Raw genomic sequence first — 57199 nt, 5'->3', positions numbered from 1 at the left:
ACGTGCTGACCGACCCGACGCCCGAGGGTCACCCCGATCCGCTGAACAACGCCATCGCCACCGCGGAACGCGCGGTGGGTGGTTCCTTCGCCAATGTCGTTGCGCTGCAAGGCGATTTGCCCGCGCTGCAGCCTCAGGAGCTAAACGAGGCGATCACCGCGGCACGCCAGCACCGGCGCAGCTTCGTCGCCGACCGGCTGGCGACGGGCACCGCGGCGCTGTTCGCGTTCGGGAACCCGCTCGAACCGCGGTTCGGATCCGATTCCTCGGCGCGGCACCGCAGTTCGGGCGCGATCGAGCTGACCGGCGCCTGGCCCGGCCTGCGGTGCGATGTCGATACTCCCACCGACCTCGCCGCCGCGCGCCGCCTCGGGGTGGGGCCGGCGACCGCCCGGGCCATCGCGATTCACTGATGTCGATCACCGCGGGCAAGCTGTCCGGTGGGTGAACGTCATCCCAACGGCGAATGGATGTCCCCCGAGCGCTAGCAGCACCCGCGCGTGATGAGCAATGATCGCAGGGTGACCGAAATCGAAGCTGAGGCGCGACCCGACGAGAATTTGTGGCATTCAGGCGACTCGGCCGTGGCAGCACCACCGGCTGCGACCCAGGCCGCGCTGACCGATCTGCCGGAGGACCGTTACCTCAACCGGGAACTGAGCTGGCTGGACTTCAACGCCCGCGTGTTGGCGCTGGCCGACGACAGCTCGTTGCCGCTGCTGGAACGCGCGAAGTTCCTGGCGATCTTCGCTTCCAACCTCGACGAGTTCTATATGGTGCGCGTCGCCGGCCTCAAACGCCGTGACGAGATGGGATTGTCCGTCCGCTCCGCCGACGGTTTGACGCCGCGCAAGCAGCTTGCCCTCATCGGGGAACAGACTCAGCGGATCGCCACCCGGCACGCGCGGGTGTTCCTCGATTCGGTGCGGCCGGCGCTCGCCGAGGAAGGCATCCACATCGTCACGTGGGCCGATCTCGATCCGGCCGAGCGCGACGAATTGTCGAGCTATTTCACCGAACAGGTCTTCCCCGTTCTGACGCCACTGGCCGTCGATCCCGCGCACCCGTTCCCGTTCGTCAGCGGGCTGAGCCTGAACCTGGCGGTCATGGTGCGTCAGACCGAGGACGGTGGCCAGCACTTCGCTCGAGTCAAGGTGCCCAACAACGTCGATCGCTTCGTCGAACTCGCCGCCATCAACAGCGCCGACGGCTCGGGGCGGACCATCGTGCGCTACCTGCCGATGGAAGAACTGATCGCGGCTTTCCTTCCTCTTCTCTTCCCGGGCATGGAAATCGTGGAGCATCACGCATTCCGCATCACCCGCAACGCGGACATGGAAGTCGAAGAAGACCGCGACGAGGATCTGCTGCAGGCGCTGGAACGGGAATTGGCGCGCCGGCGGTTCGGCCCGCCGGTGCGGCTCGAGATCGCCGACGACATGACCGAGGGCATGCTGGAACTGTTGCTGCGCGAACTCGACGTGCATCCCGGTGACGTCATCGAAGTCCCCGGCCTGCTCGACCTTTCGTCGCTGTGGCAGGTCTACGACCTGGATCGGCCGGCGCTCAAGGACGCGGCGTTCGTCCCGGATACCCACCCCGCCTTCGCCGACCGCGAATCTCCCAAGAGCATCTTTGCGACGCTGCGCGAGGGCGACGTCCTGGTGCATCACCCCTACGACTCGTTCTCCACCAGCGTGCAGCGCTTCATTCAGCAGGCCGCGGCGGATCCCAACGTGCTGGCGATCAAACAAACGCTGTACCGCACCTCCGGTGATTCGCCGATCGTTCGGGCTTTGATCGAAGCGGCCGAGGCCGGAAAGCAGGCTGTGGCACTCGTTGAGATCAAGGCGCGCTTCGACGAACAGGCCAACATCCGTTGGGCGCGCGCACTCGAGCAAGCGGGCGTGCATGTGGTCTACGGGCTTGTCGGCCTCAAGACGCACTGCAAGACCTGCTTGGTGGTGCGCCGCGAAGGTTCTGCGATCCGGCGGTACTGCCACATCGGAACCGGCAACTACAACAGCAAGACCGCCCGGCTCTATGAGGACGTCGGCCTGCTGACGGCGAATCCCGATATTGGGGCGGACCTCACCGACTTGTTCAATTCGCTTACCGGCTATTCACGTAAGGTCTCCTACCGCAATCTGCTGGTGGCGCCGCACGGAATTCGCGCCGGCATCATCGAACGCGTCGAGCGCGAGATCGCCGCGCACCATGAACGCGGCAACGGGCGAATCCGCCTCAAGATGAATGCGCTCGTGGATGAGCAGGTGATCGATGCCCTCTACCGGGCGTCACAGGCGGGGGTGCGGGTCGAGGTCGTGGTGCGCGGCATCTGCGCGCTGCGCCCGGGCGCCGAGGGCTACTCCGAAAACATCGTCGTCCGCTCGATTCTCGGCCGCTTCCTGGAGCATTCGCGGATCATCCATTTCCGCAACATCAACGAATTCTGGATCGGCAGCGCCGACATGATGCACCGCAACCTCGATCGGCGGGTGGAGGTGCTGGCTCAGGTCAAGGACCCCAAGCTCACCGCGCAACTGGACGAGTTGTTCAAATCTGCACTGGATCCGTCCACCCGCTGCTGGGAATTGAGACCCGACGGGCAGTGGACCCCGTCACCCCAGGAAGGACATACCGTGCGCGACCACCAAGTATCGTTGATGGAGCGCCATCGCAGTCCCTAGCTCTGTGCGGTGACTTCCGGTTGTCTTTCCAGGCCGCATCCCGATTGAGCGTGCGACCCTGATCGAATTGATCTGCAGGAGTTGAGGTGCCGACCCAGAACTCGTCCACCGCTAGGCGCTCCGGAAGCAAAGTCGTCTATGCCGCCGGCGCGGTGTTGTGGCGACCCGGCCACGGTGACGCAGATAACGGTGACGTCGAGATCGCCGTCATTCACCGCCCCCGCTACGACGACTGGTCACTGCCCAAAGGCAAGGTGGACCCCGGCGAGACCGCGCCGGTGGCCGCCGTGCGCGAGGTGTACGAGGAGACGGGTCAGCGCGCCATCCTCGGCAGGCGCCTGGACTTGGTGAGCTATCCGATCGACCAGGGCGTCAAAAAGGTTTATTACTGGGCGGCGCGCGCCACCGGCGGCGATTTCGTGCCCGGCAGCGAGGTGGACAGGTTGCTGTGGCTGCCGATCGCCGAGGCGATGCAGAAGCTCGACTACACACAAGACCGAAAGGTATTGCGCCACTTCAACAAAAAGCCTGCCGATACCCACAGCCTGCTGGTGGTCCGGCACGGCACCGCCGGCCGCAAATCGCGTTTCTCCGGCGACGACGCCAAGCGGCCGCTGGACAAACGTGGGCGTGCACAGGCCGAGGCCCTGGTTCCCCAACTACTCGCATTCGGTGCGTCACAGGTGTATGCGGCCGACCGCGTCCGCTGCCATCAGACCGTGGAACCCCTTGCCGAGGACTTGGGCGTGGCCGTGCACAACGAGCCCACACTCACCGAAGAGGCCTACGCCAAGAATGCGAAACGCGGACGCCACCGAATGCTGGATATCGCCGAGCAGGACGGCACGCCGGTTGTCTGCACTCAGGGCAAGGTGATTCCGGATTTGATCGCGTGGTGGTGTGAGCGCGATGACGTGCGTCCCGACAAGTCGCGCAACCACAAGGGCAGCACCTGGGTGCTGTCCTTATTCGACGGGCGGTTGGTGGCCGCCGACCACATCGGCGGCGCGCTGGCCGCCAACGTCCGGGCCTAGCCTGATCGGGGCGGCCCGCCTGCGCCGACCCGACCTGTAGCGGCCACCCGCTGCGCCCGGCTACGCCGCGCTTGCGATTGCCACGGCCGCGCTTGCGACCGCCCCTAACGTGATGGGGGCGGCCCGCCGCGCCGACCCGACCTGTAGCGGCCACCCGCTGCGCCCGGCTACGCCGCGCTTGCGATTGCCACGGCCGCGCTTGCGACCGCCCCTTGAGCGCACGAATACCCTTCGGGGGCACCACCGCCGCCCGAAGGGTACTCGTGTCTAGAACTTGACTCCGATTACTTGCGACCGCGACGCGCGGTCGTCTTCTTGGCCGGAGCCTTGCGGGCCGGAGACTTGCTCGCGGCCTTCTTGGCCGGGGCCTTGGTCGCGGCCTTCTTGGCCGGGGCCTTGGTGACGGCCTTCTTGGCCGGAGCCTTGGTCGCCGCCTTGCGAACCGGAGCCTTGGTCGCCGCCTTCTTGGCCGGGGCCTTGGTCGCGGCCTTGCGGGCCGGAGCCTTCTTGGCCGCGGCCTTCTTGGCCGGTGCCTTCTTGGCCGCGGCCTTCTTGGCCGGTGCCTTCTTCGCGGCGGTCTTCTTGGCCGCACCACCACCCGCTACCACACCGCGCTTGACGGCCGGGCCGTCCGACGGGAGGCGCTGTGCGCCAGACACAACCGCTTTGAACTGTGCACCGGGGCGGAACGCCGGGACGGACGTCGGCTTCACCTTCACCGTCTCACCGGTCCGCGGGTTGCGGGCCACCCGCGCTGCGCGGCGCCGCTGCTCGAACACACCGAACCCGGTGATGGTGACGCTGTCGCCCTTGTGTACCGCACGCACAATGGTGTCGACAACATTCTCGACCGCTGCGGTCGCCTGTCGACGGTCCGTGTTCAATTTAGTTGTGAGCACATCAATGAGCTCTGCCTTATTCATCAATCCCTCCGACACTAGTGGTCCTCGATTTGAACCGACTAGTGGACACGGTAAACCCTCACCCAGCAAAGTTCCAAGAGCCACGCGCAATTTCACCGCAAGGCGTGCGGCATTTTCGCAATCTGGTTGCCGCCCTTGACCGGTGGAGGGCCGTAAAAATCGGCTCGGTTTAGTTAGCCGATCAAGCAGAAATTCGGCTTCGGTCGGCCGTTCAAGAGGTGGGCAACGTCCGCGGTTTCCAGTCCGGATACCCCGCCTCGAATGACTCGATCTCGTCGAGTTTCCGCAGCGTAAGGGCTATATCGTCGAGGCCCTCGAGTAGTCGCCACGCGGTGTGGTTGTCAATCTTGAACGGCAGCACCGTCGTTCCCGCGGTGATATTTCGATCTTGAAGATTGACAGTGATTTCCAAACCCGGGCTCTGCTCGATGAGCTTCCAGAGCAGCTCCACACCGTCCTGAGAAACTTCGGCCGCCAGCAGCCCCGCCTTGCCGGCGTTGCCCCGGAAAATGTCACCGAATCGAGACGAGATGACCACCCGGAACCCGTAGTCCATCAGTGCCCACACCGCATGCTCCCGCGACGACCCCGTCCCGAAATCGGGTCCCGCGACTAGCACTGACCCCCGGTCAAAGGGGCTGAGGTTGAGCACGAATGACGGATCCGACCGCCAGCTGGCGAACAAGCCGTCCTCGAAACCGGTTCGGGTGACACGCTTCAAATACACCGCAGGAATGATCTGATCGGTGTCGACGTTGGAGCGCCGCAGCGGCACACCGATACCGGTGTGGGTGTGAAATGCTTCCATGCTCATCCCTTCAACAGTCGAATACGTCAGGTCAAATCGGCGGGAGCAGACAATGTGCCGCGAACCGCTGTCGCCGCGGCGACCGCCGGAGACACCAAATGCGTGCGACCGCCTTTACCCTGGCGCCCTTCGAAGTTGCGGTTGGACGTCGCTGCGCACCGCTCCCCCGGCGCAAGCTGGTCGGGATTCATCCCTAGGCACATTGAACAGCCCGCCTGGCGCCACTCGGCGCCGGCAGCGGTGAAAACCTCACCCAGCCCCTCGGCTTCGGCCTGCGCGCGCACCCGCATCGAACCCGGCACGACGAGCATCCGCACCCCGGGTGCGACCTTGCGGTCACGCAGCACGTCGGCAACGACCCGCAGATCTTCGATACGACCGTTGGTACAAGAGCCCACGAACACAGTGTCAACGGCGACGTCACGCATCGGCGTGCCCGGCCGAAGGTCCATATACGCCAACGCTTTCTCCGCCGCCTGCCGCTGCGCGTCGTCGGTCATCAGTTCGGGATCGGGCACCGCGCCGGCCAACGGCACACCCTGGCCGGGGTTGGTGCCCCACGTCACGAACGGGCTCAGCGACGCGGCGTCGAGGTGGACCTCGGTGTCGAATTCGGCGCCTGGATCGGTGTGCAGCTGCTGCCAATAACGCATCGCCGCATCCCATTGCGCCCCTTGGGGGGCATGCGGGCGCCCACGCAGAAACTCAAACGTAGTTTCGTCCGGAGCCACCATTCCCGCCCGGGCACCGGCTTCGATGCTCATATTGCAGACGGTCATCCGGCCTTCCATCGACAGCGATTGGATGGCGCTGCCGCGATATTCGATGACATGCCCCTGCCCGCCGCCGGTACCGATCTTGGCGATCAGGGCGAGGATGATGTCCTTGGCCGTCACCCCGGCGGGCAGCTCTCCATCGACATTGACCGCCATCGTCTTGAACGGCCGCAGCGGCAAGGTCTGGGTGGCCAGCACGTGCTCGACCTCGGAGGTGCCAATTCCCATGGCCAGCGCGCCGAATGCGCCGTGCGTCGAGGTGTGACTATCCCCACATACCACCGTCATTCCGGGCTGCGTGAGGCCCAACTGGGGCCCGACCACGTGCACGATGCCCTGCTCGACGTCGCCCATCGGATATAGCCGCACACCGAATTCGGCACAATTTCGCCGCAATGTCTCGACTTGGGTCCGCGACACCGGGTCGGCGATCGGCTTGTCGATATCGATGGTCGGGACGTTGTGATCCTCAGTGGCCAGCGTCAAATCGGGGCGGCGCACCGGCCGGCCGGCCAGGCGTAGGCCGTCGAAAGCCTGCGGGCTGGTGACTTCGTGCACCAGGTGCAAATCGATGTAGATCAGGTCGGGCTCGCTGGTACCGCCGGATACCACAACGTGGTCTTCCCAAACTTTTTCGGCCAGAGTGCGCGGTTTGGTGGCGGCCCCCGCCGCCCCTTGGTCGATTCCCATCTCGAACTCGCCTCAATTCACCTCGTCAGCGGCTCGCCGATCATTCGGGCTATGATCTCAGAATGCGAGACGCTAGTATCTCTTTGTGAGACAGCATAGCGGTATCGGCGTCCTGGACAAAGCCGTGGGGATCTTGCACACGATCTCCCAATCACCCTGTGGATTAGCCGAACTGTGTGAGCGGACGTCGCTACCCCGCGCCACGGCATACCGGCTGGCCGCCGCCCTGGAAGTCCATCGACTGCTGGCGCGCGACGACGAAGGCCGCTGGCTGCTCGGTCCGGCCGTCACCGAACTCGCGGCCCATGTCAACGATCCGCTGCTGGCCGCCAGCAGCGCGGTGCTCCCGCTGCTGCGCGAAACCACCGGCGAAAGTGTGCAGCTGTACCGACGCGAGGGCACCGACCGGGTCTGCGTGGCCGCGCTGGAACCTGCTGCGGGCCTTCGCGATACGGTTCCGATCGGTGCGCGCCTGCCGATGACGGCCGGGTCCGGAGCCAAAGTGCTACTGGCCCATAGTGACGCGGCCACCCAGAAAGCGGTGCTCGCGACGGCGAAGTTCACCGAACGAACGCTGGCCGAAGTGCGGAAGCGGGGTTGGGCCCAAAGCGTCGCCGAGCGCGAGCCGGGCGTGGCGAGTGTCTCGGCGCCGGTGCGCGATAGCCGCGGTGCCGTCATCGCCGCAATCTCGGTGTCGGGCCCCGTCGACCGGATCGGCCGGCGGCCGGGGGCACGCTGGGCCGCCGACCTGTTGTCCGCCGCCGACGCACTCACCCGTCGCCTCTGAAAGCCACCAGCGCACACTGCATCGCGCCTGGCCTGACAGACTGACCGGCATGGGAACCAATCAGCGCGCGAGCATCGTCATGTCCGAAGACGAGATCGCCGATTTCGTCGTGAAAAGCCGCACCGGCACGCTGGCCACCATCGGCGTCGACGGCCAGCCGCACCTGACCGCCATGTGGTACGCCGTCGTCGACGGCGAGATCTGGCTGGAGACCAAGGCCAAGTCGCAGAAGGCCGTCAACCTCAAGCGCGATCCGCGGGTGAGCTTTCTGATCGAGGACGGCCACACTTACGACACGCTGCGCGGGGTGTCCTTCGAAGGCGTCGCCGAGATCGTCGACGATCCCGACGTATCACACCGGGTGGGGGTCAGCGTCTGGGAGCGCTACACCGGTCCCTACACCGACGACATGAAGCCGTTCGTTGAGCAGATGATGAACAAGCGGGTCTGCGTTCGCATTGTGGCCCGTCGGGCTCGCTCCTGGGATCACCGCAAACTCGGCCTACCGGCGATGCCGGTGGGTGGATCGACAGCACCGGCGGTCCTGGGGACCGACCAGTAAGTGCGTTATTTGTAGCCCCGATGGGATTCGAACCCACGCTACCGCCGTGAGAGGGCGGCGTCCTAGGCCGCTAGACGACGGGGCCAGAAACGATCCAGAGACGATCCGGAGAGTCAGCATAGCTCAACCCGCTAAGCCCACCTAATCGCTTGAGCGGAGAGAGTTTTGCTGGGGTACCAGGACTCGAACCTAGAATGGCTGAACCAGAATCAGCTGTGTTGCCAATTACACCATACCCCATTGGCTGCCTAAAACCGCTGGTCAGCGTCGATTGCGGGCTTTCCTAAGCTCTTTGGAGTCCGCCGCCGCCAGCCGTTGTCGGCCTTTGTAAACCGCAGTGCAGACTACCAAAGTCTCGGCGCACACTCCGCACGCGTGGTCCCGGGTCGCTCAGGCGGTGTCCCGCCCGGCCGTCTCCCGCGCCGTGCGCAGCCGCTGCAGGCTACGGTCGCGGCCCAGCAGTTCCAGTGACTCGAACAACGGCGGGCTGACCGTCGTCCCGGTGGCCCCCACCCGGATCGGACCGAACGCCTTGCGCGGTTTGAGGCCCAGCTTGTCGATGAGCGCGGCCTTGAGCGCCGCTTCGAGGGCCGGCGCCGTCCAGTCCGCAACGTCGTCCAGCGCGGCCAGCGCCGCGTCCAGAACCGCAGCGCCGTCCGGCCCCAGCTCCTTGGCGGCGGCTCTCGGGTCGATGGCGTACTCGTCGTCGTTGAGGAACTTCAGCAGCTCCCAGGCGTCGCCGAGCACCACGATCCGGGTCTGCACCAAGTCGGCGGCGACGGCGAAGCTGGCGTCGTCGAGTTCGAGGCGATGACCGTGGACGTTGAGATAGTCGCGCAGCCTGGCGGTGAAGTCCTCGACCGCCAGCATCCGGATGTGCTCGGCGTTGAGCGCGTCGGCCTTCTTCTGGTCGAATCGCGCGGGATTGGAGTTGACGTTGACCACATCGAACGCGGCCACCATCTCCTCGAGGCTGAACACGTCGTGGTCGTCGGCGATGGCCCAGCCGAGCAACGCGAGATAGTTGAGCAGGCCTTCAGGTATGAAGCCCCGGTCGCGGTGGGCGAACAGGTTTGACTGCGGGTCGCGCTTGGAGAGCTTTTTGGTTCCCTCCCCCAATACCGTTGGAAGGTGCGCGAACTGCGGAGTGCGTTCGGCGACGCCGATCCGGATCAGCGCCTGATACAGCGCGAGCTGGCGCGGGGTCGACGGCAGCAGGTCCTCACCGCGCAGCACATGGGTGATCTTCATCAGCGCGTCGTCGCACGGGTTGACCAAGGTGTACAACGGATCTCCGTTGGCGCGGGTCAACGCGAAATCAGGCACCGATCCGGCCGCGAAGCTGATGGTGCCGCGAACCAGGTCGTCCCACGCGAGGTCTTCGTCGGGCATCCGCAGCCGCACCACGGGTTTACGGCCCTCGGCCAGAAACGCCGCGCGCTGGGAATCGGTCAGCTGCCGATCGAAATTGTCGTAGCCCAGCTTGGGATTACGGCCCGCCGCGACATGGCGCGCCTCGACCTCCTCCGGCGTCGAGAAGGCGTAATAGGCCTCCCCCGCTTCGAGCAGCTTGGCCACCACGTCGTGATAGATCTCACTGCGCAGTGACTGGCGGTAGGGGCCGTAGGGTCCGCCGACCTCGGGACCCTCGTCCCAGTCCAGACCAAGCCAACGCAGCGCATCCAGCAGCGCGGAATAGCTTTCCTCGCTGTCGCGCTGCGCATCGGTGTCCTCGATGCGAAAGACGAAGGTGCCCCCGGTGTGTCGGGCGTAGGCCCAGTTGAACAACGCCGTGCGGACCATTCCGACGTGCGGGGTGCCGGTGGGCGAGGGACAGAATCGGACCCGGACCAGGTGTGCTTGCGCGGATGCAGTCACGATTTTCCTTTACGGACCACGGGATTGGTGAGGGTGCCGATGCCCTCGATGGTGATGGAGACAGTGTCGCCATCCTCGATGGGGCCGACGCCCGCGGGCGTTCCGGTCAGGATGATATCGCCGGGCAACAACGTCATCACGGCCGAAATCCACTCGACGATGGAACCGATGTCGTGGATCAGCAGCGAGGTACGGCTGTGCTGCTTGACGTCGCCGTTGACCTCGGTGCGCAATTCCAGATCGCCCGGGTCCAGCGGTGTGAGGTCGGTGACGATCCATGGCCCGACCGGACAGAAGGTGTCATGGCCCTTGGCCCTGGTCCACTGGCCATCGGACTTTTGTTGATCGCGCGCCGACACGTCGTTGCCGATGGTGTAGCCAAGGATGTTCTCCGCCGCCTGGGCGGCCGAGACATCCTTGCAGGGCCGGCCGATGACCACCGCCAGCTCGCCCTCGAAGTGCACCGGTGATGCGTTGGCCGGCAACCGAATCGGCACGTTCGGCCCGATGATCGCGGTGTTGGGCTTGAGGAAAATTACCGGGTCAACCGGCGCAGGCCCGGTCATCTCCTTCATCTCGGCGATGTGATCGGCGTAATTCTTTCCGACACACACCACCTTGCTGGCCAGTATCGGGGCGAGCAGCCGGACGTCGGCCAACGGCCACGATCGGCCGGTGAAGTTCGGCGTGCCGAACGGATGTTCGGCGATCTCGCGCGCGATCATCTCGGCTGGGTTGTCGAGTTCGCCTTCGATACTGACGAAGGCGACACCGTCCGGGCTGGCGATTCGACCAAGGCGCATTCGGTTGAGCCTAGTGACGGTCGCGAGCGCGGCGCAGCCGGGCGTGGCGGGCCGTCACGATTCGGACCTGGGCACAAGTCCTACCCCTAAATTTCGCGCCGATATGCAAGCATGGGGAATGCAGACCGACCCCGCCACGACGCCCGAAATCGGCGCGGGCGCGCGCTGGTCGATCATGGTCGTTTCGCTGCTGGCAACGGCAAGTTCGTTCCTCTTCATCAACGGCGTCGCCTTCCTCATCCCGGCGCTGCAAAGCGCTCGGGGAATCCGGCTCGACGAGGCCGGTCTGCTCGCCTCCATGCCCAGCTGGGGCATGGTGGTCACGCTGGTGCTCTGGGGGTTCGTGCTGGACCGCGTCGGCGAGCGGGTGGTGATGACCACCGGCTCGGCGCTTACCGCAGTGGCGGCCTATGCCGCGGCGTCGGCACATTCGATGGTGCTGATCGCCATGTATCTGTTTCTCGGCGGTATGGCCGCCGCCAGTTGCAACACGGCCGGCGGGCGGCTGGTGTCCGCCTGGTTCCCGCCGCACCAGCGCGGGCTGGCCATGGGCATCCGCCAAACCGCGCAGCCCTTGGGAATCGCGTTGGGCGCGTTGATAATTCCCGAACTCGCCGAGCACGGTCCGCAGGCCGGGCTCAGGTTCGCCGCGCTGGCGTGCACGCTCGGGGCGATAGTCAGCGCGGTCGGAATCGTCGACCCGCCGCGCAAACCCCGCGCCAGTGCCAGCGAACAGGAGCTCGCCAGCCCGTATCGAGGGTCGTTGACGCTATGGCGGATTCACGCGGTCGCGGGCCTGATGATGATGCCGCAAACGGTGACCGTCACGTTCATGCTGGTGTGGCTGATCAGGAACCTGCACTGGTCGGTCGCGGCGGCCGGCGGGTTGGTCACTCTTTCGCAGGTGCTCGGCGCGCTCGGCCGGGTGGCCGTGGGCCGCTGGTCGGATCGACTGGGCTCACGCATGCGGCCCGTGCGTTACATCGCCGCCGCCGCCGTGCTGGTTCTCCTGTTACTGGCGTGGGCCGACTACATGAATTCCCGGTGGCAGGCGGGGCTGATGGTCGCCATCGCGGTGATCGCGGTACTGGACAACGGGCTGGAGGCCACCGCCATCACCGAATTCGCCGGGCCGTACTGGAGCGGACGCGCCCTGGGCATTCAGAACACCACCCAGCGGATGATGGCGGCCGCCGGCCCCCCACTGTTCGGTGCCTTGATCTCGGCCGCGAAATATCCACCGGCGTGGATGTTGTGCGCGCTGTTCCCACTGGCGGCGGTGCCGCTGGTTCCGGCGCGGTTGCTCCCGCCAGGCCTGGAAACTAGAGCGCGGCAGCAATCCGTTCGCCGACTTCGGCGGTGGCGCGCCGTTCGTTCCCACGCGTTGCCAGATACTGCTCGACGGCCCGATCCACCCGCGTAGCGGCGGCGTCCTCGCCGAGATGGGCGAGCAGCAGCGCCACCGACATGATGGCAGCGGTCGGATCGGCGATGCCCTGCCCGGCGATGTCCGGCGCGCTGCCGTGGACGGGCTCGAACATCGAGGGATTGGTCCGGGTGCCGTCGATATTTCCACTGGCGGCCAAGCCAATTCCGCCGCACACCGCGGCCGACAGGTCGGTGATGATGTCGCCGAACAAGTTGTCGGTGACGATCACGTCGAAGCGACCGGGGTCGGTGACCATGAAGATGGTCGCGGCGTCGATGTGTTGATACGCGACCTCGACGTCGGGGTAGTCCCGGCCGACCTCGGCCACGATGCGCGACCACAGCCTGCCGGCGAAGGTCAGCACGTTCGTTTTGTGCACCAGTGTCAAGTGCTTTCGGCGTCGCTGAGCCCGCTCGAACGCGTCGACCACCACGCGACGCACACCGAACGCGGTGTTCTGACTCACCTCGGTGGCGACTTCGTTGGGCGTTCCGACGCGGATGGCACCGCCGGTGCCGGTGTAGGGGCCTTCCGTTCCCTCGCGCACCACCACGAAGTCGATCTCGGGGTTGCCGGCCAGCGGGCTGATCACCCCCGGATACAGCCGGCCCGGCCGCAAGTTGATGTGATGATCCAGCTCAAAACGCAAGCGCAGCAACAAGCCTCGCTCCAGCACGCCGCTGGGCACCGACGGGTCACCGATCGCCCCGAGCAGGATGGCGTCATGCGCCCGCAGCTCGTCGATGACCGAGTCCGGCAGCAGCTCACCGGTGGCGTGGTATCGCCGCGCGCCTAGGTCGTAGCTGGTCTTGTCCACCCCGGGCAGCACCACGTCCAGGACTTTGATGGCCTCGGAAACGACTTCGGGCCCGATACCGTCGCCCTCGATCACCGCCAGCTTCATCGGTGTCGCTCCCCATCGCTTCGGTGTGCATCGCCGGTCATCGGGCGCCGCTCCTCCTCATCGCTTCGCTCTGCATCGTCGCCGGCGCGGGTCACGACAGATCAACCACCTCAAGCTTGTTGGCGCCGACGGCCGCGCCGATTTCCGCTCGCACGTCGCCCGGCACGTCCCGGTCCAGGCGCAGCAGAATCGTCGCACCCGGGCCCTCGGCGTCCTCGGAGAGTTGCGCGGCTTCGATGTTCACCCCGGCCGAACCCAGCAGGGTGCCGATCTTGCCCAGCGCGCCGGGCTGGTCGACATAGTTGATCACCAGGTTGGTGCCGCGGGCGCGCAGATCGAAGTTGCGGCCGTTGATCTGGACGATCTTCTCCACCAGCTGCGGCCCGGACAGCGTGCCGGCAATGTTGACGGCGGTGCCGTCGTGGGACACCGCGCGCACGTCGACCACGCTGCGGTGGTTCGGGCTTTCCGACGCGGTGCTGATTTCGGCGGTGATGCCGCGTTCTTCGGCCAGCGCCGGCGCGTTGACGAACGTCACCGGCCCCTCAACGACGGCCGAGAACAACCCGCGCAGGGCCGAAAGTTTAAGCACCTCAACATCTTCGGAGGCAATCTCGCCGCGCACCTGCACCGACAGCGACACCGGCGGCCCGTCGGACAGTGTGGCCGCCAGCACCCCGAGCTTGCGCACCAGGTCCAGCCAGGGGGCCACCTCCTCATTGACCACCCCGCCGCCGACGTTGACCGCGTCGGGAACGAATTCCCCGGCCAGCGCGAGTTTCACGCTTGCCGCGACATCGGTGCCCGCGCGGTCCTGCGCCTCTTCGGTCGACGCCCCCAGATGCGGTGTGACCACCACCTGCGGCAACTCGAACAGCGGGCTGTCGGTGCAGGGCTCTTTCGAGAAGACGTCCAGACCGGCCGCGCGCACGTGCCCGCTGCGCACGGCGTCGGCCAGCGCCGCCTCATCCACCAGACCACCGCGGGCGGCGTTGACGATGATGACGCCCGGCTTGGTCTTCGCCAGCGCGTCCTTGTCGATCAGGCCCGCGGTTTCGGGCGTCTTGGGCAGGTGCACCGAGATGAAGTCGGCGCGGGCCAGCAGGTCCTCCAGCGTCAGCAGTTCGATGCCCAACTGCGCGGCGCGCGCCGGCGACACGTAGGGGTCGTAGGCGACCAGGTGGGTGCCGAAGGCGCTGAGCCGCTGGGCGACCAGCTGACCGATCCGGCCCAGGCCCACCACGCCGACCGTTTTGCCGAAGATCTCGGTGCCCGAGAAGGACGACCGCTTCCAGGCGTGCTCGCGCAGCGAGGCGTCGGCGGCGGGGACTTGGCGGGCCGCGGACAGCAGCAGCGCCAGCGCGTGCTCGGCGGCACTGTGAATGTTCGACGTCGGGGCGTTGACCACCAGCACACCGCGTTCGGTGGCCGCATCGACGTCCACGTTGTCCAGGCCTACCCCGGCGCGGGCGACGATCTTGAGCTTGGGCGCCGCCGCCAGCACCTCGGCGTCGACGGTGGTGGCCGAACGCACCAGCAGCGCATCGGCCTCCGGCACGGCGGCCAGCAGCTTCTCCCGATCGGGGCCGTCTACCCAACGCACCTCGACCTGGTCGCCCAGGGCGGCGACGGTGGATTCGGCGAGCTTGTCGGCAATGAGTACAACAGGCAGATTCACCCGGCCAGCCTATCGGCTGTAATTGACGCGTGGACGTCACCATCGTCGGCAGCGGACCCAACGGGCTGACCGCTGCCGTAATCTGCGCCCGGGCCGGCCTGAAAGTGCAGGTCGTGGAAGCTCAGCCGACCTTCGGCGGGGGTGCGCGCACCGCACCCGACCCAGATTCCGCGGGAGTTTTGCACGACATCTGCTCGGCGGTGCACCCGTTGGCGCTGGCGTCGCCGTTCTTCAAGGAGTTCGACCTGCCCGCGCGCGGCGTGCGGTTGGCGGTGCCCGAGATTTCGTACGCCAACCCGCTGCCCGGGCGCCCGGCCGCCATCGCCTACCGCGATCTGGACCGCACCTGTGCCGAACTGGAGCATGGCACGTCCTTCAGACGACTGCTCGGCCCGCTGGTCGAGCGTTCCGACGACGTGGTGACCCTGCTGCTGGGCGACAAACGGTCGGTGCCGAACTCGCTGCCGTCGGCGGTGCGGCTGGGCCTGCGGATGCTGGCCCAAGGCACCCCGGCGTGGGGGTCGCTCGCCGGCGAGGACGCCCGCGCACTATTCACCGGCGTTGCCGCCCACATCATTTCGCGGATGCCGTCGCTGACCGCGGCGGGCGCGGGGATGATGCTGGCCACCCTCGCGCATTCGGTCGGCTGGCCGATTCCGGTGGGCGGCAGCCAGGCGATCACCGACGCCCTGATCGCCGACCTGCGCGCCCACGGTGGCGAGCTCACGGCGGGCACCGAGGTCACCGAACCGCCAGGCGGAGTCGTCGCCTTCGACACCGCACCGACCGCGCTGCTGCGGATCTACGGTGAGGCCCTTCCCTCTCGATACGCTAAAGCTTTGCAGCGCTACACGTTTGGACCCGGAGTCGCCAAGGTCGACTTCGTGCTCAATGACGAGATCCCGTGGTCGGACTCCCGGCTGCGGCAGGCCCCGACCCTGCATCTCGGCGGCACCCGGGCGCAGATGGCTCGCGCCGAGGCCGACATCGCCGCCGGCCGTCACGCGCAGTGGCCCATGGTGCTGGCCGCGTCGCCACACGTCGCCGACCCCGGCCGCATCGCCGCCGGACACCGTCCCTTCTGGACCTATGCCCATGTGCCGTCGGGATCCACCGTCGACGCGACCGAGGCGGTGACCGCGGTGGTCGAGCGGTTCGCCCCCGGCTTCCGCGACGTCGTGGTGGCGGCACGCGCGGTGCCGGCCGCGCGATTGCGCGACCACAACGCCAACTACGTGGGCGGCGACATCGGGATGGGCGGCAATTCCGCGTGGCGGGCCATCGCCGGCCCGACACCGCGGTTAAACCCTTGGCGCACACCCATTCCCAAGGCGTATCTGTGTTCTGCGGCCACCCCGCCCGGCGGCGGTGTGCACGGCATGGCCGGCTACTACGCCGCACGCACGTTGCTGCGCAGGGAATTCGGCATCGACACGCTTCCGGATCTGCGGCCTAGGATGACGCCGTGACGAAACTTGCGATCATCTACTACTCGGCCACCGGTCATGGCACCACGATGGCGCGGCGGGTTGCCGCCGCAGCCGAGTCGGCGGGGGCCGAAGTCCGCCTGCGGCACGTCGCCGAGACACAGGATCCCGCCTCGTTCGCCCACAACCCGGCCTGGACGGCGAACTATGAGGCCACCAAAGACCTTCCGGCGGCCACCGGCGACGACATCGTCTGGGCCGATGCGGTGATCTTCGGTTCACCGACCCGATTCGGCTCTCCGGCAGCGCAGTTACGCGCATTCCTCGACTCGCTGGGCGGCCTGTGGGCGCAGGGCAAGCTTGCGGACAAGGTCTATGCCGGCTTCACGTCGTCCAACACCGTGCACGGCGGTCAGGAAACCACCCTGCTCTCGCTGTACATCACGCTGATGCATTTCGGCGGCATCATCGTGCCGCCGGGATACACCGATCCGTCCAAGTTCGTCGACGGCAACCCGTACGGGGCAAGCCTCGTCACCACCCACGACAACATCACCCAGTTCGACGAAGCCACCCAGAACGCGCTGGACCACCTGGCCCGACGGGTGGTCGAGACGGCCGGACGCCTGACGTCGTAGCCGCAAGATGCGAAACCGACGTCAGCGCGGCAATATCTCGAAAGTTCGCGCGCTAACGTCGATCTCGGCGTGCAGCGTCTAGGCGGTCTCGGTGATCGGCCGGTCGACCCAGCTCATCAGGTCGCGCAACCTCTTGCCGACGACCTCGATGGGATGCTCGGCGTTCTCCTTGCGCAGCTGCTCGAGTTGCTTGTTGCCACCCTCGACGTTGGCGACCAGCTTCTTGGTGAAGTCGCCGCTCTGAATGTCGCGCAGGATCTCCCGCATCCGCTCCTTGGTGCCGGCGTCGATGACCCGCGGGCCCGACAGGTAGCCGCCGAACTCCGCTGTGTCGGACACCGAGTAGTTCATCCGCGCGATGCCGCCCTCGTACATCAGGTCGACGATCAGCTTGAGCTCGTGCAGCACCTCGAAGTACGCCATCTCCGGCGGATAACCCGCCTCGACCATCACATCGAAACCGGTCTTGACCAATTCCTCTGTGCCACCGCACAACACGGCCTGCTCACCGAACAGGTCGGTTTCGGTCTCGTCCTTGAAGGTGGTCTTGATGACACCGGCGCGGGTGCCGCCGATGGCCTTGGAGTAGGACAGGGCCAGCGCCTCGCCCTCGCCGGTGGGGTCCTGGTCCACCGCGATGAGGCAGGGCACGCCCTTGCCGTCGACGAACTGCCGACGCACCAGGTGCCCCGGGCCCTTCGGCGCCACCATGGCGACGGTGACGTTGGCGGGCGGCTTGATCAGGTCGAAATGGATGTTGAGCCCGTGACCGAAGAACAACGCGTCCCCATCCTTGAGGTTGGGTTCGATGTCGTTCTTGAAGATGTCGGCCTGCGCGGTGTCGGGCGCCAGCAGCATGATGACGTCGGCCCACTTGGCCACCTCGGCCGGGGTGTCGACCTCCAGGCCCTGCTCTTCGACCTTGGCCCGGGACTTCGAACCCTCCTTCAAGCCGACCTTCACCTGCACGCCGGAGTCACGCAGGCTCAGCGAATGCGCGTGTCCTTGGCTGCCGTATCCGATGACACCGACCTTGCGACCCTGGATGATCGTCAGGTCCGCATCGTCGTCGTAGAACATCGGCAATGTCTCCCCAGACGGGTTAGCCACTTCACTATCTCCTTTTTGTTTGCGCTGAAAATTTACTTGGCCGTGCCGATTCCGCGTGGACCGCGAGCCAACGACACCACTCCGGATTGGACGATTTCACGGATCCCGAAGGGTTCCAGTACCCGCAGCAGCGCCTCGATCTTGCCGCGGTCACCCGTCGCCTCAATCGTCAGCGACTCCGGCGACACGTCAATCACTTTGGCGCGGAACAGGTTCACCGCCTCGATCACCTGACTGCGGATGCCGGCGTCGGCGCGCACCTTGATTAGCGCCAGTTCGCGCGACACCGAGTTATCGTCGTCGAGCTCGACGATCTTGATGACGTTGATCAGCTTGTTGAGCTGCTTGGTGATCTGTTCGAGCGGGGTCTCCTCGGCGGAGACCACAATGGTCATCCGCGACATGTCCTTTTGCTCGGTGGCGCCGACGGCCAGCGATTCGATGTTGAAACCGCGCCGGGAGAACAGCGCGGCCACGCGGGCGAGCACGCCGGGTGTGTCCTCGACCAACACCGACAGGGTGTGCGTGTGCATCAGGCGTGTCCTTCGGTTTCGTCGTCGAACAGCGGGCGGATTCCGCGGGCCGCCTGGATCTCGTCATTGCTGGTGCCGGCGGCCACCATCGGCCAGACCTGTGCGTCGGCGCCGACGATGAAGTCGATCACCACCGGGCGGTCGTTGATCGCGCGCGCCTGGTTGATCACGTCTTCGACGTCTTCCTCACGCTCGCAACGTAATCCGACGCAGCCCAACGCCTCGGCCAGTTTCACGAAGTCCGGAATGCGATGCGAATGCGTCGCCAGATCCGTTTGCGAGTAGCGCTCTTCGTAGAACAGCGTCTGCCATTGGCGCACCATGCCTAGGTTGCCGTTGTTGATCAGCGCCACCTTGATCGGCACGCCTTCGATCGCGCAGGTGGCCAGCTCCTGGTTGGTCATCTGGAAGCAGCCGTCGCCGTCGATCGCCCACACCTCCGCGTCCGGGCGACCCATCTTGGCGCCCATGGCGGCCGGAATGGCGTACCCCATGGTGCCCAGCCCACCGGAGTTGAGCCAGGTGCGCGGCTTCTCGTAGGAGATGAATTGGGCCGCCCACATCTGGTGCTGGCCGACGCCGGCGACGTACAGGGCGTCCGGGCCGGCGATCTGGCCCAGCTTCTCGATGACGAGTTCCGGGCCGAGGCTGCCGTCGCTCTGCGGACCGTAGCTCAGCGGATAGGTGGACTGAACTTGGTTCAGGTAGGCCCACCATTCGGTCATGTCGAGCTCGGCGAGTAGCCCGTCCTGGCGCAGTAATTCGAGCAGCTCGATGATGACGGCTTTGACGTCGCCGACGATCGGCACGTCGGCGTGGCGGTTCTTGCCGATCTCGGCCGGGTCGATGTCGGCGTGGATGACCTTGGCTTCCGGGGCGAAGGTGTCCAGCTTGCCGGTCACCCGGTCGTCGAAGCGGGTGCCCAGCGCGATCAGCAGGTCGCTGCGCTGCAGGGCCGCCACCGCGGCGACGGTGCCGTGCATGCCGGGCATGCCCAGGTGCTGCGGATGGCTGTCCGGGAACGCGCCGCGCGCCATCAGCGTGGTCACCAAAGGGATTCCGGTCAGCTCGGCCAGCTCGCGCAGCTCTTTCGTCGCTTCACCGCGGATGACCCCGCCGCCCACGTAGAGCACGGGCTTGCGGGCGGCCGCGATCAGCTTGGCGGCCTCGCGGATCTGCCGGCTGTGCGGTTTGCTGTTCGGCTTGTATCCGGGCAGGTCGAGTCGCGGCGGCCAGCTGAACGTGCACTGGCCCTGCAGCACGTCTTTGGGGATGTCGACGAGCACCGCGCCGGGGCGGCCCGAGGAGGCGATGTGGAACGCCTCGGCGAGCACCTGCGGGATTTCGTTACCCGAGCGGACCAGGAAGTTGTGCTTGGTGATCGGCATGGTGATGCCCGAGATGTCGGCTTCCTGGAAGGCGTCGGTGCCGATCAGCGAGCGTCCCACCTGGCCGGTGACGGCGACGACCGGTATCGAGTCCATCTGGGCGTCGGCCAGCGGGGTCACCAGGTTGGTGGCGCCGGGACCAGAGGTCGCCATGCAGACACCGACCTTGCCGGTGGCGTGCGCGTAGCCACTGGCGGCGTGGCCGGCGCCCTGCTCGTGGCGGACCAGGACGTGGCGCAGCTTCTTCGAGTCGAACAGCGGGTCGTAGACCGGCAGCACCGCGCCACCGGGAATGCCGAAGATGACCTCTACGCCGAGTTCCTCCAACGAACGGATCACTGACTGGGCACCGGTAAGTTGCTCGGGCCCAATACGTTTCGGCTTGGCGGGCGCGGACTTCGCGGGTTTGGCCGCATCCGTGGCGATGTCGGCAGCGTCCGGTGCCGCGGAGGCGTGCTGCGTGATGGGAGCGCTCACTGTCGATCAGTCCTTATTCATTCCGGGAGTCTCGCTGGGGGCAACAAAAAACCCCCGACAGCTCATCTGCTGCACGAGGGTTGCGCGTTGGTGCTGGATTGCTTCAAATGCTGAAGGGCAAGTCAGCCACCAACGCGCCGATTAAGTACTACGAGCATCCCGGGCTTTCCGGCGGTATCCATAACGTCCGACGGTAGCCTTCGCACAGCTCAGGAGTCAAATCTGGGACCGCCGGCGCCCGGGCCGCCCGGTGGGTCGTCCGGGGCGCCGCCGGGCGAACGCTCCGGCGACCGGTCCAGTGTGCCGGGTGAAATGATGGTGGGGTGGCTACTGGCTCATCTCCCCAAACACCGTCCGCCGCGCCCGTCGTGATCAAGGTGTCGCCGATAGCGCATCTGGCCGTCGGGTTCTTGACCTTGGGGTTGCTGATACCGGTGATGTTGTGGCCACCGTCGCTGCCGCTGCTGATCCTTCCGATGCTGCTGTCGGCCATGATCATCCGGTTGCGCACCGTCGCCGACGACCAGGGCGTGACCGTGCGGATGCTGCTGGGCAGCCGGCACGTGCCCTGGGACGACATCGACGGACTGCGCTTCCACCGCGGGTCGTGGGGACGCGCGCAGCTCAAGAGCGGCGCCGAGCTGCGGTTGCCCGCGGTCACGTTCTCCACGCTGCCGGAGCTGACCGAGGCCAGCGCGGGGCGGGTGCCCAACCCCTACCAGTGAACTGAGCCGGTCAGCCGATCGGATTCACGCCGTTGAGGGCCACCCACACCCCGACACCGGCCGCAATGCCAGCCAGCAGGGCGACAAAGGAGCCGATGAACGGTCGGTGCGCCCAACCGCGGCGCGCGTCCAGGCCGTAACGGCCGGGTCCGCACAGGACGACCGCGGCGGCCATCACGATCAGGGTGATCTGGTATTCGTGGCCCTCGGGCAGGAAGAACGAGAAGTTGTGCGTGTGGGGGCGGGTAGAGATGCTGGCCAGCAGGCCGTTGATCAGGAAGGCCAGCGCACCGGCCGCGGCCACCGGGGTGAACAAGCCCAGGATCAGCAGCACACCCGCGACGACCTCGCCGCCGGCGCTCACGTAGGCCAGGACGTCGGCGTGCTGGTAGCCGACGTCGGACAGTGAGTTCTTGAACCCGGTGACCCCCGAGCCGCCCCACCAGCCGAACAGCTTCTGCAGCCCGTGGGCGCCGAGCACCACCCCGAGCCCGACGCGCAGCAGCAGCAAACCGAGATGCTGCGTTCCGCGCCGGCCCACGTCGTGCAACCGGTCGTGGTGTTCGTCGTCGTCGACCTCGGTGGACTCGGGTGCCGCGTGCCGGGCCGCCGACTGCGGCTGGACGTAGGGCAGCGGTTCCTGCTGTTCGAGCAGGTGGTAACCCCCGGCCGCGGAGCCGGCGACCGCAGCGGCGCCGCCGTAGGGGATGACGGTGGTGGTCCCGGTGGACGGGTTGAAGTCGCCGGGATAGCCGACTGGCGTCAGATCATCTTCGGGATCGACCAGCCGCGCCGAGGCGGGGCGTCCCGGGGTCGGTTCCGGCGATTCGCCGGGCCGTTGCCAATGTGCGTCATTCGGTTGACTGGTCACGGGTGTCAGGGTAAGGGCATTCGGTCCCAAATTGGGGATTTGAGCGGCGCTTTCGCCTGGCAATCGGTGGTTTGCCAGCCAAACCGGCCCGGATCGGCCCGAAATCGCGTCGGGAGCCCGTCCCGACGGCCCGCGACCGGGGATCGCCCGACCGCCGGACGCGGCGCCGGGCCGGCGAAAAGCGGTCGTGATCGGCGGACAAAAGGGACGTGTGTGGCGGCGCCGCCCGCACTGTCCGTAGCCTGACGGTCATGCGACTAGGGCGATCGGGGCGGTCGGTTCGGCGCGGATTCGCTGCGCTGTGCGCCCTCGTGCTGGTAACGAGCGGGTGTGCGCGCTTCAACGACGCCCAATCGCAGCCGTTCACCACCGCCCCCGAACTGAAGCCGCAGCCGAGCTCGACGCCTCCCCCGCCCCCGCCGCTGCCGCCCACACCGTTCCCCAAGGCGTGCCCCGCCCCCGGGGTGATGCAGGGCTGCCTGGAGAGCACCAGCGGCCTGATCATGGGCCCCGACAGCAAAACCGCGCTGGTCGCCGAGCGCACCACCGGCGCGGTCAAGGAGATCTCGGTCAGCGCGGAGCCGAAAGTGAAGACGGTGATCCCGGTCGACCCGTCCGGGGACGGCGGCCTGATGGACATCGTGATGTCACCCACCTACACGCAGGACCGCCTGATGTACGCATACATCAGCACGCCGACCGACAACCGCGTCATCCGCGTGGCCGACGGCGACATCCCCAAGGACATCCTGACCGGGATCCCCAAGGGCGCCACCGGAAACACCGGGGCGCTGATCTTCACCAGCCCCACCACGCTGGTCGTGATGACCGGCGACGCGGGCAATCCGGCGCTGGCCGCCGATCCCAAATCGCTGGCAGGCAAGGTGCTGCGGATCGAGCAGCCCACCACCGTGGGCCAGGCACCGCCGACGACGGCGCTGTCCGGCGTGGGCGCCGGCGGTGGGCTGTGCACCGACCCGGTCGACGGCTCGCTTTATGTCGCCGACCGCACCCCGACGGCGGATCGGTTGCAGCGCATCACCAAGACGTCGGACGTCTCCACGGTGTGGACCTGGCCGGACAAGCCCGGCGTGGCCGGATGCGCGGCGATGGACGGGACCGTGCTGGTCAACCTGATCAACACCAAGCAGACGGTCGCGGTCCGGCTTGCGCCGGCCACGGGCGCGGTCACCGGAGAACCCGACGTGGTACGCAAGGACACCCATGCGCACGCCTGGGCGCTGCGAATGTCGCCGGATGGAAACGTCTGGGGTGCGACCGTCAACAAGACGGCCGGGGACGCCGAGAAGCTGGACGACGTGGTGTTCCCGCTCTTCCCGCAGGGCGGCGGATTCCCGCGCAACAGCGACGACAAGAGCTGACGGCCCTCACGCCCTAGTGGCCGATGATCGGCCCCGGGTTAGCCCTGGCCGCAGGCGGCCAACACCAGTTCGCGCACCCGGGCGGCGTCGGCCTGGCCGCGGGTGGCCTTCATCACCGCGCCGACGATCGCCCCGGCCGCGGCTACCTTGCCGCCGCGGATCTTCTCTGCCACATCGGGATTGGCGGCCAGCGCCTCGTCGACGGCGGCCTGCGTCACCGAGTCGTCGCGCACCAGCGCGAGACCGCGGGCGGTCATCACCGCTTCGGGCTCACCCTCGCCGGCCAGCACACCCTCGACGACCTGGCGGGCCAACTTGGTGGACAGCTTGCCCTCGTCGACCAGCGCCACCACCGCGGCGACCTGCGCGGGGGTGATGGCCAGCTCATCCAACGCCACGTTGGCCTCGTTGGCCTTCTGCATCAAGAAGTTTCCCCACCACGCGCGGGCCTGCTCGCTGGAGGCGCCGTGTTCGATGGTCGCGGTGACCAATTCGATCGCGCCCGCGTTGACCAGGTCGCGCATCACCTCGTCGGAGATGCCCCATTCTTCCTGAATGCGCTTGCGGCTCAACCACGGCAGTTCGGGAATGGTCTGGCGCAGCTTCTCGACCAGTTCGCGGCTCGGCGCGACGGGCTCGAGGTCAGGTTCGGGGAAATAGCGGTAGTCCTCGGCGGTCTCCTTAGTGCGCCCCGGGCTGGTGTAGCCCGACTCGTGAAAGTGCCGGGTTTCCTGCGTGATCCGTCCGCCCGACGCCAGGACGGCGGCTTGGCGCTGCATTTCGTAGCGCACAGCCACCTCAACGCTTTTCAGCGAGTTGACGTTCTTGGTTTCGGTCCGCGTCCCGAACTCTGCGGTCCCGACCGGCTTCAGCGATACGTTCGCGTCACACCGCATCGAACCCTGATCCATTCGCACGTCGGATACGCCCAAGGCGCGCAACAGGTCTCGTAAGGCCGTCACATAGGCGCGGGCGATCTGCGGTGCCCGGTCCCCGGCGCCGACGATGGGTTTGGTGACGATCTCGATCAGTGGCACACCGGCACGGTTGTAGTCGATCAGCGACGTGGTCGCGCCGTGAATGCGACCCGTCTCGCTGCCGATGTGGGTGAGCTTGCCGGTGTCTTCCTCCATGTGCGCGCGCTCGATCTCGACCCGCCAGGTGGTGCCGTCCTCCAGCGGCGCCTCGAGGTAGCCGTTGATCGCGATGGGCTCGTCGTACTGCGAAATCTGGTAGTTCTTCGGCATGTCCGGATAGAAGTAGTTCTTCCGGGCGAAGCGGCACCAGGGGACGATCTCGCAGTTCAGCGCCAGCCCGATCCGAATGGCCGACTCGACCGCGGTCTGGTTGAGCACGGGCAGCGAGCCGGGCAGGCCGAGGCACACCGGGCACACCTGGGTGTTGGGCTCGGCGCCGAACGCGGTGCTGCAGCCACAGAACATCTTGGTGACGGTGGACAGTTCCACGTGCACCTCGAGGCCGAGCACCGGGTCGAAACGCGTGATGACGTCGTCGTAGTCCATCAGCTCGGCGCCGGCAGCAACACTCATGCGCTCGATCCTAATGGTGTGCCTGTATCAGCCGGTGTGCGGTGATCGCGCCACCGGGAACCGGTCGCGCTGCCCTCCCCTGCCCGGGAACATGTCGGCCAGCACGGCCGCCATCTCCAGGTAACTGCGCCGGCTCTCCTTGCTCATTCGGTCCAGCGCGATCTTTCGTCCCTCGTGCACGTGCCGATCGAATGGCAGCACCACGGTGGCGCCGACGCGGGCGGACAGCCGGTCGAGTTCGGTGACGGCCACAGCGTCCACCTTGGCCGGCTCGACATGGTTGATGGCCAGCACGGTCCACTGCATCAACGATTGATACCCGTTGTGGCACAACCATTCCAGCGTCGTCCGGGTTTTACGTACCGCATCGACGGCGGGGCTGGTGACCACCACCAACGCCCGCGATTCCGGCAGAACAGCGTCCATCACAGCGGAATTGAGCGTCTTGACACAATCGACGAGCACCAGCGAATACTGGTTTCGCAGCATCGAAAAGGCCCGCAGCATGTCCTGGCGCTCCAGGCGCCAGTCGGTGTCCGGCAGCCCGAGCACTTCCAGCCCGGAGCCGTTCATATACGTCAGCGCGCGGATGTCCTCGTATTCCGCCGCCGGGTTGCCGTGCAGCAGGTCGGCCAGGCTGTGCGGGTTGCGCCGGCCGTGGCGCTCCGCCAAGTCACCGGCATCGATATCGAGGGCGAGCACCCGGTCGTCGCGCACGGCGGCGAACGTCGAGCCCAGCGCCTCCACCACCGCCGTCTTGCCGACCCCACCCTTGAGGTTGAGGACGGAGATCGGAAAGGCGCCACCCACGCTCGCGCGGATGCGCTGCCGCAGCGCGTTCTCATAGGTCGTGTTCTTGCCAGCGCCGAGCTCGATTCCGGTGAGGCGGTGAATCAGCTGCCGCCAGTTGAAGCCCGCGGCGTCGGTGTCGTGAGTGTCGAACCGGTCCAGCGCCGTCGCGCCCAGCATCGGCTCGGGGCGAGGCCGTGGTGGGATCCACCGCGGTGGCGGCTGCGCGGCAGGTGGCGGTTGCGGGGGGCCGGTGCCCTGGCGGTTCGGGCCGCGGGACTGCGGCACGGTGGCGGCCGCGGGGTCGCCGTCGGCGCGCCACTCGCGCGGGCCCGGCTTCGGGTTCGGCGGGTCCGGTGGTCCCGCCGCTACAGCGGATTGTTGAACGACTCCGCGAATCGCACCGCGGTTGCTCATACTCCCGGTATAACCCTCGGGGACCGGTCCGGAAACCACCAAAATGCGGTAATAGCGAACCACCTGGATCATTAGCGGGCGAATTCAAGTCGCGGTTCACCCAGATCCACCGGTTGTTTGCCTGGCGCGCGGCCTAACCGAAGAAGGCGGCGGCGTCGTCGTAGCGGGTCTCGGGCACCAGCTTGAGCTGACGCACCGCGTCGGCCAGCGGCACTCGGCCGATGTCCTGCCCGCGCAGCGACACCATCTGGCCGTATTCCCCGGCATGCGCGGCGTCGGCCGCATTCACCCCGAACCGGGTGGCCAGCACCCGGTCGTAGGCCGTCGGGGTGCCGCCGCGCTGCACGTGACCTAGCACGGTCACCCGGACGTCTTTGTTGATCCGCTTCTCCACCTCGGCGCCGAGCTGAGCGGCCACGCCGGTGAACTTTTCGTGGCCGAATTCGTCAATCCCGCCTTCCCGCAACGAAATCGAGCCGGGGATGGGTTTGGCGCCCTCGGCGACCACGCAGATAAAGTGCGAATCTCCGCGCTGGAAGCGCCTTTTGACCAGCCGACAGACCTCTTCGACGTCGAACGGCTGCTCGGGGATCAGCGTCATGTGCGCGCCCGAAGCCAGGCCCGCGTTCAGCGCGATCCAGCCGGCGTGCCGGCCCATCACCTCGACCAGCATCACCCGCTGGTGCGATTCGGCGGTGCTGTGCAACCGGTCGATGGCGTCGGTGGCGACGGTCAACGCGGTGTCGTGGCCGAAAGTCACGTCGGTGCAATCGATGTCGTTGTCGATGGTCTTCGGCACACCGATCACGGGGACGTTTTCCTCCGAGAGCCAGTGCGCGGCCGTCAGCGTGCCTTCCCCGCCGATGGGGATCAGAACGTCGATCCCGTTGTCGTCGAGGGTCTGCTTGATCTGGTTCAGCCCGGCCTGCAGCTTGTCGGGGTGCACGCGGGCGGTGCCCAGCATGGTTCCGCCCTTGGCCAGCAGGCGGTCGTTGCGGTCGTCGTTGTGCAGCTGGATACGCCGGTTCTCCAGCAACCCGCGCCAACCGTCCTGGAATCCGACCACCGACGAGCCGTACCGGGAGTCGCACGTCCGCACCACTGCCCGGATGACCGCGTTGAGTCCGGGGCAGTCGCCGCCTCCGGTGAGCACTCCGATCCGCATGCCCTTCATCTTGCCTGGGGCTGCGGGCTTATGGCGCGATTAGCGCGCGACGGGCGCCGACGGCAGCGGTCCGCGGGTCGCCTCGTAGGCGGCGCCAACCCGGTAGAGCCGGTCGTCGGCCAGTGCGGGCGCCATGATCTGCAGCCCGACCGGCAGGTCGTCGTCCGGCGACAGACCGGCCGGCACCGACATACCGCAGTGGCCGGCCAGATTCAGCGGCAGGGTGCACAGGTCGAACAGATACATCGCCAGCGGATCGTCCACCTTTTCGCCCAGCCGGAACGCCGTCGTCGGGGTCGCGGGCGACACCACCACGTCCACCGAGCGATAGGCCTCGTCCAGGTCGCGGGCGATCAGGGTGCGCACCTTCTGGGCCTGGTTGTAGTAGGCGTCGTAGTACCCGGCCGACAGCGCGTAGGTGCCGATCATGATGCGCCGCTTCACCTCCGGCCCGAAGCCGGCGGCCCGGGTCATGGCCATCACTTCCTCGGCGCTGTGGTTGCCGTCGTCACCGACCCGCAGCCCGTAGCGCATCGCGTCGAAGCGGGCCAGGTTGCTCGACACCTCCGACGGCAGGATCAGGTAGTAGGCGGCCAGTGCGTACTCGAAGTGCGGGCAGTCGACCTCGCTCACGTCGGCACCCAGAGCGGTCAGCTGCTCGACGGCGGCCTCGAAAGTTCTCAGCACCCCGGGCTGGTAGCCCTCGCCGCGCAGCTGCTTGACCACCCCGACGCGCACGCCCTTGAGGTCGCCGGCCGCGCCGGCTTTGGCGGCAGCGGCGACGTCGGGAATCGTCGCGTCGACCGATGTGGAGTCGCGGGTGTCGTGCCCGGCGATCACCTGATGCAGCAGCGCGGTATCGAGCACCGTGCGGGCGCACGGGCCGCCCTGATCCAGCGACGACGCGCACGCCACCAGCCCGTAGCGGGACACGGTGCCGTAGGTCGGCTTGACCCCGACCGTCGCGGTCAACGCGGCGGGCTGCCGGATGGAGCCGCCGGTGTCGGATCCGATGGCCAGCGGCGCCTGGAACGCGGCCAGCGCGGCGGCGCTGCCCCCGCCGGAGCCGCCGGGGACCCGGTCGACGTCCCACGGGTTGCGGGTGGGGCCGTAGGCGGAGTTCTCGGTCGAGCTGCCCATCGCGAACTCGTCCATGTTGGTCTTGCCCAGGATCGGGATTCCCGCCGCGCGCAGCCGCGAGGTGACGGTGGCGTCGTACGGGGAACGCCAGCCCTCGAGGATCTTGGACCCGCAGGTGGTGGGCATGTCGACGGTGGTGAAGACGTCCTTGAGCGCCAGCGGCACCCCGGCCAGCGGGGACGGCAGCCGCTCCCCGGCCGCGACGGCCTCGTCGACGACGGCGGCCGCGCCCAGCGCCTCGTCGGCCGCCACGTGCAGGAAGGCGTGGTAGCGGTCGTCGGTCGCCGCGATCTGGTCCAGGCACGCCTGGGTGACCTCGACGGACGACACCTCTTTGGCCGCGATCCGGGCGGCCAGTGTGGCGGCGTCGGACTGGATGATCTCGTTCACTCGCTGTCCCCCAGGATCTGCGGGACCCCGAAGCGGCCGTCGATGGCGGCGGGCGCTTCGGCCAGCGCCTCGGCCTGGGTCAGGCAGGGTGTCGGCTCGTCCGGGCGGGTGACGTTGACGTCCTTGAGCGGGTTGTCGGTCGCTTCGACGCCGGTGACATCGACCGCCTGCACCTGGCTGACGTGGGTCAGGATGGCGCCGAGTTGGCCGGCGAAGCTATCGAGCTCGCTGTCGGTCAGCGCCAGCCGGGACAGCCGGGCCAGATGCGCTACCTCGTCGCGGGAGATCTGGGACACGATCCGAAAGCCTAGCCGCGCGCGTGCCGCCGCCTGCACGCCCGTTGCCGATCCCGAGACCGGTGAGCACCGTCGCCGCGATGACCGTCGCAACCGGGTCGAGCCGAAATGCCGTCTTCACATCGCTGTGCAACAGTGTTGGCCGTGCCCTCCTATCTGTTGCGCATCGAGCTCGTCGACCGGCCAGGCAGCCTGGGGTCGCTGGCGGTGGCGCTCGGTTCGGTGGGCGCCGACATCTTGTCGCTCGATGTCGTGGAGCGCATCGCGGGTTACGCGACCGACGACCTGGTGATCGAACTGCCGCCGGGCGCGATGCCTGACACGCTGATCACCGCCGCGGAGTCCCTGTCCGGTGTCCGGGTGGACAGTGTGCGCCCGCACACCGGCCTGCTGGAAGCGCATCGCGAGCTGGAGCTGCTCGACCACGTCGCCGCGGCCGACACCAAGGCGGCACGACTGCAGGTTCTCTCCGACGAGGCGCCCAAGGTGTTGCGCGTCAGCTGGTGCACGGTGTTGCGCAGTGTGGGCGGCGAGCTGCAGCGCCTGGCCGGCAGCCCGGGCGCCCCGGAGACCAAGGCGGACTCGGCGCCGTGGCTGCCGCTGGCGCGGGCCGCGACGCTGGACAGCAACGCCGAGTGGGTGCCCAAGGCGTGGCGCGATATGGATGTGACGATGGTCGCGGCCCCGCTGGGCGACCCGCACACCGCGGTGGTGCTCGGCCGACCCGGCCCGGAATTCCGGCCGTCTGAGGTCGCCCGGTTGGGCTACCTCGCCGGGATCGTCGCCACCATGCTGCGCTAGTGGCCGGTGACTCAGCCGGTAGCGTCAACGAATCACTTGATCCATCAACGTGTTTGAGCTTCGATGCATTGCCGGTAGTGACCGATTCCGGAAACCAAGCTAGTTGTTTGTCGGTGGTGGTTGGGGGTGGAAGGGTTCATACCACCACCAGTCGGCGCGCTCGCCGGTAGGTCCCGGGCAGGGCGCCACCGCGGGAGGGGGTTGGGTCGGTGGGCGTGCCAGCGATCCCGGGCTCAGTAACCGGCCGGCGTCGTCGGTGACGGTGAGAGCGCCTGCGGGTCCGGTGATGGTGATGACGCCCCGATGGTGCAACCGGTGATGATGAGGGCATAACAGCACCAGGTTGGCCAACTCCGTGGGGCCGCCGTCCTCCCAGTGCCAGATGTGATGGGCGTGCAGACCACGGGTGGCACCGCAACCCGGAACCACGCACGTGCGGTCGCGATACTCCAGCGCGCGGCGAAGCCGCCGGTTGATCAGGCGGGTCGCCCTCCCGGCACCGATGACCTCACCGTGACGCTCGAACCAGACTTCGGCAGTGCCATCACACGTGAGGTATCGGCGTTCGGCGTCGGTGAGCAGCGGACCCAGATGCAGTGCCGCAGCGGGCTGCTCGACGTCGACATGCACCACCACGGTGGTGTGCTGCCCGTGCGGGCGGCGGGCCGCCTCGGCGTCCCATCCGGCCTCAACCAGGCGCATAAACGCCTCGGCGGTGCCCGGCAACGGGGGCCGCTGATCTAAAGCGCCCCGGCCCTCACCGTGATCGTGCTTCCACTCGGCGATCAGCGCATCACGGTGAGACGCCAAGGCGGCGTCGAACTTCGCGGCGTCCTGGTGGGCAAGTGCGATCCGATAGCAGCTGCCCTGCTCGTTGGTAGTCGTCGTGATCGAGCAGCGCTCGAGCCCGGGCCGGGGGTCGGGTTCGGGTCGCGGTTCCAGCTTGACCGCGGTGCGCAGCTGATTGACCGTGGCGCAGCGCGCCAGCTGCGCGTAGTGCTCATCAGAACCCGCCCCGGCCCGCGCCGCGATGACGCCGACCTGATCGGTCGACAGCCGGCCCTCTCGCATGCCTTGAGCGCAGCGTGGGAACTCCTCGAGCCGGCTCGCGATGGTGCTGATCGTGTGCGCGTTCGCCGACGAGCAGCCCGTCTTCCAGGCCACCAACGCCGGCACCGACCGCGCGCCGGTGACGCCACACAATTGGTCGCGATCGATCTCGGCGACGATCTCAACGATGCGCCCATCAATCGCGTTGCGCTGACCCGTCAACTCCGCCAGCTCCTCGAACAACACCGCAACACGCTCGCTGGGACTCACCACCACAGCACCAGCGGATGCCGTCAAAGACATCACATCATCATTGCAGCCACCACCGACAAATCCAGGCCGCCCGATCCCCGGCCCGGAATTCCGGCCGTCTGAGGTCGCCCGGCTGGGCTACCTCGCCGGGATCGTCGCCACCGTGCTGCGTTAGCGCGCAAGCACGTTCGATCAGGACCTCGAGCCGGACCTCGATCCGGACATCGCCACCGGGTCGTCGTCGTCCCACAACAACAGCTGACGAACCGCCGGGCGCGGACCGTAGGGCCGCAGCATGGTGCTGGCCGGACGCGGGCGCACCCGTTGGGGCCACCAGAACCAGCGCCCGAGAAGCCTTGCGACGGAGGGCGTCATGAACGAGCGCACGATCAGCGTGTCGAACAACAAGCCGAGGCCGATCGTGGTCCCGATCTGACCGAGGACCTGGAAGCCGCTGAACACGAACGCGCACATGGTGACCGCGAAAACGATGCCGGCCGAAGTGACGACCGAACCCGAGCCGGCCATCGCCCGGATGATGCCGGTGTTGAGGCCGGCGTGGATCTCTTCCTTGAACCGCGAGATCAGCAGCAGGTTGTAGTCGGATCCGACCGCCAGCAGCAGGATCACGGCCAGCGCGAGCACGACCCAATAGAGCTGGATGCCGAAGATGTACTGCCACACCAGAACTGACAGCCCGAATGAGGCGCCCAAGGAGAGGGCCACCGTGCCCACGATGACCAGCGCGGCGATCAGGCTGCGCGTGATGATCATCATGATCAGCAGGATGAGACTCAGCGCGGCGAACGCCACGATCATCAGGTCGTACTTGGCGCCGTCCTGGATGTCCTTGTATGTCGCGGCCGTCCCGCCGAGATAGATACCCGCTCCGGCCATGGGCGTGCCCTTCAGGGCCTCGTGCGCGGCCTTCACGATCGGGTCGATGTGCGAAATCCCTTCGGGCGTCGCGGGATCACCCTCATGCGTGACGATCATGCGGGCGGCCTTGCCGTCGGGCGAGAGGAACAGCTTGAGCCCGCGCTTGAAGTCGGGGTTGTTGAACACCTCGGGCGGCAGATAGAACGTGTCGTCGTTCTTGGCCGCGTCGAAGGCCCGCCCGAGCGCCGTCGCGTTGTCGATCGCGGCCGCGGTCTGCGCGTAAATCCCGGACAGCGTGGCGTAATTGGCCAGAGTCAGATCGCGATTGGTCTGCTGGCTTTGGATCTGCGGCGGGATGAGCGCCGTCAGCTTGGGCTGCAGCGCGTCGAGCTTGTCCAGCGATGCCGTGAGGTTTTCGAATTTCTCGGTGAGCTGATCAATCCCGTCGAGGGCGTCGAACAGCGACCGGAACGCGAAGCAGACGGGAATGTCGAAACAGTGCTTCTCCCAGTAAAAATAGCTGCGCACCGGCCGGAAGAAATCGTCGAAGTTCGCGATCTTGTCGCGCAGGTCCTGGATCGTGCCGAGCGTGTCATGGAAATTTTGGGTCTCGTCGTGGGTGGTGCCGGCGAGCTGCTGCTGCAGCACGTACTGCTGCCGCAGGATGTTGATCGTCTTGGTCAGTTCGTTGGCCTGCTTGAGGGCGTCGTCGGCCCGATCTCGTTGGTAGGTCAGGTTTTCCTGCTGCGCCGCGCTGGAATTGCTGACCAAGAATGCGAGTGAGCTGTGGACGAGCGGGGTTCCCAACGGCCTGGTGATGGTCTGCACCTGCGCCACCCCGGGAACGTGAAACACCGCCTTGGCCACCTTGTCCAGGACGAGCATGCTCTCCGGGTTACGCAGGTCGTGATCGGTTTCGACCATCAACAACTCGGGCTCCAGCCGGGCGCGCGAGAAGTGCTTCTCGGCGGCGGTGTAACCGATATTGGCCGGCGCGCTGGCGGGCATGTAGGGCCGGGTGTCATAGCTTGTCTTGTATCCGGGCAGGGCGATCAGCCCGACCAGGGCCAGCGCGCACGCCGCCGCGAGCACCGCGCCGGGCCAGCGGACGATGGCGGTGCCGATCCGCCGCCAGCCGCGGGTGCGTATCGCCCGCTTGGGGTCGAAGATGCCCGCCTTGGCGCCCAGGGTAAGGATCGCGGGCCCCAGGGTGAGCGCGGCGAACAACGCGACCAGAATCCCCAACGCGGCCGGAATGCCCAGACTTTGGAAATAGGGCAGCCGGGTGAAACTCAGGCAGGCCACCGCGCCGGCCACGGTAAGACCGGAACCCAGCACGATGTGCGTCGTCCCGTGATACATGGTGTAGAAGGCTTTTGCGCGATCCTCACCGCTGCCGCACGCTTCCTGATAGCGGCCGACGAAGAAGATCGCGTAGTCCGTCCCGGCGGCGATCACCAACAGCGTCAGCAGGTTCGTCGCGTACGTCGACAGCCCGATCACGCCTGCGTTGCACAGAAACGCGACGAGCCCTCGGGCGGCAGACATTTCGATGAGCACCGTCGCGAGCACCAGGAGCGTGGTGAGCACCGAGCGGTAGACGAAGAACAACATCAGCGCGATCACCCCGACGGTGATCCCGGTGACCTTCGCGGTGCCCTTGCTGCCGACGTCGAATTGATCGGAGATCAGCGGTGCCGCCCCGGTCACATACGCCCTGACGCCCGGTGGCGGCTTCATGTGCTCGACGATGTCGCGGACGGCGCCGACGCCCTCGTTGGCCAGCGCCGAGCCCTGATTACCCGCGAGGAACAGCTGCACGTAGGCGGCCTTGCCGTCACTGCTCTGCGATCCCGCCGCGGTCAACGTATCGCCCCAGAAATCCTGGACGTGCTCGACGTGCTTGCGGTCGCGCTCGAGCCTGCGGACCATCTCGTCGTAGAAGCGGTGGGCGTCGGCGCCCAGCGGCTTCTCGCTTTCCAGCACGATCATCGCCGAGCTGTCCGTGTCGAATTCGTGGAACTTTTCGCCGATGCGCTTGATCGCCTTGAGCGACGCCGCATCCGGTGAGTTCAGCGCCACGTTGTGGGTCTTCCCCACCTCTTCCAGCTGCGGCACCGCGATGTTGGTGATAGCGGCCAGCCCCACCCAGAACAGCAGGATGGGCAACGCGAACCGGCGAATGGTACGCGGCACGAACCGCCGCGACTGGTGATCAGTGCTCATCCGGATTTATCCAGACAGTAGGTGTAGGCGTCGACTTTGTTAACGGTGCGTTGGTCTTTCACTTCGCCGTTGACGGTGATGCGGCAGCCCAGGGTGTCGCCGTTGCCCTGCGCGACGACGTTGCCGATGACCGCGGGTTCGGTCGTGGTGATGGTGAACGACCACGGCAGCGGCGCGTCTTTGACTTGCTGCGGCTGTGCGTTGACGTCAAGGTAGTTGATGGTGGCCACGGCGCCCGGTGCGCCGAAGACCTCGAGCACGACCTGCTTGGGGTTGAACGGGACGATCTCGCCTGCCAGGCCGCTGCCGGCCGAGGTGGTGTTGTGCGACCCGAAGATCCCGTGCAGGCGATAGATTCCGAACCCCGCGAGCGCGACGACCACCACGGCGACGAGCACCATCCATCCCCGCTTCACCAGGGACGCGATCGAAAAGCCTTTCACCCGTTAGCCTTTCGAAGATCGGGCGACAGCACCACGCTCACGCCAACCGCGGCGGCAAACATCGTGAGCGTGATCGACAGCTATGACAGTACGGTACGGGACCGTACTGCACAAGAGACGCGCGCGTATATTCCTCCCCCGCGGGGCCAACTCGGAAATGCCGCGTCGTTACCCGGCGGACCTGGTCAGACCGGGGATGAGAAACCCGTCGACAAAGGCTTGCACCGTGCGACGGGTGGGTGGCCGGCCGGGCAAGATCGAGCGGAAGATCAGGTAGCCGGGCAACAGGTCCCAGAGTTCGTCGGTGATGACGTCTTCGGCGATCTCGCCGCGGTCGGCCGCATGGTGCAGCACGTGCTGAATCGTGGCTTTGCGCTGGTCCAGGAATTGATGCTGCATCGCGTCCTTGAGCGCGGGGTGGCGCGACACCTCGACCATCACCGCGCGGATGGTGCCGGCGTGCTGCCCGCACTCCTGGGTGATGGTCTCTCCCAGGCTCAGCAGGTCGCCGCGCAAGGTGCCGGTGTTCGGCGGGACGGCCACCTGGCGCACGCCTTCGATGAAGGCGGCCAACACCAGTTCGGCCTTGGACGGCCAGCGCCGGTAGACGGTGGCCTTGCTGGCGCGGGCGGCGTTGGCCACCGCGTCCACGGTCAGCTGGTCATAGCCGTGTTCCTGCAGCAGCCGCAGGGTCACTCCCAGGATTTCGGCCTCGCGAGGCGACCACGGCGATGCCTGCTCGTACCGGTCGGCCGTCTGGGTCATAGAGCCCACGATAGAGCCGCCCGGCGGTGCGGACCAATTTCGGCGCAGTCGGGCCCGACGAATGTGGATTCGTCAGCGGGGATGCATCAGCGCGCGTTCGACGTCGGCGAGCAGGTCGTCGGTGTCTTCAATGCCCAGCGAGATGCGCGCGAATCCGTCGGCGACCGGATCTCCCCAGCGCGCCCGGCGGTCGACCGACGTGTGCAGGCCCCCGAAACTGGTGGATGCGATGAGCAGTTCGCTGCGCTCCACCAGCGCGTGCACGGCGGCGGCGTCGGCCAGCTCGACCGAGACCAGCGCGCCGAAACGGCGCATCTGCGCCATGGCCACCGGATGCGCCGGGTCGTCGACCAACCCCGGGTAGCGCACCGCCCGCACGGCCGGGTGGCGGGCCAGCATGGTCGCCAGGGCCCGGGCGTTCTGGCATTGCCGTTCGAATCGCAACCCGGCAGTTCCCATGCTGCGCAACAGAAGCCATGCCTCAAACCCACCCAGGATCGCACCGGCGAGCAGCCTGTGTCTCTCCACCGCGGCGAGCAGCTCGGGCTGGTTGGTGGCGACGTAGCCGGCCAGCAGGTCGCCGTGACCGGAAAGGGCCTTGGTCGCACTGGCCACCACCGCGTCGGCGCCCAACGACAACGGCTGCTGCCCCAGGGGTGTGGCGGCGGTGTTGTCGACGACCAGGCGCGCGCCGTGTCCGCGGCAGATGGTGGCCAACCGGTGCAGATCGATCACGTCTAGCGCCGGGTTGGTGGGCGTCTCGGCCAGCACCACGTCGGCTCCCGCGGCGGCGTCGTAGATCTGCGCGCTCGACGCCTCGATGACCGTCACACCGGGCGGCACCAGGTCTTCGCGGGCGTAGCGGCGCACTTGGTAGTAGCCGTCGGCCGGTACCACCACCGTCGATCCGGGCGTCGCCAGCGTGCGTAGCACCGCGCTGATAGCCGCCATGCCCGAGCCGAACACCAGCGCGGCGGTGGCTCCCTCCAGCTCGGCGAGCGCCGACTCCAGTTGGCGCCAGGTCGGATTGGAGCTGCGGCCGTAGCTGTCGGGGCCGCTCGAGGCACCGGTTTCGTCGCTGGACAGGTGGTAGGTGGCGGCCAGCACCGCCTGCGGCGCCACCGGCTGACCCGAAACGATCTCGGAATCAACGGCTTTGAGGCTGCGGGTGGAATCGCCGTACCGGTTACTCATCGGCTTGGTCGGCCGGGGTTTCGGGGGGACCCTCGGCCAGCAGTTGCCGGAAGCCGTCCTCGTCGAGGACGGGCACCCCCAGCTCGATCGCCTTGTCGTACTTGGAACCCGGCGAATCGCCGGCCACGACGTAGTCGGTCTTCTTCGACACCGAACCGGCGGCCTTTCCCCCGCGCGTGAGGATCGCCTCCTTGGCGTCGTCGCGGGAAAAGCCGGCGAGCGACCCGGTGACCACCACCGTCAGCCCCTCCAGCGTGCGCCGCAGGCTGGTGTCGCGCTCGTCGGCCATCCGCACGCCGGCGGCGCGCCACTTGTCGACGATCGCGCGGTGCCAGTCGACGGTGAACCATTCGGTGAGCGCCGCGGCGATCGTCGGCCCGACACCTTCCACCGCGGCCAGCTGTGCGGTGGACGCCGACATGATCGTGTCCAGGTCACCGAACTCGGTCGCCAGGGCGCGCGCGGCCGTCGGCCCGACGTGCCGGATCGACAACGCCACCAAAACCCGCCACAGCGCCACCTTCTTGGCCTTGTCCAGGTTGTCGAGCAGCCGTCTACCGTTGGCGGACAGGGACCCCGCCTTCGTCCGGAACAACTCGGTGCGCAACAGGTCGTCTTCGGTGAGCGCGAACAGGTCGCCCTCGTCAGCGATCACCCCGGCCTTCAGCAGCGCGGTGGCCGCTTCGTAGCCCAACCCCTCGATGTCGAGGGCCCCGCGACCGGCGACGTGGAAAACACGCTCCCGCAGCTGAGCCGGACAGGACCGGGCGTTGGGGCAGCGGATGTCGGCGTCGCCCTCCTTGGCCGGCGCCAGCGGGGTGCCGCACTCGGGACATGTTGTGGGCATGACGAATTCGCGCTCGGAGCCATCGCGCAGGTCGACGACGGGACCGAGCACCTCCGGGATCACGTCGCCGGCCTTGCGAATCATCACGGTGTCACCGATCAGCACGCCCTTGCGTTTCACCTCGGCGGCGTTGTGCAGCGTGGCCAGGCCCACCGTCGACCCGGCCACCTTCACCGGTGTCATGAACGCGAACGGTGTGACGCGCCCGGTGCGCCCCACGTTGACGCGGATGTCGAGCAGCTTGGTCTGTGCCTCCTGCGGCGGGTACTTGTAGGCGACGGCCCATCGCGGCGCGCGCGAGGTGGTCCCGAGCCGGCGCTGCAACGCGACATCGTCCACTTTGACTACCACGCCGTCGATTTCGTGGTCGATGTCGTAGCGGTGCTCGCCCCAGTACCCGATCCGCTCCTCCACGGCGGCCAGCCCGCGCACCCGTGCGGTTTGTGCTGCCACCGGCAGCCCCCACGAGTTCAGCGCAGCATAGGCCTCGTGCTGGGTCTTGGGTGCGAATCCTTCGGTGCGCCCGATGCCGTGGCAGATCATGCGCAGCCTGCGCCGGGCGGTGACGGCGGGGTTCTTCTGGCGCAGCGACCCGGCCGCGCTGTTGCGCGGGTTGGCGAACGGCGCCTTGCCGTCCTCGACCAGGCTGGCGTTGAGCGCCTCGAAATCGGCGAGCAGGAAGAACACCTCGCCACGCACCTCGAGCAGGGCGGGAACCGGGAAGTCCGCGTCGGCGGACAGCCGCTCGGGGACGTCGTCGATGCTGCGCGCGTTGAGCGTCACGTCCTCACCGACCCGGCCGTCGCCCCGGGTGGCCGCGCGTTCCAGCCGGCCGTCGCGGTACACCAGCGACAGGGCGACACCGTCGATCTTTAGTTCGCACAGGTAATACGGTTCCTTGCCGACTTCGTTCTCGACGCGATTGCTCCAGGCCACCAGCTCGTCGCGATCGAAGACGTCGTCGAGGCTCAGCATCCGTTCCAGGTGCTGCGCCTCGGCGAACTCAGTGGCGAAACCGGCTCCGCCGACCAGCTGCGTCGGGGAATCGGGCACCCGGAGCTCCGGGTGGCGCTCTTCGAGCGCCACGAGTTCGTTGAACATGGTGTCGAACTCCGCGTCCGAGACGATCGGCGCGTCCTTGATGTAGTAGCGGAACTGGTGTTCGCGGACCGTTTCGGCCAGGTCCTGCCACTGCCGACGCACCTCGGGCGATACCGGATCAGCCTCTGCTGAGCTCACCTTGGCAGGCTATCCGAGGACACCGACGCGAAACGCGATCAGTCCTCCACTGAGTCCTCGACGTAGGCACGCAACCGGTCCACCGCGGCATCCCACCGGCGGGACAGCTGACTCAGGTAGTCGCTGGCCGACGCCAGTGGCTGGGTCTGCACCGTCCAGACGCGTTCGCGGCCCCGCCGGCTGCTGGTCACCAGCCCGACGGACTCCAGCAGCTGCAGGTGTTTGCTGGCCGCCTGCCGGGTGATCGGGATGACGCTGGTGACCTGCGACGTCGAGCTCGGGCCCTGATCGCAGAGCCGCACGATGATGCGTAACCGGTTGGGATCACCCAGGGCGTCGAACAGCGGCGCGTCGACGACGGCACGTCCGCTCATACCCGGACGTCTTCGACGTACCTGCGCATCAGCGTGGTCTGGATCGCCCAGCCTTCGCCGTTGGCCTCGCAGGACGGGCCGCGACGCGCCTCCGGAATCGCCTCGAATCCGGATTCGGTGATGGTCAGCAGCACGCCGTCGGGCTGCTCGGACAGGGTGAACTCGACGAGCGTGGTCGGCTCCCGGTCGTAGTCGACATCCGGATCGACGGCGAACGGATGCCATCGGTAGGCGAACCGGCGCTGCGGCTCGATGGCGACGATCTGCCAGGTGCTCTGCACCCCCGCGTGCGCCTCCTGGCGCTTGGCGACCTCGTCGTCGACGATGGTCGGCCTGATCGCGGCGGTCACCGAGGTGCCGGCGACGAACGGCCCGTCGAAGCGCACCCCGAACCAGCGCCCGAACTCCTCGGCGTCGCTGATGGCCCGCCACACCCGGTCCAGCGGGGCGCGCAGCACCACATGCTTCTCGATCTTTATATGCAACCTCCTGGTTGCCTGTCAGTTCAGCACGGGGCGGATGGAAACGCAACCAATTGGTTGCCTATTCGATGGCGTCGGGATCCGCGGCGAACATCTCGGCCGCCTTGCGGGCGAGCCCGATCGCGGTGCGGGCCCACTCCGGCGTCGCGCGGGCCAGACCGCAGGCGGGGGTGACGCCGATGCGGTCGCGCAGCGCCGAGCGGGCGAAGCCGAGGCGATCGGTCACGGCGACCACCGCCGAAGCCACCTCCTCCGCCGACGGCCGACGCGGCGGGGTGTCGCCGGCCACCACCCCCAACATGACGGTGCGGCCCGGCTCCACGAACGCGGCAATGCCGTCCAGATCCGCCGCATTCAGGCTGCCGGCAGTCACGGAAACCGCCCGAAATGTGCTGCGCTGCAACATGTTCCATGGCACATCGGGGGCGCAGCAGTGCAGCAGCACCTCCCCTCCCACCGTCTGGGCGCAGGCGTCGAGCAGCCCGGCGGCCACCTCCTCGTCGATGGGCGCCACCGGGCTCAGCGAAGTCACCCCGCTCAGCCCCCCGCCCAGCGCCTTCGGCAGCGACGGCTCGTCGAACTGAACCACCACCTCCGCCTCGAGCCGGCGGCCCAGGCCCGCGCGGTGCGCGGACACGCCCTCGGCCAGCGACGCCGCCAGGTCTCGCAGCGCCCCGGAATCGGTGATCGCCCGGTGGCCGTTGGACAGCTCGACCTCGGCGGCCAGCGTGATCGGGCCCGGAGCCTGCACCTTGACCACCCGGCCGTCGTTGCGCAGGCCGGCGGTTTCCCAGGCCTCTTCCAGGGCGTCCATGTCCTCGTCGAGCAGGCTGACGGCGCGGCGGGTGACCGCGCCGGGCCGGGCGGCAAGCCGGTAGCCGCGCGGCGCCGCGTCGATGGCCACGTCGATCAGCAGCGCGCCGGCGCGGCCGATCATGTCCGCGCCCACTCCGCGCGCGGGCAGCTCGACGATGTGGGCCAGCGCGCCCGCCAGTTCACCCACGACAACTTCGGCGGCTTGGCGCGCGGCGATGCCGGGCCACGATCCGACGCCGCTGGCATTGGCAAAGGGATGGCTGAAAACACTCACCGGACAACCGTATTCGACGTCGCGCCACTCGAAGGTCGGCAGGGGTCTGTGTGCCGGCCGGCCGCGCGGGTAGGTTCAACGCCGAAGGGGTGCGAAAAGGTGTCGCAGAAGGCGAAATCAGCGTGGCTGCCGCTGTTGTGCGGCGCGGTGATGCTGGTAGCGGCGTGCACCCGGGTGGTGGACGGCGCGGCCACGGCGGGATCCGGCGCCAACCGCAAGGTGGTGCAGGGCGTCGACGTCGACGCGATCCTGCTCGACCAGTCGCGGATGCGCGCGATCACCGGGGCCGGCGAGCATCTGACCATCATTCCCTCGATGGACGGCACCAGCCCGGTGGACATCGACGCGCTGGCGCAGACCGCGCCACGCGAGTGCCGGTTCATCTACGCCGAGACCGCGACGTTCGGGCGCGACCTCGAGGCGTTTCACAAGACGACGTTTCAGGACCCGCCCGACGGCGCGCTGATCTCCGAGGGCGCCGCGGCCTACCGCGACGCCGACACCGCCCGGCGTGCCTTCGGCGCCCTGGTGGGCACCGTCGGCGACTGCGCGAACGGCTCGAGCGGGCAGCTGTATGTCGGCGACTGGAACGCCGACGCCACCTCGCTGCACCTGCGGCCCGGCGGGTGCGGCCGCGACTACAGGATCCTGTCGGTGGCCATGCTGGAGGTCACCTTCTGCGGTTTCGCGCAATCGGTGTCCGACATCGTGATGACGAATATTTCGGCGAACGTGCCGCGGTAGCCCCGATTCAGCGCGCGGTCGCCGCGATGGTGGCGCTGCCGAGCACCTCGTCACCGTCGGGGTCGGGCCGGTACAGCACCAGCGTCTGGCCGCGCGCCACACCGCGCATCGGGGCGCGCAGGCGCACGACGAGCTCGTCGTCGACCAATTCGGCCACCGCATCGGCCGTTTCACCGTGCGCGCGCACCTGAACCCCGCACTCCACCGGGCCCGACGGCGACACGCCTGAGGTGAAAATCGGTGTCCGCCCGACTATTTCGCGGATTTCGAGATCGGCCGCCTCTCCCACCTGCACGGTCGCGGTCTCCGCGTCGATCGCGGTCACGTACCGGGGGCGGCCGTCAGGTCCCGGCCCGGCGATGCCCAGCCCCTTGCGCTGGCCGATGGTGAAACCGTGCACGCCGTCATGCTCGGCGAGCACCGTGCCGTCCGCATTGACCACGGCGCCCCGGCGCACCCCGATGCGCTCGCCCAGAAACGCGCGGGTATTGCCCGAAGGGATGAAGCAGATGTCATGACTGTCCGGCTTGTCCGCGACGGTCAGACCGCGTCGGGCGGCCTCGGCCCGGATCTGCGGCTTGGGGGTGTCCCCGATGGGGAACGCCGCGTGGCGCAACTGCTCGGCGCTCAGGACGGCCAGCACGTAGGACTGGTCCTTGTCCGTGTCGACGGCGCGCCGCAACCGCCCACTCGCCAGCCGGGCGTAGTGGCCGGTGGCCACCGTATCGAACCCGAGGGCAACGGCTTTCGCCGACAGGGCCGAGAACTTGATCTTCTGATTGCACACCACGCACGGGTTGGGTGTTTCGCCACGCGCGTACGACGACACGAATTCGTCGATTACGTCCGACTTGAACCTCTCCGCGAAATCCCAGACGTAGAACGGGATTCCGAGCACATCCGCGACGCGGCGCGCGTCGGAGGCGTCTTCCTTCGAGCAGCAGCCGCGCGAGCCGGTGCGCAGCGTGCCGGGCGCGCTGGACAGCGCCAGGTGCACGCCGACCACGTCGTGTCCGGCGTCGACCATCCGGGCGGCGGCGACCGACGAGTCGACGCCACCGCTCATGGCGGCAAGCACTTTCACTTAAGACGCCCCCGCGGCGGCCATCGCGGCCCGACGGGCGCGGTCCACCGCCCCGGGCAGGACCCGCAGCACCGCATCGACGTCGGCGTCAACACTAGTGTGGCCCAACGAGAGTCGCAAAGACCCGCGAGCGCTGGTCGGGTCGGCGCCCATCGCGATCAGCACGTGTGAGGGCTGCGCGACACCCGCGGTGCACGCAGATCCGGTCGAGCACTCGATTCCGTTGGCGTCCAAGAGCATCAACAGCGCGTCGCCCTCGCAGCCGCGGAACGTGAAGTGCGCGTTGCCGGGAAGGCGCAGCGGATCGCGGGCCCCGTTGAGGCTGACGTCCTCGATGCCGCCCAGCACGCCGTCGACCAGCCGGTCCCGCAACGCCCGCAGCCGGGCGCTGTTGACCTCGAGCCCGTCGACCGAGATCCGGGCCGCCGTCGCCATTCCGACCGCTCCGGCGACATCAGCCGTGCCCGAACGGATGTCACGCTCCTGCCCGCCGCCGTGCGCCAGCGGCATGCACGCGACGTCGCGACGCAGCAGCAGCGCACCGACCGCCGATGGGCCGCCGAACTTGTGCGCGGTCACACTCATCGCCGAGAGCCCGCTGGCGGCGAAGTCGACGGGCAACTGCCCCACCGCCTGAACCGCGTCGCTGTGCATCGGAACGCCGAATTCGGCCGCGACGGCGGCGAGTTCGGCGGCCGGCATGACGGTGCCGACCTCGTTGTTGGCCCACATCACCGAGACCAGCGCCACGTCGTCGTGGCGCTGTAGCACCTCGCGCAGCGCCGCGGCCGACACCGACCCGTCGGCGGCGGTCGGCAGCCAGGTGACCTCGGCGCCCTCGTGTTCGACGAGCCAGTTCACCGAGTCCAGCACGGCGTGGTGTTCCACCTCGCTGGTGACGATGCGCCGGTGCCGCGGCTCGGCGTCGCGGCGGGCCCAGTAGATGCCCTTGACCGCCAGGTTGTCGCTCTCGGTGCCGCCGGCGGTGAAGATGACTTCCGAAGGGCGCGCGCCCAGCCTGTCGGCGATCAGCTCACGGGATTCCTCGATGCGGCGCCGCGCCGTCCGTCCGCTGGTGTGCAGCGAGGACGCGTTGCCGACCGTGCCGAGCACAGCCGTCATCGCCTCGACGGCGGCGTGGTGCATCGGGGTGGTGGCGGCGTGATCCAGGTAGACCATGACGCGACCCACGATACCGGCCCGCCCGTTTGCTCAGGCCACCAGCACGTGCCCGTGACCAGCGCGCCGGGCGGTTCCGGCACCCACCGCTGACTGGCACCGGCCGGCCAGGACGCGCCGGTCGGTCCCCGGGAGCTGCAGAGACTCGACGTGCACCCGCGCCAGCGTGCGCCGCACGACGAGCAGGCGGCGGATCGAGCTCAGCAGTGTCTCGTCGCCGACGAAGGCCGGCACCGTCGAGGGGCTGCCGTCGATGTGGTGGTAGGTCAGCCGCAGCGGCTGCACCGGACGCCCGGCGTCGATCGCGGCCTGGAACATCGCCGGATAGAACGCGCCGCGGTCCAGACCGCACCACGTCGTGCCCTCCGGGAACGCCACCACGGTCTGACCGGCGCGCAGCCGGCGGGCGACGGCGTCCACCACACCGGGCAGCCGGCGCAGACTGGATCGCTCGATCGGGATGATCTTCAGGATGCGGGCCACGATCCCGGTCGCCGGACCGGTGAACATGTCGGCGCGCGCGACGAACGACCCGGGCAGCACCGAGCCGATGGCGAAGACGTCGAGCCAGGACATGTGCGGGCTCACCACCAGCACGCCGCGCAGGTTGCGAATCGGGTTGCCCGTCACGGTGATTCGAACACCCAGGCAGCGCAGCACCAAGCGGCAGTAGATGCGCTGCACACGGGTGCGGCCCGGCAGCGGCACCGCCAGCAGCGGCAGCCCCGGCGCCAGCAGCAGCGCCAGCATAAGCCGAAGCGTTACCCGCAGCGCCCTTCGCAGCGGCCGCGACGACGCGGCGTCGCCCGCACCCACACAGCCGGCGTCACACGATGCGCGCGGCAGCCAGGAGTGCCCGGTGCCCGCGGGGGCGTTCATCGCTCGCAACCCGCCGTTCCGTCGGCCAGCTCGGCAACGGTGGACACCGATCGGAGTCGTTTGAGATATCGGGTGTCGGCGTGCGCCTTGTCCAGCAGGACGCAGAAATCACCGACCCCGAAATCCGGGTCGTGCGCGGGTTCGCCGCACACCTGGGCGCCCAGCCGCAGGTAACCGCGCATCAGCGCGGGGACCGAGGGCCGCGCGGACGGCGCGATGTCGTCGAGCCGCGTCCCGTCGACCACCACCGGGCGGTGCGGGTAGACCCGGTATTCCGGGGGTGCGGCGTGCCGGCTCAGGATGAAGTCGCGGACGCCGCGCAGCTGGCTGCCCGGTACCTGAGCGTCGGATTCGCCGCCGATGGGCACCGACACGCATCCGGTCACGTAGTCGTAGCCGTAGCGGTCCAGGTAGGCCAGGATTCCCGCCCACATCAACAGCACGACGCCACCGTTGCGATGCCCGTCGCGCACCGCGGCGCGCCCCATCTCCACCAGGGACGGCCGCAGCGGGTCGAGCGCGCGGATGTCGAACTCGGTGGCGGTGTAGAGCCCGCCCGCCGCGATGGCCCCAGCCGGCGCCAGCATGCGGTAGCAACCGACCAGCTCACCGGTGTCGTCGTCGCGCACCAGCAGGTGGTCGCAGAACTCGTCGAACCTGTCGGCATCCCGCCGCTCGTCGTCAGCGACCGGCAGCGCGAAGCCGGGAGTGCTGGTGAACACGTCGTATCGGAGTCGTTGCGCCGCCTCGATCATGCCGGGGTCGGTGGACAACAACAGGGAGTAGCGCGGTGCGGCCGAGGAGCCGGCCGCCACACCGCTCGGCTTGTCGCTGGGTATGAGGACAGAAGCAATGCTCATGAACCCCAACGTGGCGTAGTCGATGAGCTAGTCGGCATCGACGCTGTGACGTGTCGGTGCACGTGAGATGACGAAATATCGATACGAGGCCGCCGCAAAAGCCCGGCGGCGGCGCGCTCGGCCGGGATCGAACGACGCCATTTCGGGTATGCCGCCCTCATGTTGCGACCCGGACCGCTGACGCGCTGCCCACCCGCCGGAGCGACCGCACCCCGGCACCGGCGGGCGGGCCTTCGGCGGCCCACCGATCTCGACGAAGTCATCAACCAGCAGCTCCGGCTCGGGCAGGCCGCTCCGTGATGCTGACCGCCGATCGCACGATCGCGGCACCGCCCGCGGCGGTGTGGGAATTGCTGGTCGACCTGGACGCGTGGCCGAAGTGGGGTCCGACGATTCGGCGGGCCCGGCTCGACCGGCCGCACACCGAGCTGGGTCTGCACGCGACCGGCACCGTGCAGACCTCCCTGCTGGTCGCGGTTCCGTTCGAGGTCACCGAGTTCGAGCCGGGCCGCCACTGGGCGTGGAAAGTGGCCGGTGTGCCGGCGACCCGGCACCGGGTGGACCCGGTGGGCGGCGGCGCGCGGGTGAGCATCGCGGTGCCGTGGTGGTCCGCTCCCTACCTGACGGTGTGCTCCGTCGCCGTGCGCCGCATCGACGCAATGCTGACCGGCGGCTAGCGCGCGCCGACAGCCGAGTCCGAGAACCCATGTGCGACTTCACAATCCGCTAGCGCGGGTGCTAGCGGATTGTGAATTGGGTTCATGGTGCAGAGACGGTGCCGGTGTGACACGAGTGGGCCGTGGTACGCCGGAAGCCGGAGCCGGACTGGATACGCAAAGCGCCCCCGGCACCGCGGTGCCGGGGGCGCTTTGCGGCCGAGAAACTCAGCCCTTGCGTGTCTTGATCGCCTCGGTCAGCTGCGGGGCGACCTTGAACAGGTCGCCCACCACGCCGTAGTCGGCGATCTCGAAGATGGGCGCCTCTTCGTCCTTGTTGACCGCGATGATCGTCTTGGACGTCTGCATGCCCGCGCGGTGCTGGATGGCACCGGAGATGCCCAGCGCGATGTAGAGCTGCGGCGAGACCGTCTTACCGGTCTGGCCCACCTGGAACTGGCCCGGGTAGTAGCCGGAGTCGACGGCGGCGCGCGACGCACCGACGGCCGCGCCCAGCGAGTCGGCCAGCTCCTCGACGACGCTGAAGTTCTCCGCGCTGCCGACACCGCGACCACCGGAGACGACGATGGTGGCCTCGGTCAGTTCCGGACGATCGCCGGCGACCGCGGGCTCGCGGGCGGTGATCTTGGTGGCGTTCTCGGCGGGGGCCGGGACGTCGACCTTGACCTCTTCGCCGGCGCCGGCCTGCGGCTCGGCGTCGATCGCGCCGGCGCGCACCGTGATCACCGGGGTGTCGCCGTTGGCCTGCGCCTCCACGGTGAACGCGCCACCGAAGATGGAGTAGGTCGCCTTGTTGCCTTCCTTGACGTCGACCACGTCGACCAGCAGGCCCGAACCGATGCGGGCCGCCAGCCGGCCGGCGATCTCCTTGCCGTCGGCGTTGGCGGACAGGATCACCGCGGCGGGCGAGTTGGACTCGGCGAGCGAGGCCAGCACGTCGACCACCGGAGTGATCAGGTATTTGTCGACGTCGTCGGACTCGGCGACGTAGATCTTGGCGGCGCCGGCCTCCTTGAGCCCGTCGACTAGGGGCGCGGCGGTCCCGGGAGCGCCGACCACGACGGCGGCGGGCTCGCCCAGCGCGCGGGCGGCGGTGATCAGTTCGGAGGTGACCTTCTTCAGCGCACCTTCGGTGTGCTCGACGAGCACCAATACTTCAGCCATGGGTTATCTCGCTCTTCTCGTCTTCGGGAATCGGGTCAGATGATCTTCTGGGCAACCAGGTACTTGGCGACGTCGTTACCGCCCTCGCCCTCGTCGGTGACCTTCTCACCCGCGGTCTTCGGCGGCTTGGGCGTCGACGACAGCACGGTCGAGCCGGCGTTTTCCAGCCCGACCTCGTCGCTCTCGACGCCGATCTCGGCGAGGGTCAGCACCGTGACCTCTTTCTTCTTGGCGGCCATGATGCCCTTGAAGGAGGGGAAGCGCGGCTCGTTGATCTTCTCGGTGACGCTGACCACCGCGGGCAGGGTGGCCTCGAGGGTGAACACGCCCTCGTCGGTCTCCCGCTCGCCGGTGACCTTGTCGCCCTCGATGGAGAGCTTGCGCACGTGCGTGAGCTGCGGCAAGCCCAGGTATTCGGCGATGACGGCCGGAACCGCACCGCCGGTGCCGTCGGTGGCCTCGTTGCCGGCGATGACCAGCTCGGTGCCCTCGATGGTGCCCAGTGCACGCGCCAGGGCCCACCCGGTCTGGACCACGTCGGAACCGTGCATGCCGTCGTCCTTGAGGTGGACGGCCTTGTCGGCGCCCATCGACAGCGCCTTGCGGATGGCCTCGGTCGCGCGCTCGGGGCCTGCGGTCAGCACGGTCACCGAGCCCTCGCCGCCCTCGCGCTCGCGGATCTGCAAGGCCTCTTCGACGGCGCGCTCGTTGATCTCGTCCAGCACCGCGTCGGCGGCCTCACGGTCCAACGTGTAATCGCCGTCAGTGAGCTTGCGCTCCGACCAGGTGTCTGGGACCTGCTTGATCAGGACCACGATGTTCGTCATGAGTGTGGTTCGTCCTCCTCGAAGGGGGCTCGCAGCAATCGGCTACGAAACCTCGGTACGCGTTTTCGCAACGCACAGCCGTGTTACTACCCGGTAACTTTGTGCGGTATGCATTCACACCATAGCTGGTCGTAGTGCACGTTCTTGCAGCCCGTCCGCCGCCTCACAAGCGGGGGCCCGCTTCCCCGGTTCGCGAATCCGACACTTCGCGTTAGCCTGCCTATGCAATGAGCGCACTCGTCCCTGACGTCCCGCAGCACACCCCCGGCGACACCGCGCCGGCGGGTGACGCGGTGATGATGCTGACGGGTGAGCGCACCATCCCCGGTTTGGACATCGAGAACTACTGGTTCCGCCGCCACGAGGTCGTCTACCAGCGACTCGCCGAGCGATGCGTGGATGCCGACGTCCTCGAGGCCGGCTGCGGCGAGGGCTACGGCGCCGACCTGATTTCCGGCGTCGCCCGCCGCGTCATCGCCGTGGACTACGACGAAGCCGCGGTGGCCCATGTCCGCAGCCGCTACCCCCGGGTCGACGTCATGCAGGCGAACCTCGCACGGCTGCCGCTGCCCAACGCGTCGGTGGATATTGTGGTCAACTTCCAGGTGATCGAACATCTGTGGGACCAAACACAGTTCGTCGTCGAATGCGCCCGGGTGCTGCGGCCGTCGGGGCTGCTGATGATGTCCACGCCCAACCGCATCACCTTCTCGCCGGGCCGCGACACCCCGATCAACCCCTTCCACACCCGGGAACTCAACGCGGCCGAGCTGACCCAGCTGCTCGTCGACGGCGGCTTCGCCGACGTGTCGATCAGCGGCCTGTTCCACGGGCCGCGGCTGCGCGCGATGGACGCCCGGCACGGCGGCTCGATCATCGACGCGCAGATCCAGTGCGCAATGGCCGCTGACCCCGGGGCACCGTGGCCGCCGGAGCTGGCGGCCGACGTCGCCGCGGTCACCACCGCGGACTTCGACCTGGTCGAGGCGGGCGTGGGTGCGGGCACCGGCCACCACATCGACGACAGCCTCGACCTGATCGCGATCGCGGTAGCGCCGTGAGCACCGCGCAGAACCGGGTTCCCGGCCTCTTCACCCTGGTTTTGCACACCCACCTGCCCTGGCTGGCCCACCACGGCCGCTGGCCGGTCGGCGAGGAATGGCTGTATCAATCCTGGGCGGCGGCCTACCTGCCGCTGATGCGCGTGCTGCGCACCTTGGCCGGCGAGGACCGCCGGAGCCTGATCACGCTGGGCGTCACGCCGGTGGTGAACGCGCAGCTCGACGACCCGTACTGCCTGGACGGCATGCATCACTGGCTGGCGAACTGGCGGTTGCGTGGCCTGGAAGCCACCAGCGTGCGGTCAGCTCCCCGCTCGAAGTCGGCCGGCTACTCGTCGTGCACGCCGGAAGCGTTGCGCGCCTTGGGAATTCGTGAATCCGCCGTAGCGGAACGGGCCCTGCAGGACTTCGCCACGCTGTGGCGGCACGGCGGCAGCCCGCTGCTGCGCGGCCTGCTCGACGCCGGCACGGTGGAACTGCTCGGCGGCCCACTCGCCCACCCCTTCCAACCGTTGCTGGCGCCGCGGCTGCGCGAATTCGCACTGCGCGAGGGCCTGGCCGACGCCGCGCACCGCCTAGGGGCGCGAAAGGGGCGAGGCCCGGGCGGGATCTGGGCGCCCGAATGCGCCTACGCGCCCGGCATGGAGCACGACTACTCCGCCGCGGGCGTCACCCATTTCATGGTCGACGGTCCGTCGCTGCACGGCGACACCGCGCTGGGCCGGCCCGTTGGCGACACCGACGTGGTGGCGTTCGGGCGCGATCTGCTGGTCAGCTACCGGGTGTGGTCACCGAAATCCGGCTATCCCGGGCACGCCGCGTACCGCGACTTCCACACCTATGACCACCTCACCGGCCTCAAGCCGGCAAGGGTGACGGGCCGCAACGTGTCCTCGGAAGACAAGGCGCCCTACGATCCCGAGCGCGCCGACCACGCGGTCGACGTGCACGTCGCCGACTTCGTCGACGTGGTCCGCAACCGCCTGATCTCGGAGTCCGAGCGCATCGGGCGACCCGCCCATGTGATCGCCGCCTTCGACACCGAGCTGTTCGGCCACTGGTGGTACGAGGGCCCGACGTGGCTGGAGCGGGTGCTGCGGGCCCTGCCCGAGGCGGGGGTTCGGGTGGGCACGCTGGGCGACGCGATCGCCGACGGCTTCGTCGGGAACCCGGTGGCCCTGCCCCCCAGCTCGTGGGGTTCGGGGAAGGACTGGCAGGTGTGGGCCGGCGACCAGGTCGCCGACCTGGTCGCGCTGAACGGCGAAGTGGTCGATCTGGCACTGGGCACCGTCGACAAGGCGCTGTCCCAGACGGCGTCGCTGGACGGGCCCATCCCCCGCGACCACGTCGCCGATCAGATCCTGCGCGAAACGCTGCTGACCGTCTCCAGCGACTGGCCGTTCATGGTGAGCAAGGATTCGGCCGCCGACTACGCCCGCTACCGCGCCCATCTGCACGCGCACGCCACCCGCGAAATCGCCGACGCGCTCGCGTCCGGCCGGCGCGACACCGCGCAGCGGCTGGCCGCAGGATGGAACCGCGCCGACGGCCTGTTCGGCGCCCTCGATGCCCGCAGGCTGCCCCGATGAGGCGGGCCGCGGCGTGAAAATCCTGATGGTGTCGTGGGAGTACCCGCCGGTGGTGATCGGCGGGCTCGGCCGGCACGTGCATCACCTGTCGACCGCGCTGGCCGCCGCGGGTCACGACGTCGTCGTGCTGTCCCGCCGACCCACCGGGACCGATCCGCGCAGCCATCCGTCGTCCGACCACATCAGCGAGGGCGTCCGGGTGATCGCGGCCGCGCAGGATCCGCACGAATTCACCTTCGGCACCGACATGATGGCCTGGACGCTGGCCATGGGCCACTCCATGATTCGGGCCGGGCTGCCCCTGACGAAGCCGGGCACCAACCGGGCCTGGCGGCCCGACGTCGTGCACGCCCACGACTGGCTGGTGGCCCACCCGGCGATCGCGCTCGCCCAATTCTACGATGCGCCAATGGTTTCCACGATCCATGCCACCGAAGCCGGTCGGCATTCCGGCTGGGTCAGCGGTGTGGTCAGCCGTCAGGTGCATGCGGTCGAATCGTGGCTGGTGCGTGAATCCGACTCGCTGATCACGTGTTCGGCGTCGATGGCCGACGAGATCACCGAGCTGTTCGGTCCCGGGCTGGCCGAGATCACGGTGATCTGCAACGGCATCGAGACGGCGCGGTGGCCGTACGCCGCGCGCAGGCCACGCACCGGGCCGGCCGAACTGCTCTACCTGGGCCGGCTGGAATACGAGAAGGGTGTGCACGACGTCATCGCCGCGCTGCCGCGGATCAGACGCACCCACCCCGGAACCACGCTGACCATCGCCGGCGAGGGCACCCAGCAGGGCTGGCTCGTCGAGCAAGCGCGTAAACACCGGGTGCTCAAGGCGATCCGGTTCGTCGGGCACCTCCAGCACGCGGAGCTGCTGGCGGTCCTGCATCGCGCCGACGCTGCGGTGCTGCCCAGTCATTACGAGCCGTTCGGGATCGTGGCGCTGGAGGCGGCCGCTGCCGGCACTCCCCTGGTGACGTCGAACATCGGCGGCCTGGGTGAGGCGGTGATCAACGGTCGGACCGGTGTGTCGTGTCCGCCCCGCGACGTGGCCCGGCTGGCCGCGGCGGTGCGCACCGTGCTCGACGACCCGCAGGCCGCGCAGCGGCGTGCCCACGCCGCACGCGAACGACTCACGTCGGATTTCGATTGGCACACGGTGGCCGACAAGACCGCGCAGGTGTATCTGTCGGCCAAACGCGGAGTGCGGCAGCCGCAGGCCCGGCTGCCCATCGTCGAGCACGCCTTGCCGAACCGCTAGCACGTTCCTAACGTCGAGGGATGGGTCTGGACTATTCGAGCGTCGTGGACGCTCCCATCACCGACGTTTTCGACTGGTACGCCAGGCCGGGGGCGTTCAATCGCCTCTCGCCGCCGTGGTCACCCATGCGGCTGGTCAGCGAGGCGGATTCGCTCAAGGACGGGCGCGCTGTCCTGGCACTGCCCGGCGGCCTGCGCTGGGTCGCCGTCCATCAGCCCGACGGCTACGACCCGCCGCGGCGCTTCGTCGACACAATCGGCGGCGACGGCCTGGCCACGCTCCCGGCGCGAATTGCCGTGCGCTGGCGCCACACCCACGAATTCGAAGACCTCGGTGACAACCGCACCAGGGTGATCGACCGGGTCGACACCCCGGTGCCCGGCTCGCTGCTGCGGCCCATGTTCGACTACCGGCACCGGCAGCTGGCCGACGATCTGGCCGCTCACCGGCTGGCCGCCGAGAACGGGCTGCGGCCGATGACGATCGGAGTCACCGGATCCTCGGGGCTGGTCGGCTCGGCGTTGACCGCCTTCCTGCGCACGGGCGGCCATCGGGTCATCGCGCTGGTCCGGCACGACGCGCGCGGCGATGACGAGCGACGGTGGAACCCCGACGATCCCGACCCGCGGCTGTTCGACGGGATCGACGCGGTGATCCACCTGGCGGGCGCCTCGATCGCCGGCCGGTTCACCGACAAACACCGGCAGGCCATCCGGGACAGCAGGATCGGGCCCACTCGGCGGCTGTCCGAACTGCTGGGCCGCGGCGACGCGAAGCCCGCCGTGCTGCTCTCGGCGTCGGCGATCGGCTACTACGGCTATGACCGTGGCGATGAGACGCTCACCGAGGACAGCGATCGCGGCGACGGATTTCTGGCCGACGTGGTGGCCGACTGGGAGCAGGCGACGGTGCCCGCCCAGCAGGCCGGGGTGCGGGTGGTGCAGGTGCGCACCGGCATCGTGCAATCGCCCGCCGGGGGCACGTTGAAGCTGATGCGCCCGCTGTTCAGCGCCGGGCTCGGCGGCCGGCTGGGTGACGGTCGACAATGGCTGTCTTGGATCGGGATCGACGACCTGGTGGACGTCTATCACCGTGCGCTGTGGGATGCCACGATGTCGGGGCCGGTGAACGCCGTTGCGCCACAACCGGTCCGCAACAGTGAGTACACCGCCACGCTGGCGGGGGTGCTGCACCGGCCGGCGGTGTTACCGGTCCCCTCGCTGGGGCCGCGGCTATTGCTGGGCGGACAGGGTGCCCGCGAACTTGCGTGCGCGAGCCAGCGGGTGGCTCCCGCCAAGCTCGCCGCCGCCGGACACCGGTTCCGCCAGCCCGACCTCGATCAGGCCCTACGTCACCTGTTGGGCCGCACCCGCTGACGACCCGTCGGGGCTGTCAGTCCTCGGCGTCCCTGCCCTCGCGGCTGTGCTGATAGGCCCGGGCGCGCAGGTCGGCGAGCCACCTCGGGTGCAGACTCAGGCCGGGCGCCGTGTTGACGACGGGGTCGAACGACACGTCCTCGTCGCGTTCGGGGTCGATGGCAGTGGTCAGCGTGATGCGGGCCAGCGGTGTGAAATCGCCTCTGCCGCAAGCTTGATCGAGCGTCACCTGGATGTGGCTGCGCTCGAGCTTGGCCCGGACGCTGTCCAGGGACAGGCCGGCGCCGCCGATCTCGCGCGAGGTTCGGGCCCGCAGCCACCAATTGTTGTTCTGATAGTGCAGCGGCATCAGCGTGGTCAGCGTCTGACCGTTCCACGAGGTGGCCGGGCGCAGCGCCACCGCGCGCGACAACACCCCCGACCCCGACGAGACGAGCAGGACGTCCCAAGGCTTGTCCGCCGGCGGCGGGGCGGGCACCCGGAACGCCAACCCGATGAAGTCGGGCAGCACCCCCGGCGTGCCGGTGGCCTTGGACACCCGCGCAACGATCTCCGACGACGCGATCGGCAAGCCCTTGCCCGCGGGGGCAACCCGTTCGATGAAGCCCTCCGCCAGGACCCCGCTCGGATGGAAGAACCGTTTACCCCGGATGGCGGAGCCCCACTGAAACGGCAGCGCCGCAAGTTCGAAAACATTCACCGGCGGCGGATTCCCATTCTGTGCCGGCGGAAACCGTTGCATGCACCACCACTTCCGCGATGGTGGCCTGACTATTACCGCGATACAAACGCCCGCCTGCTGATCATCCGCGGAGCGGGCAACTGTTGTTGCGGACTGTAGGTGTGGCTGTCGATGTAGACCTGCGCCATGACCGCCTGCCACGACTCGATCTGGGGCGAGGACTTCCAGGTGCCCTCGACCAATCCCACGATCACGGCATTGTTGTCGTCGGTCAGGGTGTAGACCGGACCGCCGAAGTCCCGGCGGTCCGGGGTCATGTCGGTGATGGCGAAGCGGCCGTCACCCACTGAGCTGACCGAGCCGCATCGTTGGCCGGTCGCGCTGCGCAGCTGGCACACCGGCATCCCGGCTTGCGCGCGGGTTCCCGGTGCGGATCCCAGATGGCGCCCCGTCGGCAGCACGTCGGTGGCCGTCACGCCCGGCGCGATCGCGATGACTTCGTATTCCACCGGCAGCATCGAGGTGTCCGTGCTCCCCGGGTCGGCCACCGCCTGACGCGGTGCGGCAAAGAGCAGCGTCGTGAATGCGGATGCGATCGCCAGCCGGCACCACCGGCGTCCGAGCTCTTCCATTGGGACGCATCACCCCTCACGTCCTCAGGGGGTAGACCGCGTTTGTTGTTGAACACGCGTATATCCACCCCCGAGGGGGACAAACCACGCTCGGCCCGCGCCGGTTTCGAAAGATCGATATCCCATCGCTCGCCGCGGCGGTAGGCTGCTGAACAGGTTGAGTTCACAGCTGCGTCTCCGGCGGGAGCGGTGCGCAAACACCGGTCACTCCCTTGCCACCGACATTCGATAGGCGCTCTCATGGCTGCTATTCGCTCCGCAAACTCGGCGGACCAACATGGCCCCCGGTACATGGCTCACTTCGGCCGGGCACACCTGTTCGTCTATGCGCGCAATCTCGGCGCGCTGCTGCGCGTCGACGGAGAGATCGACGCCTCCAACGCGGACGAGCTCACCCAGGCGATCCGAAAGTTCGCCCGGCTCAAGACGCCGCTCGTCCTTGACCTCAGCCATCTGCGCTTTGTCAGCGTGGCGGGTTTTCGGGCCCTGCTCGTGCTTAATGACGAGCTTCGCAGGGCGTGCGTGCACTCCAGCGTGGTCGCCGGCGTCGCTATTCGCCCCCTGTTACGCATCGTGCATCACAACGGGTTGCCGATCGCCGGCTCGGTGCCCGAGGCCTTCCAGAACCTCGAGGACATCCTGGCGGCCCGACGACAGTTCCTTTCCGACCTGGCCCGGCCACGACCAGCTCAGGCACCGGCCGCGCACGGCGTTGCCTCGTAAGGTTCGCCTATGTCGTTGCGGCGGTTAGGCTTTGGCCTCTTCGCCCAATTCGTCCTGAAAGCAGTGCAACGCGTCTATCAGGGCGGCGAAAACCCGGTGCGCGGCGGTCAAGTCCGCATCGGGTAGGCCGGCGAGCGCCACTCGGGTGTGCGCGTTCAGCGGACCGAAGAACGACCGGGCGGTGGTAAGACCTGATTCATCGTTGCGCAACATGACCTTTCGGCGGTCTGCCGGGTGGGTGTCGCGACGGATATGGCCGGCGTCGATCAACCGGTCCACCAGGTAGGTGATCGCCGAGCCTGAGAGTCCCATCCGCTGGCTGAGGTCGCTCGAGGTCATCGGCCGCCCAGCCGCTTCTGCCACCATGATGTAAAGCAGGGCACGAAAATCATTGGGTCGCAGGCTGTGTACCAGCGCGAACAACTGGCCGATCTGATCGGACTCGGTTGACAGCTCCCTCAGATCGGCCGAGATCAGCGACTCCAGCTCATCGCGCGCATCAGCGTCCATAACGCTGTGAGCATATGCCGATCGGGCTGACATTTCAGTTACTTAATATTTAAGCGGGTGCATACTCGGCCGGCCACCCACGACGAATCGTTCGCCTGGGCTGGCGTAGCGGCGCAAAGTTCATTAAATTAATGTTTAAGTTATTGAACAAGGTGGTATGCCGTAGCGGGCGCCGCGAGGGCGCGTCTGACGACTCGCGCTGTCGTTTTACCCGCCTCGTCGGCGGGTATGACGCGTGTGTTTGGGGACGCTGGACCCGGGCATGCCAAGCCGTCTCGGAGGGAGCGCTTGGGCACTATGGGAGCTTTGTCGTTTTCACCTGCCACAACGTCGCCGCCCGTGGCGATCGGCTGGCTCAGCGCCGACGACTTCGAAGCATGGCGATCGAATGTGCGGCGGATGGTCTTGGGTGACCTCGCCGATTTCGTCGCCGCCCGCCGCGTCGGCGAACTCGACGATGCACGCATCGACGCCGCCGGCGACATTCTGGTGGAGTTCGTGTCCGGCGGTAAGTGCCTGCGATCGACGTTTGTGTACCTGGGCTGGCTGTGCGGCGCGCCGCCCGACGACGCGGCACTGCGGGCCGCGGCCAGTTTCGAGTTGTTGCACGCCTTTGCGCTGCTGCAGGACGACGTGATGGATGGTTCCGACGAACGGCGCGGTCGACCGTCGGCGCACCGGCAATTCGGCCAATGGCATCGCGAGCGCGGATTGTCCGGCTCGTCGCGGCGATTCGGCGAATCGGCCGCCATTCTGCTGGGCGACCTCTGCCTGATCTGGGCCGAACAGATGCTGCGCGACAGCGGCGTCGAGCCTCGTCGCCTGCAACGGGTCTGGCCTCGCTATGACGCCATGCGGACCGAACTCGCCGTCGGGCAATTCGCCGACCTGACCAACGACGCGCGACAGATGCCCGGGCTGGAAGTCGTGCTCGACGTGGCGCGGCGCAAGTCGGGCAATTACACCGTGCGCCGGCCGCTGGAAATCGGTGCGGCGATGGGCGAGTGTGACGATCGCACACTGTCTCAGCTGGGCCGGTACGGCGCCGCCGT

General features: G+C 68.0%; 53 protein-coding genes, 2 tRNA genes and 1 pseudogene (2 of these 56 only partly in view). 20 read left to right on the top strand and 36 right to left on the bottom strand.

Features of this window, described 5'->3' with window-relative positions:
- From cofC to mutT1, 3 genes are all read left to right on the top strand, one after another.
- On the top strand, positions 1-413 hold the 3' portion of the coding sequence (gene cofC, locus G6N50_RS00630; RefSeq protein WP_083097365.1) for a 2-phospho-L-lactate guanylyltransferase. 250 nt of this gene lie to the left of the window's left edge; the window shows 413 of its 663 coding nt (coding positions 251-663); its start codon lies off the left edge, out of view; the stop codon is at positions 411-413.
- Between the two features lie 87 nt (positions 414-500).
- A complete protein-coding gene (locus G6N50_RS00625) occupies positions 501-2690 on the top strand; it encodes an RNA degradosome polyphosphate kinase (protein WP_083097363.1) in 2190 nt (729 codons plus the stop codon).
- Positions 2691-2776: 86 nt separating this feature from the next.
- Entirely contained in the window at positions 2777-3724 is a 948-nt protein-coding gene (mutT1, locus tag G6N50_RS00620; RefSeq protein WP_083097361.1) for an 8-oxo-(d)GTP phosphatase MutT1, read from the top strand.
- Positions 3725-4008: 284 nt separating this feature from the next.
- Here mutT1 and G6N50_RS00615 read toward each other — a convergent pair whose 3' ends face one another.
- The 3 genes from G6N50_RS00615 to leuC all read right to left on the bottom strand — a co-directional run bounded on the left by G6N50_RS00615 (position 4009) and on the right by leuC (position 6921).
- Positions 4009-4647 (bottom strand): HU family DNA-binding protein, encoded by a 639-nt coding sequence (locus G6N50_RS00615; RefSeq protein WP_083097359.1) that lies wholly within the window; start codon positions 4645-4647, stop codon positions 4009-4011.
- Between the two features lie 211 nt (positions 4648-4858).
- On the bottom strand, positions 4859-5455 hold the full coding sequence (leuD, locus tag G6N50_RS00610) for a 3-isopropylmalate dehydratase small subunit (RefSeq protein ID WP_083097451.1): 597 nt from the start codon (positions 5453-5455) through the stop codon (positions 4859-4861).
- Positions 5456-5481: 26 nt separating this feature from the next.
- A complete protein-coding gene (gene leuC, locus G6N50_RS00605) occupies positions 5482-6921 on the bottom strand; it encodes a 3-isopropylmalate dehydratase large subunit (RefSeq protein ID WP_083097357.1) in 1440 nt (479 codons plus the stop codon).
- Positions 6922-7006: 85 nt separating this feature from the next.
- On the opposite strand from leuC, the gene G6N50_RS00600 reads away from it, so the two are divergent.
- On the top strand, positions 7007-7708 hold the full coding sequence (locus G6N50_RS00600) for an IclR family transcriptional regulator (RefSeq protein ID WP_083097356.1): 702 nt from the start codon (positions 7007-7009) through the stop codon (positions 7706-7708).
- Between the two features lie 49 nt (positions 7709-7757).
- Positions 7758-8270: a pyridoxamine 5'-phosphate oxidase family protein gene (locus G6N50_RS00595; protein ID WP_083097354.1), complete on the top strand. Its 513-nt coding sequence runs from the start codon at positions 7758-7760 to the stop codon at positions 8268-8270.
- Between the two features lie 12 nt (positions 8271-8282).
- On the opposite strand, the gene G6N50_RS00590 is transcribed toward G6N50_RS00595, so the two are convergent.
- The 4 genes from G6N50_RS00590 to G6N50_RS00575 all read right to left on the bottom strand — a co-directional run bounded on the left by G6N50_RS00590 (position 8283) and on the right by G6N50_RS00575 (position 10951).
- Positions 8283-8355, bottom strand: a tRNA-Glu gene (locus tag G6N50_RS00590).
- Between the two features lie 83 nt (positions 8356-8438).
- A tRNA-Gln gene (locus G6N50_RS00585) sits at positions 8439-8510 on the bottom strand.
- A 150-nt stretch (positions 8511-8660) separates the two neighbouring features.
- Entirely contained in the window at positions 8661-10124 is a 1464-nt protein-coding gene (gene gltX, locus G6N50_RS00580) for a glutamate--tRNA ligase (protein ID WP_083097449.1), read from the bottom strand.
- Positions 10125-10144: 20 nt separating this feature from the next.
- Positions 10145-10951 carry a fumarylacetoacetate hydrolase family protein gene (locus tag G6N50_RS00575; protein WP_067835479.1) on the bottom strand — a complete coding sequence of 269 codons (807 nt, stop codon included), beginning with the start codon at positions 10949-10951 and terminating at the stop codon, positions 10145-10147.
- Between the two features lie 118 nt (positions 10952-11069).
- On the opposite strand from G6N50_RS00575, the gene G6N50_RS00570 reads away from it, so the two are divergent.
- Entirely contained in the window at positions 11070-12374 is a 1305-nt protein-coding gene (locus G6N50_RS00570) for an MFS transporter (protein ID WP_083097352.1), read from the top strand.
- Here the strand turns inward: G6N50_RS00570 and G6N50_RS00565 are convergent.
- Positions 12274-13284: a 3-isopropylmalate dehydrogenase gene (locus tag G6N50_RS00565; RefSeq protein ID WP_083097350.1), complete on the bottom strand. Its 1011-nt coding sequence runs from the start codon at positions 13282-13284 to the stop codon at positions 12274-12276. The genes G6N50_RS00570 and G6N50_RS00565 overlap by 101 nt on opposite strands.
- A gap of 91 nt (positions 13285-13375) precedes the next feature.
- Positions 13376-14962, bottom strand: a complete 1587-nt coding sequence (serA, locus tag G6N50_RS00560; protein WP_083097348.1) for a phosphoglycerate dehydrogenase — start codon at positions 14960-14962, stop codon at positions 13376-13378.
- A gap of 29 nt (positions 14963-14991) precedes the next feature.
- On the opposite strand from serA, the gene G6N50_RS00555 reads away from it, so the two are divergent.
- Positions 14992-16431, top strand: a complete 1440-nt coding sequence (locus G6N50_RS00555) for a phytoene desaturase family protein (protein ID WP_083097347.1) — start codon at positions 14992-14994, stop codon at positions 16429-16431.
- Positions 16428-17027, top strand: a complete 600-nt coding sequence (gene wrbA, locus G6N50_RS00550; protein WP_083097345.1) for an NAD(P)H:quinone oxidoreductase — start codon at positions 16428-16430, stop codon at positions 17025-17027. Before G6N50_RS00555 ends, wrbA begins: the two co-directional genes overlap by 4 nt.
- A 78-nt stretch (positions 17028-17105) precedes the next feature.
- Here the strand turns inward: wrbA and ilvC are convergent, their stop codons facing one another.
- From ilvC to G6N50_RS00535, 3 genes are all read right to left on the bottom strand, one after another.
- Entirely contained in the window at positions 17106-18107 is a 1002-nt protein-coding gene (ilvC, locus tag G6N50_RS00545) for a ketol-acid reductoisomerase (protein WP_083097344.1), read from the bottom strand.
- A gap of 62 nt (positions 18108-18169) precedes the next feature.
- Positions 18170-18670: an acetolactate synthase small subunit gene (gene ilvN / locus G6N50_RS00540; protein WP_067835493.1), complete on the bottom strand. Its 501-nt coding sequence runs from the start codon at positions 18668-18670 to the stop codon at positions 18170-18172.
- Complete coding sequence (locus tag G6N50_RS00535) at positions 18670-20535, bottom strand: acetolactate synthase large subunit (protein WP_083097342.1); 1866 nt, start codon at positions 20533-20535, stop codon at positions 18670-18672. Before G6N50_RS00535 ends, ilvN begins: the two co-directional genes overlap by 1 nt.
- 368 nt (positions 20536-20903) lie before the next feature.
- Here G6N50_RS00535 and G6N50_RS00530 point away from each other — a divergent pair, with 368 nt between their 5' ends.
- Positions 20904-21260: a PH domain-containing protein gene (locus G6N50_RS00530; protein ID WP_083097341.1), complete on the top strand. Its 357-nt coding sequence runs from the start codon at positions 20904-20906 to the stop codon at positions 21258-21260.
- Positions 21261-21270: 10 nt separating this feature from the next.
- Here the strand turns inward: G6N50_RS00530 and G6N50_RS00525 are convergent, their stop codons facing one another.
- Positions 21271-22131 (bottom strand): DoxX family protein, encoded by an 861-nt coding sequence (locus G6N50_RS00525; RefSeq protein WP_083097339.1) that lies wholly within the window; start codon positions 22129-22131, stop codon positions 21271-21273.
- Between the two features lie 251 nt (positions 22132-22382).
- Between G6N50_RS00525 and G6N50_RS00520 the strand changes: the two genes are divergently transcribed.
- On the top strand, positions 22383-23513 hold the full coding sequence (locus G6N50_RS00520) for a PQQ-dependent sugar dehydrogenase (protein WP_163650791.1): 1131 nt from the start codon (positions 22383-22385) through the stop codon (positions 23511-23513).
- 38 nt (positions 23514-23551) lie between these two features.
- Here G6N50_RS00520 and gatB read toward each other — a convergent pair whose 3' ends face one another.
- From gatB to gatC, 5 genes are all read right to left on the bottom strand, one after another.
- The gene (gatB, locus tag G6N50_RS00515) at positions 23552-25063 is read right to left on the bottom strand and encodes an Asp-tRNA(Asn)/Glu-tRNA(Gln) amidotransferase subunit GatB (RefSeq protein WP_083100240.1); all 1512 of its coding nucleotides are present in this window, start codon (positions 25061-25063) and stop codon (positions 23552-23554) included.
- Between the two features lie 27 nt (positions 25064-25090).
- Positions 25091-26269 carry a MinD/ParA family ATP-binding protein gene (locus G6N50_RS00510; protein WP_232068859.1) on the bottom strand — a complete coding sequence of 393 codons (1179 nt, stop codon included), beginning with the start codon at positions 26267-26269 and terminating at the stop codon, positions 25091-25093.
- A gap of 133 nt (positions 26270-26402) precedes the next feature.
- Positions 26403-27434 carry an ATP-dependent 6-phosphofructokinase gene (locus G6N50_RS00505; RefSeq protein ID WP_083100242.1) on the bottom strand — a complete coding sequence of 344 codons (1032 nt, stop codon included), beginning with the start codon at positions 27432-27434 and terminating at the stop codon, positions 26403-26405.
- Between the two features lie 39 nt (positions 27435-27473).
- On the bottom strand, positions 27474-28964 hold the full coding sequence (gene gatA / locus G6N50_RS00500) for an Asp-tRNA(Asn)/Glu-tRNA(Gln) amidotransferase subunit GatA (RefSeq protein ID WP_083100238.1): 1491 nt from the start codon (positions 28962-28964) through the stop codon (positions 27474-27476).
- On the bottom strand, positions 28961-29260 hold the full coding sequence (gatC, locus tag G6N50_RS00495; protein ID WP_067839213.1) for an Asp-tRNA(Asn)/Glu-tRNA(Gln) amidotransferase subunit GatC: 300 nt from the start codon (positions 29258-29260) through the stop codon (positions 28961-28963). The genes gatA and gatC overlap by 4 nt, the downstream gene beginning before the upstream one ends.
- Positions 29261-29404: 144 nt before the next feature.
- On the opposite strand from gatC, the gene G6N50_RS00490 reads away from it, so the two are divergent.
- On the top strand, positions 29405-30061 hold the full coding sequence (locus tag G6N50_RS00490) for an ACT domain-containing protein (RefSeq protein ID WP_142275822.1): 657 nt from the start codon (positions 29405-29407) through the stop codon (positions 30059-30061).
- Positions 30062-30160: 99 nt separating this feature from the next.
- Here G6N50_RS00490 and G6N50_RS00485 read toward each other — a convergent pair whose 3' ends face one another.
- A complete protein-coding gene (locus G6N50_RS00485; RefSeq protein ID WP_163650790.1) occupies positions 30161-31414 on the bottom strand; it encodes an HNH endonuclease signature motif containing protein in 1254 nt (417 codons plus the stop codon).
- Positions 31415-31460: 46 nt separating this feature from the next.
- Between G6N50_RS00485 and G6N50_RS00480 the strand changes: the two are divergent.
- Positions 31461-31538: pseudogene (locus tag G6N50_RS00480) on the top strand (amino acid-binding protein); the annotation flags it as partial.
- 17 nt (positions 31539-31555) lie between these two features.
- Here the strand turns inward: G6N50_RS00480 and G6N50_RS00475 are convergent.
- From G6N50_RS00475 to G6N50_RS00440, 8 genes are all read right to left on the bottom strand, one after another.
- Positions 31556-34468 carry an MMPL/RND family transporter gene (locus tag G6N50_RS00475; RefSeq protein WP_083092672.1) on the bottom strand — a complete coding sequence of 971 codons (2913 nt, stop codon included), beginning with the start codon at positions 34466-34468 and terminating at the stop codon, positions 31556-31558.
- Positions 34465-34911, bottom strand: coding sequence for an MmpS family transport accessory protein (locus G6N50_RS00470; RefSeq protein WP_197748049.1), 447 nt, complete (start codon positions 34909-34911; stop codon positions 34465-34467). Before G6N50_RS00470 ends, G6N50_RS00475 begins: the two co-directional genes overlap by 4 nt.
- Before the next feature lie 168 nt (positions 34912-35079).
- Positions 35080-35676 carry a TetR/AcrR family transcriptional regulator gene (locus G6N50_RS00465; RefSeq protein ID WP_083092674.1) on the bottom strand — a complete coding sequence of 199 codons (597 nt, stop codon included), beginning with the start codon at positions 35674-35676 and terminating at the stop codon, positions 35080-35082.
- 72 nt (positions 35677-35748) lie between these two features.
- On the bottom strand, positions 35749-36870 hold the full coding sequence (locus G6N50_RS00460; RefSeq protein WP_083092675.1) for a cystathionine gamma-lyase: 1122 nt from the start codon (positions 36868-36870) through the stop codon (positions 35749-35751).
- The gene (gene ligA / locus G6N50_RS00455) at positions 36863-38956 is read right to left on the bottom strand and encodes an NAD-dependent DNA ligase LigA (RefSeq protein ID WP_083092677.1); all 2094 of its coding nucleotides are present in this window, start codon (positions 38954-38956) and stop codon (positions 36863-36865) included. The genes G6N50_RS00460 and ligA overlap by 8 nt, the downstream gene beginning before the upstream one ends.
- A 38-nt stretch (positions 38957-38994) precedes the next feature.
- On the bottom strand, positions 38995-39330 hold the full coding sequence (locus G6N50_RS00450; protein WP_083092679.1) for an ArsR/SmtB family transcription factor: 336 nt from the start codon (positions 39328-39330) through the stop codon (positions 38995-38997).
- Positions 39327-39809: an SRPBCC family protein gene (locus G6N50_RS00445; RefSeq protein ID WP_083093095.1), complete on the bottom strand. Its 483-nt coding sequence runs from the start codon at positions 39807-39809 to the stop codon at positions 39327-39329. Before G6N50_RS00445 ends, G6N50_RS00450 begins: the two co-directional genes overlap by 4 nt.
- Before the next feature lie 64 nt (positions 39810-39873).
- Entirely contained in the window at positions 39874-40902 is a 1029-nt protein-coding gene (locus G6N50_RS00440) for a uroporphyrinogen decarboxylase/cobalamine-independent methonine synthase family protein (protein ID WP_083092681.1), read from the bottom strand.
- Between the two features lie 99 nt (positions 40903-41001).
- Between G6N50_RS00440 and G6N50_RS00435 the strand changes: the two genes are divergently transcribed.
- A complete protein-coding gene (locus tag G6N50_RS00435) occupies positions 41002-41646 on the top strand; it encodes a sensor domain-containing protein (RefSeq protein WP_179970079.1) in 645 nt (214 codons plus the stop codon).
- A 7-nt stretch (positions 41647-41653) separates the two neighbouring features.
- On the opposite strand, the gene mnmA is transcribed toward G6N50_RS00435, so the two are convergent.
- The 4 genes from mnmA to G6N50_RS00415 are packed head-to-tail and all read right to left on the bottom strand — an operon-like array spanning position 41654 to position 45648.
- Positions 41654-42730: a tRNA 2-thiouridine(34) synthase MnmA gene (gene mnmA / locus G6N50_RS00430; protein ID WP_083092682.1), complete on the bottom strand. Its 1077-nt coding sequence runs from the start codon at positions 42728-42730 to the stop codon at positions 41654-41656.
- Complete coding sequence (locus G6N50_RS00425) at positions 42731-43909, bottom strand: cysteine desulfurase family protein (protein ID WP_083092684.1); 1179 nt, start codon at positions 43907-43909, stop codon at positions 42731-42733.
- A 33-nt stretch (positions 43910-43942) separates the two neighbouring features.
- Positions 43943-44788, bottom strand: a complete 846-nt coding sequence (locus G6N50_RS00420) for a lysophospholipid acyltransferase family protein (protein WP_083092686.1) — start codon at positions 44786-44788, stop codon at positions 43943-43945.
- Positions 44785-45648: a GNAT family N-acetyltransferase gene (locus G6N50_RS00415; protein ID WP_083092687.1), complete on the bottom strand. Its 864-nt coding sequence runs from the start codon at positions 45646-45648 to the stop codon at positions 44785-44787. Before G6N50_RS00415 ends, G6N50_RS00420 begins: the two co-directional genes overlap by 4 nt.
- Positions 45649-45947: 299 nt before the next feature.
- On the opposite strand from G6N50_RS00415, the gene G6N50_RS00410 reads away from it, so the two are divergent.
- Complete coding sequence (locus tag G6N50_RS00410; protein WP_083092689.1) at positions 45948-46325, top strand: SRPBCC family protein; 378 nt, start codon at positions 45948-45950, stop codon at positions 46323-46325.
- A gap of 207 nt (positions 46326-46532) precedes the next feature.
- Here G6N50_RS00410 and G6N50_RS00405 read toward each other — a convergent pair whose 3' ends face one another.
- Both G6N50_RS00405 and G6N50_RS00400 read right to left on the bottom strand, forming a co-directional pair.
- A complete protein-coding gene (locus tag G6N50_RS00405) occupies positions 46533-47489 on the bottom strand; it encodes an electron transfer flavoprotein subunit alpha/FixB family protein (protein WP_083092691.1) in 957 nt (318 codons plus the stop codon).
- 35 nt (positions 47490-47524) lie between these two features.
- The gene (locus G6N50_RS00400) at positions 47525-48316 is read right to left on the bottom strand and encodes an electron transfer flavoprotein subunit beta/FixA family protein (protein ID WP_067827329.1); all 792 of its coding nucleotides are present in this window, start codon (positions 48314-48316) and stop codon (positions 47525-47527) included.
- Positions 48317-48543: 227 nt separating this feature from the next.
- Between G6N50_RS00400 and G6N50_RS00395 the strand changes: the two genes are divergently transcribed.
- The 4 genes from G6N50_RS00395 to G6N50_RS00380 are packed head-to-tail and all read left to right on the top strand — an operon-like array spanning position 48544 to position 53600.
- A complete protein-coding gene (locus G6N50_RS00395; protein WP_083092692.1) occupies positions 48544-49377 on the top strand; it encodes a class I SAM-dependent methyltransferase in 834 nt (277 codons plus the stop codon).
- Positions 49374-50966, top strand: a complete 1593-nt coding sequence (locus tag G6N50_RS00390) for a 1,4-alpha-glucan branching protein domain-containing protein (protein WP_083092694.1) — start codon at positions 49374-49376, stop codon at positions 50964-50966. The genes G6N50_RS00395 and G6N50_RS00390 overlap by 4 nt, the downstream gene beginning before the upstream one ends.
- A gap of 13 nt (positions 50967-50979) precedes the next feature.
- Positions 50980-52224: a glycosyltransferase family 4 protein gene (locus G6N50_RS00385; RefSeq protein ID WP_083093098.1), complete on the top strand. Its 1245-nt coding sequence runs from the start codon at positions 50980-50982 to the stop codon at positions 52222-52224.
- A 20-nt stretch (positions 52225-52244) separates the two neighbouring features.
- On the top strand, positions 52245-53600 hold the full coding sequence (locus G6N50_RS00380; RefSeq protein ID WP_083092695.1) for a TIGR01777 family oxidoreductase: 1356 nt from the start codon (positions 52245-52247) through the stop codon (positions 53598-53600).
- 16 nt (positions 53601-53616) lie between these two features.
- Here the strand turns inward: G6N50_RS00380 and G6N50_RS00375 are convergent, their stop codons facing one another.
- Positions 53617-54300 carry a phosphodiesterase gene (locus tag G6N50_RS00375; RefSeq protein ID WP_083093100.1) on the bottom strand — a complete coding sequence of 228 codons (684 nt, stop codon included), beginning with the start codon at positions 54298-54300 and terminating at the stop codon, positions 53617-53619.
- Between the two features lie 74 nt (positions 54301-54374).
- The gene (locus G6N50_RS00370; RefSeq protein WP_083092697.1) at positions 54375-54914 is read right to left on the bottom strand and encodes a hypothetical protein; all 540 of its coding nucleotides are present in this window, start codon (positions 54912-54914) and stop codon (positions 54375-54377) included.
- 291 nt (positions 54915-55205) lie between these two features.
- Between G6N50_RS00370 and G6N50_RS00365 the strand changes: the two genes are divergently transcribed.
- A complete protein-coding gene (locus G6N50_RS00365; protein WP_083092698.1) occupies positions 55206-55637 on the top strand; it encodes an STAS domain-containing protein in 432 nt (143 codons plus the stop codon).
- Between the two features lie 24 nt (positions 55638-55661).
- On the opposite strand, the gene G6N50_RS00360 is transcribed toward G6N50_RS00365, so the two are convergent.
- Positions 55662-56147 carry a MarR family winged helix-turn-helix transcriptional regulator gene (locus tag G6N50_RS00360; protein WP_083092700.1) on the bottom strand — a complete coding sequence of 162 codons (486 nt, stop codon included), beginning with the start codon at positions 56145-56147 and terminating at the stop codon, positions 55662-55664.
- 237 nt (positions 56148-56384) lie between these two features.
- On the opposite strand from G6N50_RS00360, the gene G6N50_RS00355 reads away from it, so the two are divergent.
- Positions 56385-57199 carry the 5' portion of a polyprenyl synthetase family protein gene (locus tag G6N50_RS00355; RefSeq protein WP_083093102.1) on the top strand. The gene runs 370 nt beyond the window's last position, so only the first 815 of its 1185 coding nucleotides appear in the window; it begins with the start codon at positions 56385-56387; its stop codon lies off the right edge, out of view.

The sequence above is a fragment of the Mycobacterium mantenii genome (genome assembly GCF_010731775.1).
GTDB lineage: Bacteria > Actinomycetota > Actinomycetes > Mycobacteriales > Mycobacteriaceae > Mycobacterium > Mycobacterium mantenii.
The sequence above is the reverse complement of the archived record's forward strand: the minus strand, read 5'-3'. Positions and strand labels throughout refer to the sequence as shown.

Coding starts and splice junctions, on each gene's coding strand:
- G6N50_RS00615 (WP_083097359.1), bottom strand. CDS start 4,647: ATGAATAAGGCAGAGCTCATTGATGTGCTCACAACTAAATTGAACACG.
- leuD (WP_083097451.1), bottom strand. CDS start 5,455: ATGGAAGCATTTCACACCCACACCGGTATCGGTGTGCCGCTGCGGCGC.
- leuC (WP_083097357.1), bottom strand. CDS start 6,921: ATGGGAATCGACCAAGGGGCGGCGGGGGCCGCCACCAAACCGCGCACT.
- G6N50_RS00595 (WP_083097354.1), top strand. CDS start 7,758: ATGGGAACCAATCAGCGCGCGAGCATCGTCATGTCCGAAGACGAGATC.
- G6N50_RS00575 (WP_067835479.1), bottom strand. CDS start 10,951: ATGCGCCTTGGTCGAATCGCCAGCCCGGACGGTGTCGCCTTCGTCAGT.
- G6N50_RS00570 (WP_083097352.1), top strand. CDS start 11,070: ATGCAGACCGACCCCGCCACGACGCCCGAAATCGGCGCGGGCGCGCGC.
- G6N50_RS00565 (WP_083097350.1), bottom strand. CDS start 13,284: ATGAAGCTGGCGGTGATCGAGGGCGACGGTATCGGGCCCGAAGTCGTT.
- ilvC (WP_083097344.1), bottom strand. CDS start 18,107: ATGTTCTACGACGACGATGCGGACCTGACGATCATCCAGGGTCGCAAG.
- ilvN (WP_067835493.1), bottom strand. CDS start 18,670: ATGCACACGCACACCCTGTCGGTGTTGGTCGAGGACACACCCGGCGTG.
- G6N50_RS00520 (WP_163650791.1), top strand. CDS start 22,383: ATGCGACTAGGGCGATCGGGGCGGTCGGTTCGGCGCGGATTCGCTGCG.
- gatB (WP_083100240.1), bottom strand. CDS start 25,063: ATGAGTGTTGCTGCCGGCGCCGAGCTGATGGACTACGACGACGTCATC.
- G6N50_RS00510 (WP_232068859.1), bottom strand. CDS start 26,269: ATGAGCAACCGCGGTGCGATTCGCGGAGTCGTTCAACAATCCGCTGTA.
- G6N50_RS00505 (WP_083100242.1), bottom strand. CDS start 27,434: ATGCGGATCGGAGTGCTCACCGGAGGCGGCGACTGCCCCGGACTCAAC.
- G6N50_RS00485 (WP_163650790.1), bottom strand. CDS start 31,414: ATGTCTTTGACGGCATCCGCTGGTGCTGTGGTGGTGAGTCCCAGCGAG.
- G6N50_RS00475 (WP_083092672.1), bottom strand. CDS start 34,468: ATGAGCACTGATCACCAGTCGCGGCGGTTCGTGCCGCGTACCATTCGC.
- G6N50_RS00465 (WP_083092674.1), bottom strand. CDS start 35,676: ATGACCCAGACGGCCGACCGGTACGAGCAGGCATCGCCGTGGTCGCCT.
- G6N50_RS00460 (WP_083092675.1), bottom strand. CDS start 36,870: ATGAGTAACCGGTACGGCGATTCCACCCGCAGCCTCAAAGCCGTTGAT.
- G6N50_RS00450 (WP_083092679.1), bottom strand. CDS start 39,330: ATGAGCGGACGTGCCGTCGTCGACGCGCCGCTGTTCGACGCCCTGGGT.
- G6N50_RS00425 (WP_083092684.1), bottom strand. CDS start 43,909: ATGGTCTACCTGGATCACGCCGCCACCACCCCGATGCACCACGCCGCC.
- G6N50_RS00420 (WP_083092686.1), bottom strand. CDS start 44,788: ATGAACGCCCCCGCGGGCACCGGGCACTCCTGGCTGCCGCGCGCATCG.
- G6N50_RS00415 (WP_083092687.1), bottom strand. CDS start 45,648: ATGAGCATTGCTTCTGTCCTCATACCCAGCGACAAGCCGAGCGGTGTG.
- G6N50_RS00410 (WP_083092689.1), top strand. CDS start 45,948: ATGCTGACCGCCGATCGCACGATCGCGGCACCGCCCGCGGCGGTGTGG.
- G6N50_RS00405 (WP_083092691.1), bottom strand. CDS start 47,489: ATGGCTGAAGTATTGGTGCTCGTCGAGCACACCGAAGGTGCGCTGAAG.
- G6N50_RS00400 (WP_067827329.1), bottom strand. CDS start 48,316: ATGACGAACATCGTGGTCCTGATCAAGCAGGTCCCAGACACCTGGTCG.
- G6N50_RS00395 (WP_083092692.1), top strand. CDS start 48,544: ATGAGCGCACTCGTCCCTGACGTCCCGCAGCACACCCCCGGCGACACC.
- G6N50_RS00380 (WP_083092695.1), top strand. CDS start 52,245: ATGGGTCTGGACTATTCGAGCGTCGTGGACGCTCCCATCACCGACGTT.
- G6N50_RS00370 (WP_083092697.1), bottom strand. CDS start 54,914: ATGGAAGAGCTCGGACGCCGGTGGTGCCGGCTGGCGATCGCATCCGCA.
- G6N50_RS00365 (WP_083092698.1), top strand. CDS start 55,206: ATGGCTCACTTCGGCCGGGCACACCTGTTCGTCTATGCGCGCAATCTC.
- G6N50_RS00360 (WP_083092700.1), bottom strand. CDS start 56,147: ATGGACGCTGATGCGCGCGATGAGCTGGAGTCGCTGATCTCGGCCGAT.